At 70.6% G+C, this 44153-nt stretch carries 34 protein-coding genes and 1 pseudogene (1 of these 35 running past the window's edge); 9 read left to right on the top strand and 26 right to left on the bottom strand.

Features of this window, described 5'->3' with window-relative positions:
* From AB0E14_RS17765 to AB0E14_RS17750, 4 genes and pseudogenes are all read right to left on the bottom strand, one after another.
* Window positions 1–558: pseudogene (locus AB0E14_RS17765) on the bottom strand (hypothetical protein); the annotation flags it as partial.
* Between the two features lie 104 nt (window positions 559–662).
* Window positions 663–1007 carry a DUF6113 family protein gene (locus AB0E14_RS17760; protein ID WP_362418191.1) on the bottom strand — a complete coding sequence of 115 codons (345 nt, stop codon included), beginning with the start codon at window positions 1005–1007 and terminating at the stop codon, window positions 663–665.
* Window positions 1004–1942, bottom strand: a complete 939-nt coding sequence (mshB, locus tag AB0E14_RS17755) for an N-acetyl-1-D-myo-inositol-2-amino-2-deoxy-alpha-D-glucopyranoside deacetylase (protein ID WP_362418188.1) — start codon at window positions 1940–1942, stop codon at window positions 1004–1006. Before mshB ends, AB0E14_RS17760 begins: the two co-directional genes overlap by 4 nt.
* A 41-nt stretch (window positions 1943–1983) precedes the next feature.
* Entirely contained in the window at window positions 1984–2178 is a 195-nt protein-coding gene (locus AB0E14_RS17750) for a hypothetical protein (protein ID WP_137993529.1), read from the bottom strand.
* 174 nt (window positions 2179–2352) lie between these two features.
* Between AB0E14_RS17750 and AB0E14_RS17745 the strand changes: the two genes are divergently transcribed.
* Complete coding sequence (locus tag AB0E14_RS17745) at window positions 2353–4539, top strand: prolyl oligopeptidase family serine peptidase (protein ID WP_362418185.1); 2187 nt, start codon at window positions 2353–2355, stop codon at window positions 4537–4539.
* Window positions 4540–4543: 4 nt separating this feature from the next.
* Here the strand turns inward: AB0E14_RS17745 and AB0E14_RS17740 are convergent, their stop codons facing one another.
* The 13 genes from AB0E14_RS17740 to AB0E14_RS17680 form a co-directional block, all read right to left on the bottom strand.
* The gene (locus AB0E14_RS17740; protein WP_362418182.1) at window positions 4544–5467 is read right to left on the bottom strand and encodes a hypothetical protein; all 924 of its coding nucleotides are present in this window, start codon (window positions 5465–5467) and stop codon (window positions 4544–4546) included.
* Between the two features lie 212 nt (window positions 5468–5679).
* A complete protein-coding gene (locus AB0E14_RS17735; protein ID WP_362418179.1) occupies window positions 5680–6789 on the bottom strand; it encodes a dipeptide ABC transporter ATP-binding protein in 1110 nt (369 codons plus the stop codon).
* Window positions 6782–7756 (bottom strand): ABC transporter ATP-binding protein, encoded by a 975-nt coding sequence (locus tag AB0E14_RS17730; RefSeq protein ID WP_362418176.1) that lies wholly within the window; start codon window positions 7754–7756, stop codon window positions 6782–6784. Before AB0E14_RS17730 ends, AB0E14_RS17735 begins: the two co-directional genes overlap by 8 nt.
* A 6-nt stretch (window positions 7757–7762) precedes the next feature.
* Window positions 7763–8758, bottom strand: a complete 996-nt coding sequence (locus AB0E14_RS17725) for an ABC transporter permease (protein ID WP_362418173.1) — start codon at window positions 8756–8758, stop codon at window positions 7763–7765.
* Window positions 8751–9674: an ABC transporter permease gene (locus tag AB0E14_RS17720; RefSeq protein ID WP_362418170.1), complete on the bottom strand. Its 924-nt coding sequence runs from the start codon at window positions 9672–9674 to the stop codon at window positions 8751–8753. Before AB0E14_RS17720 ends, AB0E14_RS17725 begins: the two co-directional genes overlap by 8 nt.
* Window positions 9675–9759: 85 nt before the next feature.
* Complete coding sequence (locus tag AB0E14_RS17715; protein WP_362418167.1) at window positions 9760–11385, bottom strand: ABC transporter substrate-binding protein; 1626 nt, start codon at window positions 11383–11385, stop codon at window positions 9760–9762.
* A 173-nt stretch (window positions 11386–11558) separates the two neighbouring features.
* A complete protein-coding gene (locus AB0E14_RS17710; RefSeq protein ID WP_362418164.1) occupies window positions 11559–12707 on the bottom strand; it encodes a dipeptide ABC transporter ATP-binding protein in 1149 nt (382 codons plus the stop codon).
* Window positions 12700–13758 carry an ABC transporter ATP-binding protein gene (locus AB0E14_RS17705; RefSeq protein WP_362418161.1) on the bottom strand — a complete coding sequence of 353 codons (1059 nt, stop codon included), beginning with the start codon at window positions 13756–13758 and terminating at the stop codon, window positions 12700–12702. Before AB0E14_RS17705 ends, AB0E14_RS17710 begins: the two co-directional genes overlap by 8 nt.
* A gap of 14 nt (window positions 13759–13772) precedes the next feature.
* On the bottom strand, window positions 13773–14717 hold the full coding sequence (locus AB0E14_RS17700; protein ID WP_362418158.1) for an ABC transporter permease: 945 nt from the start codon (window positions 14715–14717) through the stop codon (window positions 13773–13775).
* The gene (locus AB0E14_RS17695) at window positions 14710–15639 is read right to left on the bottom strand and encodes an ABC transporter permease (RefSeq protein WP_362418155.1); all 930 of its coding nucleotides are present in this window, start codon (window positions 15637–15639) and stop codon (window positions 14710–14712) included. Before AB0E14_RS17695 ends, AB0E14_RS17700 begins: the two co-directional genes overlap by 8 nt.
* Window positions 15640–15766: 127 nt before the next feature.
* Window positions 15767–17389, bottom strand: coding sequence for an ABC transporter substrate-binding protein (locus AB0E14_RS17690; protein WP_362418152.1), 1623 nt, complete (start codon window positions 17387–17389; stop codon window positions 15767–15769).
* A gap of 543 nt (window positions 17390–17932) precedes the next feature.
* Entirely contained in the window at window positions 17933–19834 is a 1902-nt protein-coding gene (gene typA, locus AB0E14_RS17685; RefSeq protein WP_362418149.1) for a translational GTPase TypA, read from the bottom strand.
* Between the two features lie 414 nt (window positions 19835–20248).
* Window positions 20249–22729, bottom strand: a complete 2481-nt coding sequence (locus AB0E14_RS17680) for an ABC transporter substrate-binding protein (RefSeq protein ID WP_362418146.1) — start codon at window positions 22727–22729, stop codon at window positions 20249–20251.
* 264 nt (window positions 22730–22993) lie between these two features.
* On the opposite strand from AB0E14_RS17680, the gene AB0E14_RS17675 reads away from it, so the two are divergent.
* The 4 genes from AB0E14_RS17675 (at window position 22994) to AB0E14_RS17660 (ending at window position 26815) form a co-directional block, all read left to right on the top strand.
* Complete coding sequence (locus AB0E14_RS17675) at window positions 22994–23221, top strand: hypothetical protein (protein ID WP_362418143.1); 228 nt, start codon at window positions 22994–22996, stop codon at window positions 23219–23221.
* Between the two features lie 90 nt (window positions 23222–23311).
* Window positions 23312–24148 carry a hypothetical protein gene (locus AB0E14_RS17670; protein ID WP_362418140.1) on the top strand — a complete coding sequence of 279 codons (837 nt, stop codon included), beginning with the start codon at window positions 23312–23314 and terminating at the stop codon, window positions 24146–24148.
* 1 nt (window position 24149) lies between these two features.
* Window positions 24150–26048 (top strand): fumarate reductase/succinate dehydrogenase flavoprotein subunit, encoded by a 1899-nt coding sequence (locus AB0E14_RS17665; protein ID WP_362418137.1) that lies wholly within the window; start codon window positions 24150–24152, stop codon window positions 26046–26048.
* Window positions 26045–26815 (top strand): succinate dehydrogenase/fumarate reductase iron-sulfur subunit, encoded by a 771-nt coding sequence (locus tag AB0E14_RS17660; RefSeq protein ID WP_362418134.1) that lies wholly within the window; start codon window positions 26045–26047, stop codon window positions 26813–26815. The genes AB0E14_RS17665 and AB0E14_RS17660 overlap by 4 nt, the downstream gene beginning before the upstream one ends.
* Before the next feature lie 153 nt (window positions 26816–26968).
* On the opposite strand, the gene AB0E14_RS17655 is transcribed toward AB0E14_RS17660, so the two are convergent.
* Window positions 26969–27988 (bottom strand): hypothetical protein, encoded by a 1020-nt coding sequence (locus AB0E14_RS17655; RefSeq protein WP_362418131.1) that lies wholly within the window; start codon window positions 27986–27988, stop codon window positions 26969–26971.
* Between the two features lie 141 nt (window positions 27989–28129).
* Here AB0E14_RS17655 and AB0E14_RS17650 point away from each other — a divergent pair, with 141 nt between their 5' ends.
* On the top strand, window positions 28130–30241 hold the full coding sequence (locus tag AB0E14_RS17650; RefSeq protein ID WP_362418128.1) for a TPM domain-containing protein: 2112 nt from the start codon (window positions 28130–28132) through the stop codon (window positions 30239–30241).
* A 59-nt stretch (window positions 30242–30300) separates the two neighbouring features.
* Window positions 30301–31008, top strand: coding sequence for a PspA/IM30 family protein (locus tag AB0E14_RS17645; RefSeq protein WP_362418125.1), 708 nt, complete (start codon window positions 30301–30303; stop codon window positions 31006–31008).
* An 83-nt stretch (window positions 31009–31091) separates the two neighbouring features.
* Here the strand turns inward: AB0E14_RS17645 and AB0E14_RS17640 are convergent, their stop codons facing one another.
* From AB0E14_RS17640 to AB0E14_RS17615, 6 genes are all read right to left on the bottom strand, one after another.
* Window positions 31092–33671 (bottom strand): SpoIIE family protein phosphatase, encoded by a 2580-nt coding sequence (locus AB0E14_RS17640; protein WP_362418122.1) that lies wholly within the window; start codon window positions 33669–33671, stop codon window positions 31092–31094.
* Between the two features lie 147 nt (window positions 33672–33818).
* Window positions 33819–34262, bottom strand: a complete 444-nt coding sequence (locus AB0E14_RS17635) for an ATP-binding protein (RefSeq protein ID WP_362418119.1) — start codon at window positions 34260–34262, stop codon at window positions 33819–33821.
* A gap of 143 nt (window positions 34263–34405) precedes the next feature.
* Entirely contained in the window at window positions 34406–34849 is a 444-nt protein-coding gene (locus AB0E14_RS17630) for a (deoxy)nucleoside triphosphate pyrophosphohydrolase (protein WP_362418116.1), read from the bottom strand.
* A 76-nt stretch (window positions 34850–34925) separates the two neighbouring features.
* The gene (locus tag AB0E14_RS17625; RefSeq protein ID WP_362418113.1) at window positions 34926–35105 is read right to left on the bottom strand and encodes an SPOR domain-containing protein; all 180 of its coding nucleotides are present in this window, start codon (window positions 35103–35105) and stop codon (window positions 34926–34928) included.
* A 156-nt stretch (window positions 35106–35261) separates the two neighbouring features.
* Window positions 35262–37028, bottom strand: a complete 1767-nt coding sequence (locus AB0E14_RS17620; protein WP_362418110.1) for a hypothetical protein — start codon at window positions 37026–37028, stop codon at window positions 35262–35264.
* A 171-nt stretch (window positions 37029–37199) separates the two neighbouring features.
* Complete coding sequence (locus AB0E14_RS17615; RefSeq protein ID WP_362418107.1) at window positions 37200–37952, bottom strand: GntR family transcriptional regulator; 753 nt, start codon at window positions 37950–37952, stop codon at window positions 37200–37202.
* A 225-nt stretch (window positions 37953–38177) separates the two neighbouring features.
* Here AB0E14_RS17615 and AB0E14_RS17610 point away from each other — a divergent pair, with 225 nt between their 5' ends.
* Entirely contained in the window at window positions 38178–39563 is a 1386-nt protein-coding gene (locus tag AB0E14_RS17610; protein ID WP_362418104.1) for a glycoside hydrolase family 18 protein, read from the top strand.
* A gap of 158 nt (window positions 39564–39721) precedes the next feature.
* Here AB0E14_RS17610 and AB0E14_RS17605 read toward each other — a convergent pair whose 3' ends face one another.
* Window positions 39722–41104 (bottom strand): DUF4190 domain-containing protein, encoded by a 1383-nt coding sequence (locus AB0E14_RS17605; RefSeq protein WP_362418101.1) that lies wholly within the window; start codon window positions 41102–41104, stop codon window positions 39722–39724.
* A 92-nt stretch (window positions 41105–41196) separates the two neighbouring features.
* Between AB0E14_RS17605 and AB0E14_RS17600 the strand changes: the two genes are divergently transcribed.
* On the top strand, window positions 41197–42708 hold the full coding sequence (locus tag AB0E14_RS17600; RefSeq protein WP_362418098.1) for a translation initiation factor 2: 1512 nt from the start codon (window positions 41197–41199) through the stop codon (window positions 42706–42708).
* 96 nt (window positions 42709–42804) lie between these two features.
* On the opposite strand, the gene AB0E14_RS17595 is transcribed toward AB0E14_RS17600, so the two are convergent.
* Window positions 42805–44153, bottom strand: partial view of a S8 family serine peptidase gene (locus tag AB0E14_RS17595; RefSeq protein ID WP_362418095.1) — the 3' portion only. It continues 223 nt past the right edge of the window; only the last 1349 of its 1572 coding nucleotides appear in the window; its start codon lies off the right edge, out of view; its stop codon occupies window positions 42805–42807.

The following is a 44153-nucleotide window of genomic DNA, read 5'->3' as shown; positions in this document are numbered from 1 at the left end:
CGAGACGCCGGCCGCCCCGGCCCCCTCGGGCGCGGCCGGCTTGCGCGGCGCGAACCAGTCGCTGGTCGGCTTCTCCTCGGCCTTCGGCGGCTCCGCGGCAGCGGGCGCCGCCGGGGCGCCGGGCGCCTCGGGCGCGGGGGCCGGTGCCGGGGCCTCGGCGGCAGGGGCGGGCCCGGCCTCCGAGCCGCTGTCGCCGACGGGCTTGCGGACGACGACGGGCGGGATCGGCCGCGAACCCGGGATGTTGATCCGGATGCGCGTGGTCAGCGTGGTCTCGGTCTTGGGCTCTTCCGGCAGCGGAGGAGCGCTCGGCGCGGCCGGTGCACCGGCCGCCTCGTCGGACCCGTCCTGCGTGGGGTGGAGCGACGGATACTGGCGGGATCCGTACGGCGGTGTACCCGAGGGGTACGCGGCTCCACCGCGCCCCTGGGCGCCGGAGGACGAACTATCGGTGTCTCGACCAGTTTCACGACTCAAAGCAGGATCTCCCGGTTGGCTCCACCGCCCGCTCTTGCTGGTGCTCGTGTACCCGGGCGGCTCGGCGGCGCGCACCACCATACTGGGCGGGGCGGACAGGCACCCGACGACCGGGGACCCAGGACGGGGCAATCCGGCAGAAGTCCGGGCACCCCTTCACCGAAGCTTCTCTCAAGTCACCCTGTTCACGGGGCCGGTCGGCCGAGCCGCGACATCGTGGCACACATCACAGCGATCGCCATGCCACCGAGCAGGTAGATCATTTCGGCGACTCCGCCGCCGAAGACCCCGTCGCCTTCCGGGCGTCCGAGGCTGAGCAGGACGACGGCGACGAGCCAGGCCGCGCCGGGCGCCACGACGCCGAGCTGGGTGTCGGTGGCCCGCAGCCCGCCGTAGAAGACGGCCGTGGTGGCGAGCAGGGCGAGGATCAACCCGCCGGGGAACCAGGCGTTTTGGACGAAGGAGCCCGCGATGCCGACGAGGGCGCCGAGGATCACCAGGACGACGTACCAGACGATCTTCACCGTCACGCACCCCCGTCCCGCTGGGCGTCGGCCTCACGGTCCGTCTCGATGCCCGCGAAGAGGTCGGTCTCGCGCACGCCCTCCGGCGCGCCCGGCGTACCCCTGACCAACTGGTAGTGCTCCGTGGTGAGGATCGGCTGCCCCAGGTCGTTGGAGAGCGCGAAGAACGGACCCTCGACCGCGATTTGGGTGGCGTGGGCACGCATCGCGGCGGTCTTGCGGGTCGCCCAGGTCGGCTCTCCGGTGCTCTCGCCGTCGATCTCTGCGCTGATCAGCGCCTCGTCCACGACCCCCGGCACGTCGTCGACGTCCGCGACGCCGGGGAAGCCGGCGCCCTCGGCGCGCAGCCGGGCGAAGGCGGCCTCGACGAGCGGGCGCGGGACGCGGTTCCAGTAGATCTTCGCGATCGTGTGGGCCGGGCCGAGGTCGGGGCGGTACGCGGGGTCCTCGGCCAGCTCGGCGGCGCGCATGGCGACGCGGTGGGCCTGGATGTGGTCGGGGTGGCCGTAGCCGCCGTCGGGGTCGTAGGTGACCATGACCTGGGGCCGGGTCTCGCGGACGATCTCGACCAGGTACGCGGCGGCGGTGTCGACGTCCGTGTTCCAGAACGCGTTCGGGCGCCGGTTCTGCTCGACGCCCATCATCCCGGAGTCGCGGAAGCGGCCGGGGCCGCCGAGGAAGCGGTGGTCGGTGACGCCCAGCTGCTTCATCGCGTCGGCCAGCTCGCCGACGCGATGGGGCCCGAGCCGGTCCTCCCGGTCGGGCGCGAGATGGGCGAGCGCGGGCGGAATGACCTCGCCCTCCTCGCCGAGTGTGCAGGTCACGAGCGTGACCTGGGCGCCCTCGGCCGCGTACCTGGCCATGGTGGCGCCGTTGTTGATCGACTCGTCGTCGGGGTGCGCGTGCACCAGGAGCAGACGACGGGCTGGGAGAACCGTCATGGCCCCACCCTACGAGGCGAGGCCTGTGACGAGCACGAGGCTCAGAACTTGAGGCCGCCGATCATGCCCGCCACGTTCGTGGTGAGCGTGCTGATGGACGGGGCGATGGACGAGCTCGCCAGGTAGAACCCCAGGAGCGCGCAGACCGCCGCATGTCCAGCCTTCAGCCCGGATTTCCGGATCAGCAGGAAGACGACGATCGCCAGCAGCACCACCGCCGAAATCGAGAGTGCCACGGCGGTTCACCTCCACACTTCATCGGTCGGATATTCGGACGGTCAGGTCGGCGAGCATGTGCCAGATGTCAGGAGTCCCCTACCCACCTAGCGCTACGGATCATAACTATGTGTGGCACCGCATTGATGGTGTACGGGGGCACAGAGGGGGCGCACAGCGCTAGTTTCGGACGCATGACCTCCACACAACTGCCGTCGCGTCCCGTGTCGTTCCCCCGCCAGTACGCCCGGACCCAGCGCTTCACGCTGGGCGTTCCGCGCACGTTCACGGTCTCCCCCGACGGTGCGCGCGTGGTCTTCGTACGGTCCTCGTCCGGCACCGAACGCAGCCACGCGCTCTGGGTCCTGGACCTGACGGACGAGCCCCGGGAGCGGCTCGCGGCCGACCCGGAGGCGCTGCTCTCGGGCGCGGCCGAGGAGTTGTCGGCTCAGGAGCGGGCGCGGCGCGAGCGGAGCCGTGAGGGGTCCGGCGGGATCGTCGGGTACGCGGTGGACGCGGCAGTGGAGTTGGCCGCTTTCGCACTCTCGGGGCGGCTGTTCGCGGCGGAGCTGCGGGCGGGGACCGCGCGGGAACTCCCGGTGCCGGGCCCGGTGATCGACCCCAGGCCGTCGCCGGACGGGCGGTACGTGGCCTATGTGGTGGGCGGGGCGCTGCGGGTGACGGGGGCGGACGGGGAGGGCGACCGGGCGCTCGCGGAGCCGGAGGACGCGCACACGACGTACGGGCTCGCGGAGTTCGTCGCGGCCGAGGAGATGGGCCGCTCGCGCGGGTTCTGGTGGTCGCCCGACTCGGACCGACTGCTCGTGGCGCGGGCCCACGACCGGGCTGTGCGGCGCTGGTGGATCGCCGATCCCGCGCATCCGGAGCGGGAGCCTCAGGTGGTGCCGTACCCGGCGGCGGGGACGCCGAACGCGGACGTGCGGCTGTACGTGGTGGATCTGGCCGGGGAGCGGACCGAGGTCGAGTGGGACCGGGAGCGGTACCCGTATCTGGCGCGGGTGCACTGGTCGGCGGACGGGGCGCCGCTGCTGCTCGTGCAGGCCCGGGACCAGCGGACCCAGCTGCATCTGGCGGTGGACCCGGCGACCGGGGCGACGCGGACGGTGCGGGTGGACGAGGACCCGGTCTGGCTGGAGCTGCTGCCGGGGGCGCCGGCGTGGGCGCCGCAGGAGCTCGGTCCGGAAGGCGCGGCCGACGAGCGGCTGGTGCGGATCGCCGACGAGGGCGGGGCCCGGGTGCTCGCGGTCGGGGACCGGGCGCTGACAGGCGCGGCGCTCCACGTCCGCGCGGTCCTGGACATCGGCACGGACGACGTTCTGGTGTCGGCCTCGGCAGGCGAGGAGCGGGCGGAGCGGGAGACCGGGGAGATCCATGTCTACCGGGTCGGCGAGCGGGGAGAGGAGCGGATCTCGCAGGGCGTGGGGGTCCACTCCGCGGTGCGCGGCGGCGGGGTGACGGTGCTCGTCTCGGCGCGGCCGGACGCGCCGGGAAGCGTGGCGCGGGTGCTGCGGGACGGCGCGGAGGTGGCGGTGATCGGCTCGTACGCGGAGAAGCCGGCGCTGACGGCGGACGTGCGGCTCGTCGAGGGGGGCGCACGGCGGATTCCGTGCGCCGTACTGCTCCCCTCCGGGTACACGGAAGGGGACGGGCCGCTTCCCGTGCTGATGGATCCGTACGGCGGTCCGCACGGCCAGCGGGTGGTCGCCGCGCACAACCCGCATCTGACCTCGCAGTGGTTCGCCGACCAGGGGTTCGCGGTGATCGTGGCGGACGGGCGGGGCGCGCCGGGCCGGTCACCGGCCTGGGAGAAGGCGATCAAGAACGACCTGATGCCGACGCTCGACGACCAGATCGAGGCGCTGCACGCGCTGGCGAAGGACTTCCCGCTCGATCTGGGGCGGGTGGCGATCCGGGGCTGGTCGTACGGCGGCTATCTCGCGGCGCTCGGGGTGCTGCGCAGGCCCGACGTCTTCCACGCGGCGGTGGTGGGAGCGCCCGTGACGGACTTCCGGCTCTACGACACCCAGTACACGGAGCGGTACCTCGGGACTCCGCAGGACGACCCGGAGGTGTACGTGGCGAACTCGCTGGTCACCGACGACGGCCTGGTGGCTCCCGAGGAGCCCGCCCGGCCGATGATGATCATCCACGGTCTGGCCGACGACAATGTGGTGGTCGCCCATACGCTGCGGCTCTCCTCGGCGCTGCTCGCGGCGGGGCGCCCGCATGAGGTGCTGCCGCTGACGGGCGTGACCCACATGACCCCGCAGGAGCAGGTGGCGGAGAACCTGTTGCTGCTTCAGGTGGAGTTCCTCAAGCGCTCGCTGGGCCTGGAGCACCAGGGCCCGCACAGGCCCTGAGGGCTCACCAGCCCGGCGGGCGGGGGTGCGGCGGGGCCGGTGGCAGCGCGGCCACCGGACCGCGTGCGTCGGGGTGGGGCGCCCCGCGCACGGCGGACAGGACGAGTACGGCGGCCCCGGCGAGCAGCCCGTACGCGGAGGTGGCGAGGGCCAGTCGGCCGGTCTCGTCGAGCCCGGCGAGGTGTCCGGCCCAGCCACCGGTCCGTAACGCCGTGGCGACCCCGGCGAGCCCCCCGCCCGCCAGGAGCAGCCCCGCGAACAGGCCGAGCGGCCGGGCGTGCGGGGCGCGGACGAAGGCGCTGCCCGCGGCGACCAGGAAGAGGGCGGCCAGCATGACGTTGAGCCAGGCCGGCGGGACGGCGAGGGCGGGCAGGAGGAGCGAGCGGCCGCCGGTGAACCGGTCGACGGTCGCCTCGACCGGCAGGTCCCGCGCCCAGTGCACCTCCCAGGCCACCCAGGCGACGGCGGCCACCGCGCACAGCACCCCGGCGGCGACGGCCGGGGCTCTGCGGGGGCGGGCCGGGCGTTCGGAGGCGTCGCGGCGTCCCAGAGCGGCGGTGACGACGAGTCCGGTGGCGAGGGCGAGCGTGAGCAGGGTGGTGACGAGCGCGTCGACGCCGGTGGCCCAGAGTCCTGGCAGCCGCAGCGCGAGCGTGACGGCCCCGGCGGCGGCGAGCGCGGGCGCCGCGAGGGAGGAGCGGAGCGCGGCGACCGCGGTGGCGGCGTAGGCGACGAGCAGGAGGGGATCGAGCAGCGACGTGGCGGACCTGCTCCGGAGCAGGAAGGCGTGGTCGCCCGCCCAGTACCAGCCGAGGTCGGCGGGCGAGCCGAAGGCCGCGAGGTCCCGCAGCAGCCAGACGACGATGACGAGCGCGAGCGCCCCGCACAGCGCGGCGCCGGTGAGACGTGCCGGTCGTGTCACTGTCACGGAGCCGATACTCACGGCTACCACGCGTCGAAACAAGCGGTTCCGCATATTCGACCGGCAAGTGGAACGGCGGTGTCGGCCGGCCGGGGCGACATGGCGCGCTCCGGCCGGCCTACGGCACCCGCACGGCCGTACGCTGTCGAGCTTGGCGCGTTCGTATATCGGATCCGGGTCGGTCGAGTTGCCTGTGTGTTAAGGCATGTGACGGCGCCTCACAGGGTTTTGCCCTGGTCCTGGTCCCCCGGCTCGCCGGGTTCCGCCCCCGGCTCGCCCGGCTTCTTCTCCCCCAGCTCCTCCTCCGTCGGCACCACGTGCTTCTCCTCCGCGAAGTGGCAGGCGGAGTCGTGCTTCGCGGGGGTGTCGGCGAGCCGGAAGACCGCCGGGACCGCCAGCTCCGGGACTTCGAGCGCGCAGCGCTCCTGCGCCTTCCAGCAGCGGGTGCGGAAACGGCAGCCGGAGGGGACGTTCGCGGGCGAGGGCACGTCCCCGCTGAGGATGATCCGCTCCCGGTGTTCCCGGGCGTCCGGGTCCGGCACCGGGACCGCCGACAGCAGCGCCTGGGTGTACGGATGCGTGGGGTGGTCGTAGATCTGGCTGTCGGTGCCGATCTCGACGATCCGGCCGAGGTACATGACGCCGACGCGGTCGGAGATGTGCCGCACGATCGACAGGTCGTGGGCGATGAAGACGTAGCTCAGGCTGAACTCGTTCTGGAGCTTCTCAAGGAGGTTCACGACCTGGGCCTGCACGGAGACGTCGAGCGCCGAGACGGGCTCGTCGGCGACGATGATCTCCGGCTGGAGCGCGAGGCCGCGCGCGATGCCGATGCGCTGGCGCTGGCCTCCGGAGAACTGGTGCGGATAGCGGTTGATGTACTCCGGGTTGAGGCCGACGACGTCGAGCAGGTCCTGGACCTTGCGCCGCCGGTCGCCCTTGGGGGCCACCTCGGGATGGATCTCGTAGGGCTCCCCGATGATGTCGCCGACCGTCATGCGCGGGTTGAGCGAGGTGTACGGGTCCTGGAAGACCATCTGGATGTTGCGGCGGACCGCGCGCAGCGCCTTCGGCGACAGCGTGGTGATGTCGTCGCCCTTGTAGCGGATCGCCCCGGAGGTCGGGCGCTCCAGGTTGACCAGCATCTTCGCGACGGTCGACTTGCCGCAGCCGGACTCGCCGACGATGCCGAGGGTCTCCCCCGCCCGCAGGTCGAAGTCGACGCCGTCGACGGCCTTGACCGCGCCGACCTGCTTCTTGACGACGATGCCCCGGGTGAGGGGGTAGTGCTTGTGCAGGTCGCGGACTTCGAGGATCGGCTCAGCCACGGAGGGCCTCCTGCCAGAAGTGGCACGCGCTGTGGCGTTCCTCGGACACGTCGTACAGCGGTGGTTCGTCGGTCCGGCAGACGTCCCTGGCCAGCGGGCAGCGCGGGTTGAAGGCGCAGCCGGGCGGGATGGCAAGGAGGTTCGGCGGCAGGCCCTTGATCGCGTACAGCTCCTGGCCCTTCTGGTCCAGGCGCGGGATCGAGTCGAGCAGTCCGCGGGTGTAGGGGTGGGCGGGTGCCTTGTAGATCTCGTGGACGGGGGCGGTCTCGACGATCCGGCCCGCGTACATGACGGCGATCTTGTCGGCGACGTCGGCGACCACGCCGAGGTCGTGGGTGATCAGGATCAGGCCCATGTTGAGTTCGCGCTGGAGCTCGGCGAGGAGGTCCATGACCTGGGCCTGGACGGTCACGTCGAGGGCGGTGGTCGGCTCGTCCGCGATGATCAGGTCCGGTTCGAGGGAGAGCGCCATCGCGATCATGATGCGCTGGCGCATGCCGCCGGAGAACTGGTGCGGGTACTGCCCGACCCGCTCCTTGGCGGCCGGGATGCGGACCCGGTCCATCAGCTCGATCGCCTTGGCCCGGGAGTCCTTGCGGGACATCCCCTGGTGGACCTGGAACATCTCGCCGAGCTGGTCGCCGACGCTGATCACGGGGTTGAGGGAGGACAGCGCGTCCTGGAAGATCATCGCCATCTTCGCGCCCCGGATCTTGCGCCGCTCGTCCTCCTTGAGCTTCAGCAGGTCCTGGCCCTGGAAGAGGATCTCGCCGTCGGTGATCTTCCCGGGCGGGATGTCGAGGATGCCCATGATGGCCTGGGCGGTGACGGACTTGCCGGAGCCGGACTCGCCGAGGACGGCCAGGGTCTCGCCCGCGTCGACCGAGTAGCTGACCCCGTTGACGGCCTTGGCCACCCCGTCCCTCGTGTGGAACTCCACGTGCAGATCGCGCACTTCGAGCAGCATGGGCGCCTACCTCAGCTTCGGGTCGAGGGCGTCGCGCACCGCGTCGCCGAGCATGATGAACGCGAGCACGGTGATGGCGAGCGCGCCGGCGGGCCAGAGCAGCATGTGCGGGGCGTTGCGGATGTACTGCGAGGCCGAGGAGATGTCGATGCCCCAGGAGACGGTGGGCGGCTTCAGGCCGACGCCGAGGTAGGACAGGGTCGCTTCCAGGGAGATGTACGTGCCGAGGGCGATGGTCGCGACGACGATGACCGGGGCGATGGCGTTGGGCGCGATGTGGCGCAGCAGCATCCGGGAGTTGGAGGCGCCGAGCGCCCGCGCCGCCTGCACGTAGTCGTTCTGCTTGGCGGTGATGACGGAGCCGCGGGCGATGCGGGAGATCTGCGGCCAGCCGAGCAGCACCATGAAGCCGATGACGGGCCAGATGGTGTTGCTGGTGACGACGGACAGCAGGACGAGGCCGCCGAGGACGACGGGGATGGCGAAGAAGACGTCGGTGATCCGGGAGAGGACCGCGTCCCAGCCGCCGCCGTAGAAGCCCGCGAGGCCGCCGAGCAGCGAGCCGAGGAGCGCGACGCCGAGGGTGGCGAGGACGCCGACGGAGACGGAGGTCCGGGCGCCGTAGACCGTACGGGTGTACACGTCGCAGCCCTGGCCGTTGAAGCCGAAGGGGTGGCCGGGCTGGGAGCCCTCCTGGGCCTTGGACAGGTCGCACTGGAGGGGGTCTCCGCTGGCGATCAGGGACGGCCAGATGGAGATGATCACGAGGAAGAGGATGATCAGGCCGGAGACGATGAAGACCGGGTTGCGGCGCAGGTCGTGCCAGGCGTCGGACCAGAGCGAGCGCGGCTTGCCGGCCGGTCCGGTGCCGAGAGGGCCGCCCGGGGTCTTCTCCAGTGACTCGCCCTCCTCCATGGCGAGGTCCGTGCCGGCGCCCGCCCCGGTGTGGTCGATGGCGCGCCCGTCGTCGAACGGCTCATGCGGCGTGAGGGGCTCAGGCATAGCGGATCCTCGGGTCAAGGACGGCGTACAGGAGGTCGACCAGGAGGTTGGCCACCAGGAAGACGATGACGAGGACGGTCACGAAGCCGACGACGGTCTGGGTGTTCTGCCGGACGATGCCCTGGTAGAGCTGGTAGCCGACGCCGTGGATGTTGAAGATCCGCTCGGTCACGATCGCGCCGCCCATCAGCGCGCCGATGTCGGCGCCGATGAAGGTGATCACCGGGATGAGGCTGTTGCGCAGCAGGTGGCGGGTGATGACCCGGTGGCGCGGCAGGCCCTTGGCGACGGCCGTACGGACGTAGTCGGCGCGCTTGTTCTCCGCGATCGAGGTCCGGGTGAGCCGGGTGACGTAGGCGAGGGAGACGGAGGCGAGGACGAGACCGGGGACGATCAGCTCGTCGAAGGTGGCGTCCGAGGAGACCGCGGGCTTGATCCAGCCCCATTTCACGCCGAGGAGCAGCTGGAGCAGCAGACCGGTGACGAAGGTCGGGATCGAGATGACGACCAGGGTCAGCAGCAGCACGGTGGTGTCGACGGGGCGGCCGCGCTTGAGGCCGGTGAGGACGCCGAGGCTGATGCCGATGACGATCTCGAAGAGGATCGCCACGATGGTGAGCCGGATGGTGACCGGGAAGGCGCTGGCCATCAGCTCGGTCACCGGCTGGCCGTTGAAGGCCGTACCGAAGTCGCCGGTGAACAGGTTGCCCATGTAGGTCAGGTATTGCTGCCAGACGGGCTTGTCGAGGCCGAACTCCTTCTCCAGCTGGGCGGCGGTCGCGGGATCGCAGGCGCGGTCGCCGCAGAGGCCCGCGATGGGGTCGCCCATCACGTTCACCATCAGGAAGATCAGCAGGGTGGCGCCGATGAAGACCGGGATCATCTGCAGCAGACGCCGGATCACATAACGACCCATGAGGGGCTCCGGGGGTGTGGGGTAGGCGCACGGCCCGGCGCGCGGGAGAGCAACGCCGGGCCGGGCCGTACGCCGACGCGCTGCGTCAGTTGACCTTGATCTGGTCGTAGACCGGGACGCTGAAGGGGTTGAGGGTCACGTTGGAGACCCGGTCGGAGTAGCCGGCGCTGCCGTTCTGGTACCAGAGCGGGATCGCGCCCATGTCGTCGCGCAGGACCTCCTCGGCCTGCTGGAAGGTCTCCACCGCCTTGGCGATGTCGGACTCGGCGTTGGCCTGGTCGACGAGCTTGTCGAACTCGGGGTCGGTGTACTTGCCGTCGTTGGAGGAGGCGTCGGTGTAGTACAGCGGCTGGAGGAAGTTCTGGATGAGCGGGTAGTCCATCTGCCAGCCGGCCCGGAACGGTCCGGGCATCTTCTGCGTGGAGACCTGGCTGCGGAAGTCGGCGAAGGTGCCGATCGGGTTGCCGACGCAGGCCGTGTTGTTGCCCAGCGCGTTGTTGATGGAGTTGCAGACGGCGTCCACCCACTCCTTGTGGGAGCCGGTGTCGGCGTTGTACGAGATCTTCATCGTGCCGCCGGGGATGCCGCCGCCCTCCTGGACCAGCTGCTTGGCCGCCGCCGGGTCGTACTTGCAGAAGTCGCCGCAGATGTCCTTGAAGCCGCCGTCCGCGCCGAGGACCGGGGAGGTCCAGTCGACGGCGGGGGTGCGGGTCTTCTGGAAGATGGTGTCGGTGATCTGCTGGCGGTTGATCGCCCGGGAGATGCCCTGCCGGAGCTTCTCCTGGCCCGGCTTGTTCCAGGCCGGGTCGTAGAAGGGGAAGCCGAGGGTCTGGATGATGCCGGCCGGGACGTTGATGTACCGGTCGCCGAGGTCCGCCTGGACGTTCTTCAGCTGCGAGGCGGGCACGTCGTCGACGAGGTCGAGGTTGCCGGCCGTCAGGTCGGTGTAGGCGGTGTTGTTGTCGGTGTAGACCTTGAGGGTCACGCCGCCGTTCTGCGCCTTGTCGTCGCCCGGGTACTCGTCCCAGCGCACCAGCTCCATCTGGGAGCCCTTGGCGTACGAGGAGACGGTGTACGGGCCGTTGCCGATCGGCTTGTTCAGCCAGGCCGCGTGGTCGTCGAAGAAGGCCTGGGGAAGCGGGGCGAACGCCGCGTAGCCGAGGGTGTCGGGCCAGGTGGAGAACTTCTGGGTGAGCTTGACCGTGAAGGTCTGCGGGTCGACGACCTTGAGGCCGGACATCGTCTCGGCGGTCGGCTCACCCTTCTCGGGGTGGACCTGGTCGTAGCCCTCGATCTGGCCGAAGAAGGAGGCGTTCTTCTGGTTGTTCTTCAGACTGGCGCCGTAGTTCCAGGCGTCCACGAAGGAGTTCGCGGTGACCGCCTCGCCGTTGGAGAAGGTCCAGCCCTGCTTGACGGTGATGGTGAAGTTCGTGGAGTCCGTGGTCTCGATCTTCTCGGCGAGCATGTCGTTGGCCGCGCCGGTCTTCGGGTCGTACTGCTTGAGCCCCCGGAAGATCATGGAGAGGACCTTGCCGCCCTGGACCTCGTTGGTGTTCGCGGGCTCCAGCGGGTTCTGCGGGTCGCCCCACGAAGAGCTCACGATGCCGTCCGCGCCACCGCCTCCGCCGTCGTCTCCGCCGCCGCAGGCCGTGGCCGTGAGGGCGACGGCTACGGCCAGTGCGGCCCACTTGGCGTGCGTGGCTCCGCGCATGAGGTGCCTCCCGAGGATCCTGGGTCTGTACCGAGAGCCCCAATATCACCCGACTGCGGACGGTATGCACCTTTACGACACCCGTAAGAACACGGACGACACCCCGTGAGGGCACAGACGCGAGGGCGCCCCGGCCATGACGGCCGGGGCGCCCTCGGTGCACTGCGGGAGAACTACGCCGCGTGGATGACGTCCTTCTCCTCGGCGAAGTGGCAGGCCGACTCGTGCGCGGCCGGGGTGTCCTCACCCTGGAAGCGCTCCGGGATCGCGAGCAGCGGGACCTCGGTGGAGCACTTGTCCTGGACCTTCCAGCACCGGGTGCGGAAGCGGCAGCCCGACGGCGGGTTGGCCGGCGAGGGGACGTCTCCGGTGAGGATGATCCGCTCGCGGCCCTCGCGCGCGTCCGGGTCCGGGACCGGGACCGCCGACAGCAGCGCCTGGGTGTAGGGGTGCGTCGGGTGGTCGTAGATCTGCGTGTCCGTACCGATCTCGGCCATCTTGCCGAGGTACATGACGCCGACCCGGTCCGAGATGTGCCGGACGATCGACAGGTCGTGCGCGATGAAGACGTAGGAGAGGTTGAACTCGTCCTGCAGCTTCTCCATCAGGTTGATGACCTGCGCCTGGACGGAGACGTCCAGGGCCGAGACCGGCTCGTCGCAGATGATGATCTCCGGGTTGAGCGCGAGGCCGCGGGCGATGCCGATGCGCTGGCGCTGACCGCCGGAGAACTGGTGCGGGTAGCGGTTGATGTACTCGGGGTTCAGACCGACGACGTCGAGCAGCTCCTGCACCCGGCGCCGGCGGTCGCCCTTCGGGGCCACCTCGGGGTGGATGTCGAAGGGCTCACCGATGATGTCGCCGACCGTCATACGCGGGTTCAGCGAGGTGTACGGGTCCTGGAACACCATCTGGATGTTCCGGCGGACGGCCTTCAGCGCGCGGCCGGACAGCTTGGTGATGTCCTGGCCCTTGTAGAAGACCTCGCCCGCGGTCGCCCGCTCCAGCGTCATCAGCAGCTTGGCGACCGTGGACTTGCCACAGCCGGACTCGCCGACGATGCCGAGGGTCTCGCCCTGGTAGAGGTCGAAGGAGACCCCGTCCACGGCCTTGACCGCGCCGACCTGCTTCTTGAACAGGATGCCCTGGGTCAGCGGGAAGTGCTTGACCAGGTTGCGCACCTGGAGGATCGGCTCACCGCGCTCGACGGGCGCCTCGATGGCGGCCACGGCCTCCGCCTCGGTGGTGGCGTCGACCGTCTCGACCTCGGTGACGTTCGGAGTCGCGTCCGCGGCCTCGTCCTTCTTGCTGAGCTCAGCCATGGATCGTCTCCTTCCAGAAGTGGCAGGCGCTGCCGCGGCCGGGCAGCTCCGTGCCGTCCTGCTCGGTGACCGGCGCGAGCGCCGGGATCTCCGTGCGGCAGATGTCGTCGGCCTTGGGGCAGCGCGGGTTGAAGGCGCAGCCGGTGGGCACGCGAAGCAGGTTGGGCGGCAGGCCCTTGATCGCGTACAGCTCCTGGCCCTTCTGGTCCAGGCGCGGGATCGAGTCGAGCAGACCCCGGGTGTACGGGTGCGCCGGGCGCTTGTACAGCTCGTGCACGGGCGCGGTCTCGACGATCCGGCCCGCGTACATGACCGCGATCTTGTCCGCCACGTCGGCGACCACGCCGAGGTCGTGGGTGATCAGGATCAGACCCATGTTGTACTCGCGCTGGAGCTCCGCGAGGAGGTCCATGACCTGGGCCTGGACGGTCACGTCGAGCGCCGTGGTGGGCTCGTCCGCGATGATCAGGTCCGGCTCCAGGGCGAGCGCCATGGCGATCATGATGCGCTGGCGCATACCGCCGGAGAACTGGTGGGGGTAGTCGTTCACCCGGGCCGCGGCGGCCGGGATCTTGACCTTGTCCATCAGCTCGATGGCCTTGGTCTTGGCGTCCTTCTTGGAGAGGCCCTGGTGCACCCGGAACATCTCGCCGAGCTGGTAGCCGACGGAGAGGACCGGGTTGAGGGAGGACAGCGCGTCCTGGAAGATCATCGCGATCTTCTGGCCGCGGATCTTCCGGCGCTCCTCGTCGGACATCTTCAGCATGTCCTGGCCGCGGAAGAAGATCTCACCCTTGGGGATCTTGCCGGGCGGCATGTCGAGGATGCCCATGACGGCCTGCGCGGTGACGGACTTGCCGGACCCGGACTCGCCGAGCACGGCGAGCGTCTCGCCCGCGTTCACGCTGTAGTTGACTCCGTTGACCGCCTTGGCCACACCGTCGCGGGTGTGGAACTCCACGTGCAGGTCGCGGACTTCGAGCAGCGGGCCGGTGTGCTCGTCGCCGCCGCGCGGGGCGGGGACGCTCGCGGTCTTGTCGATGATGCTCACGTTGTACGCCCTCCTCAGCGCAGCTTGGGGTCGAGGGCGCTGCGCACCGCATCGCCGAGCATGATGAAGGCCAGCACGGTGATCGACACCATGACCGACGGGATGATCAGGACGTACGCGGCGTTACGCAGCTGCTCCTGGCCCGACGAGATGTCGACGCCCCACGAGACGGTGGGCTCGGCGAGACCGATACCGAGGAAGGACAGCGTGGCCTCGGCCGAGATGTAGCCGCCGAGCGCGATGGTGGCGACGACGATGACCGGGGCGATGGCGTTCGGCAGGATGTGCCGCATCAGGATCCGCGAGGTGGAGGCGCCGAGCGCCTTGGCCGCCATCACGTAGTCCGCGTTCTTGATGGTGATGACCGAGCCGCGGGCGACACGGGCGATCTGGGTCCAGCCGAGGAAGGCCAGGGCCAGGATGACGACCCAGAGCTTGCGCTCCTCGAACGAGGTCAGGACGACCATCGCGCCGAGGATGAAGGGGACGCCGAAGAAGATGTCGGTGACGCGGGACAGGATCGTGTCCAGCCAGCCGCCGAAGTAGCCGGCGAGCATGCCGACGATCGTGCCCAGCACGGTGACCAGCACGGTGACGACGACGGCGACGGCGATCGAGGCGCGGGCACCGTAGATGACACGCGCGTAGATCGAGCGGCCCTGGATGTCGTAACCGAACCAGTCCTCCTTGAAGAAGGAGCCCCAGTTCGGCGGCTGGAGGTAGTGCTTGGCGAGGTCCGCGTGACGCGGGTCCGCGCTGGTGAACAGGCCCGGGAAGACGGCCATGGTCAGCAGGACCGCGATGAGGACCGCGGAGATCACGAAGATCGGGTTGCGGCGCAGGTCGTGCCAGGCGTCCGACCAGAGACTGCGCGGCTTCTCCTGCTTCTCGACGGGCTGCGCGGCGGACACGTCCGCCGAAGTCTGTCCGGCGACAGCTTCCTTGAGTGCCTCAGGCATAACGGATCCTCGGGTCCAGGACCGCGTAGAGCAGGTCGACGAGCAGGCTGGCGACGAGATAGACGACCACGATCAGGGTCACGATGCCCACGACGGTGGCGCCCTCACGGTGCTTCAGCGCGGAGAAGACGTTGTAGCCGACGCCCTGGACGTTGAAGATGCCCTCGGTGACGACCGCGCCGCCCATCAGGGCGCCGATGTCGGTGCCGAGGAAGGTGACGACGGGGATCATCGAGTTGCGCATCAGGTGGACACCGATGATGCGGCGGCGCGGCAGGCCCTTGGCCACCGCGGTGCGCATGTAGTCGGAGCGCAGGTTCTCGGCGATCGAGGTACGCGTGAGGCGGGCGACGTACGCCAGCGACAGCGAACCGAGCACGATGGCCGGCAGGACGAGTTCGTTCCAGTCCGCCACGGCGCTGACGTTCGGGTCGACCCAGCCGAGCTGGTGCGCGAAGAAGTACTGCGCCAGGAAGCCGAGGACGAACGAGGGGACGGAGATCAGGAGCAGGGTCAGGACCAGCAGACCGCGGTCCCGGAGCGTGTCGGCCTTCAGCCCGGCGAAGACGCCCAGGGAGATACCGACGAGCGCGGTGAACGTGAAGGCGAACAGGGTGAGTCGGATCGTGATGGGGAACGCGTCCGCGATGATGTCCGCGACCGGTTGCCCACTGGCGATCTGCGTGCCGAAGTCGCCCTGGAGCAGGTTGACGAGGTAGGTCCCGTACTGCACGAGGAGCGGCTGGTCGAGCCCGAGATCCTTCTTCATCTGAGCGATCTGCGCCGGGTCGACGGTCTGTTCTCCGGCGAGCGCGCGCACGGGGTCGCCGGGCAGCGCGTACATCATGGAGAAGACCAGCAAGGTTGACCCGATGAAGACCGGGATCATCTGGAGCAGTCGCCGCGCGACATAACGCCCCATGTTTGCCTCCGATATGAATACCTGCAGCCCACGGGGCCGGCTCCCTTGGATGTGGGAACCGGCCCCGTGGACCTACCGCCGTTGCGGTGGCGGGTGATGGCCGAGTGGGGTGGGCCCTTGGGGCTGGTTACTTCTTGACGGTCACGTCGTAGACGTTGAAGTCACCGTGGAAGTCCACGGTCACGTTCTCGACGGCCTCGGAGTAACCACCGTTGATCTTGTACTCCCACAGCGGGATGGCCGGCATCTTCGTGAGGACGAGCTTCTCGGCCTCCTGGTAGAGCTTGATCGACTCTTCCAGGGACTTGGCGTTGTCACCCTTCTTGAACGCGGCGTCGACCTCGGGGTCCGAGAAGCGACCGTTGTTCGCCTCGGCCGTCGAGCCGTACAGCTCACGCATGAAGTTGACGTTCACCGGGTAGTCGGCGACCCAACCACCGCGGTACATGGCCTTGACCTGGTTGTTGTCGCGCGCCTCGAGGTCGGTCTGGAAGTCCGGCTTGGCGTCCGGGATGCAGTCCACACCGGTGGAGTTGCGGATCGACTCGCAGACGGCCGTGATCCACTCCTTGTGGCCACCGTCGGCGTTGTACTGGATCCAGATCTTGTTGTCCGGAACGCCGCCGCCCTCGGTGACGAGCTGCTTGGCCTTGGCCGGGTTGAACTTGAAGACGTCGCTGCCGAGGTCCTGCTTACCGGCGACACCCTGCGGGATGAAGCTGGTGGCGGGCTGGCGGGTGCCGTTGAGCACGGTCTTCGTGATCGTGTCCCGGTCGATCGCCATCGACAGACCCTGGATGACCTTCGGGTTGATGCCCTTGAAGGTCTTCGAGTAGAAGGTCGGGACGAGGCTCTGGATGGCCGCGTACGGCTGCTCGACCGCGCGGTCACCGAGGTCCTGCTTGTACTTCGGCAGGTCCTTCGGGCCGACCTGGCGGATCATGTCCAGGTTGCCGGAGAGGAGGTCCTGGTACGCGGCCTCGACGGTCGCGTAGTTCTTGAAGAGGACACCCTTGTTCTTGGCCTTGTTCGGGCCCTGGTAGTCAGGGTTGGCCTTGACCTGGATGAGCTTCTTGTGGTCCCACTTCTCGAAGACGTAGGGACCGTTGCCGACCGGCGCCTGGCCGAAGGCCTTGGTGTCCTTGTAGAACACCTCGGGCAGCGGGGCCCAGGTGGTGTAGCCGAGCTTGTACTCGAAGTACGGGACCGGCTTCGACAGCTCGATCGTGAAGGTCGTGTCGTCGACGACCTTCAGGCCCGACATCTCCTTCTTGGTCGGGGCACCCTTCTCCGGGTGGACGTCGGCGTAGCCGGCGATGTCCTCGAACCAGAAGGCGTTCTGCTGCTTGTTCTCGATGTTGGCGTACCAGTTCCACGCCTTGACGTAGGACGCCGACGTGACGGGGGTGCCGTCGTGGAACTTCCAGCCCGGCTTGAGCTTGACCGTCCAGGTCTTCGAGTCGGTGGTCTTGATCGACTCGGCGTTCGTGTAGACGATCTTGCCCTGGGCGTCGAAGTCCAGGAGCTGGGTGAAGATCGACTGGATCACGTAGCTACCGAGCGACTCATTGGTGTCGGCCGGGATCAGCGGCTTCTGGGGCTCACCGACGTCGATCGAGACATAGCCCGCGGGCTTGCCCTTCTCCTTCGAGGCGCTGTCGTCCTTGCCACTGCCGCCACCACAGGCGGTCGCTGCCAGGGCCACGATGGTCGCGCCCACTACCCACTTGGCGCTCTTGGCACCGCGCATGGGGTTCCTCCTCATGAGTCCACTTGTCACTACAAGAAGGGCACTCCGAGTGCGCCGACACCCCTGACGGCATTGCACTCCATGTGCCCCGAGTGTGCTCGTGAGTCGGCACTCCCCACAGTGCGTGACCCATTGACCCGAGCTCAATGCAGCCAACTATTAAGTACGGCCGGGCCGTAAACCACACTTAAGTGGTCTCGTTTTGACAACATCGCCAGGGGTCATGAGACCGAAATCCGGACAAAGCGATCACAGACAGACACCCGCGAAACGGACCGTTAACACACGTTCCGGAGAGCGACGGCCGATATCCGGACACCCCGCCCATGAAATGGATTTGACGAAAGGCCCGGACCCCCACAGTGTCTGCGGGGGTCCGGGCCTCTGTCTGATGCGATGTCAGCCGGCGTCGGCGACCGAGATCACACGGTTGTGGATCACGTCAGCCGTACTCGGCGTACCCCGACGGTACGCGGCGTACGCCGACCGTACGTGATGTACGCCGACCTCACATGGCGTACGCCGGCCGCAACCTGGCGCGCGTCAGCTGTTCTTGGCGCGCGAGGCGGAGCGGCTGCGCTCCCTCTGGTCCAGGACGACCTTGCGGATGCGGACGGCCTCCGGGGTCACCTCGACGCACTCGTCGTCGCGGCAGAACTCCAGCGACTGCTCCAGGGAGAGCTTGCGCGGCGGCACGATCGCCTCGAAGGAGTCGGCCGAGGAGGAGCGCATGTTGGTGAGCTTCTTCTCCTTGGTGATGTTCACGTCCATGTCGTCGGAGCGCGAGTTCTCGCCGACGATCATGCCCTCGTACACCTCGGTGCCGGGGTCGGTGAACAGGACACCGCGCTCCTGGAGGTTGGTCATCGCGAAGGCGGTGACCGAACCCGCGCGGTCGGCGACCAGGGAGCCGTTGTTACGGGTGGTGAGCGTGCCGAACCACGGCTCGTGGCCCTCGTGGATCGAGTGGCCGATGCCGGTGCCGCGGGTCTGGGTCAGGAACTCCGTACGGAAGCCGATGAGGCCGCGGGACGGGACGACGAACTCCATGCGCACCCAGCCGGAGCCGTGGTTCGACATGTTGTCCATGCGGCCCTTGCGGACACCCATGAGCTGGGTGACGGCGCCCATGTGCTCCTCGGGCACGTCGATCGTCATGCGCTCGACCGGCTCGTGGACCTTGCCGTCGACGTCCTTGGTGACGACCTGCGGCTTGCCGATGGTGAGCTCGAAGCCCTCACGGCGCATCTGCTCGACCAGGATGGCGAGCGCCAGCTCACCACGGCCCTGGACCTCCCAGGCGTCCGGGCGCTCGGTGTCGAGGACGCGGAGCGAGACGTTACCGATCAGCTCGCGGTCCAGGCGGTCCTTCACCTGGCGCGCGGTGACCTTGCGGTCCTTGACCGCGGCCTTGGCGTCCGCGCCCTTGCCGCTGCCGCCACGGCCGACCAGCGGGGAGGTGTTGGTGCCGATGACCATGGAGATGGCCGGCTCGTCCACCGTGATGAGCGGCAGCGCGATCGGGTTCTCCGGGTCGGCCAGGGTCTCGCCGATCATGATGTCGGGGATACCGGCGACGGCGCAGATGTCACCGGGGCCGGCCACCTCGGCGGGCTTGCGGGTGAGCGCCTCGGTCATCATCAGCTCGGTGATGCGGACGTTCGAGATGGTGCCGTCACGCTTGATCCACGCGACCGTCTGGCCCTTGCGCAGCTCGCCCTGCTCGACGCGGAGCAGCGCGATACGGCCGAGGAAGTTGTCGGCGTCGAGGTTGGTGACGTGGGCCTGCAGCGGCGCGGCCTCGTCGTACGACGGGGCCGGGACGTGCTCCAGGATGGTGGAGAAGAACGGCTCCAGGTTCTCGCTGTCGGCGGGGACGGTGCCGTCCTCCGGCTTGGTCAGCGAGGCGATGCCGTCACGGCCGCAGGCGTAGACGATCGGGAACTCGATCTGGTCCTCGTCCGCGTCCAGGTCGAGGAAGAGGTCGTACGTCTCGTTGACGACCTCGTCGATCCGGGAGTCCGGGCGGTCCGTCTTGTTGATGCAGAGGATGACGGGCATCCGGGCCTGGAGGGCCTTGCGGAGCACGAAGCGGGTCTGCGGCAGCGGGCCCTCGGAGGCGTCGACGAGGAGGACGACCGCGTCGACCATCGACAGACCACGCTCGACCTCGCCACCGAAGTCGGCGTGGCCGGGGGTGTCGATGATGTTGATCGTGATCGGGGCGCCGCCGTCCTTGGGGTGATACTTCACCGCCGTGTTCTTGGCGAGGATCGTGATGCCCTTCTCACGCTCCAGGTCGTTCGAGTCCATCATGCGGTCGTCGAGCTGCTGGTGGGCGGCGAAGGCACCGGCCTGCTTGAGCATGGCGTCGACGATGGTCGTCTTGCCGTGGTCGACGTGGGCGACGATGGCGACGTTACGGATGTCGTGGCGCGTGGGCATGGGTGCTTGCGCTTCTCTCGGATCGTGGGATGCGGCGTCTGTTCCTCTTACGCCCGCCGGGCGGACGCGCCACGGCTATGTCCTATGGTACGGGGCCGCCGTGCAAGGGGCTTCCCCGCCCGGATTCGAGAGGGTCTACTGGGAGGTTCGATGCCTCCGTGGAGCGGTGTGACGCGTGGGGAGTGCGAGCGTCGCGCAGATCGAGAGTGGGGGCTGCGCGTGCGGAGCCGGCCGGGTCAAGGGGCCGGACGCGATCCTGCCCGCCGGGGAGACCGGCGGGCAAGGAACTTGAGCGGCTTCTGAGGTTGCGACCTGCGGTTTCGCCGGTCTTGGCGACTTCTTCGCGGCTCCTTCGCCGCTCCTTCGCCGCTTCTTCGCCACTTCTTGATGTCGCGCCTCTTCGCTGCTTCGTCGCTACTTCTCGACGTTGCGCTCGGCACCCTTCGCGGACTCCGGCTTCTTGAAGCCGATGTCCTGGTAGCGGGGGGTGGCGAAGCCCCAGGCGCCCGCGTTCACGAGGCCGGGCTTGGCCGCCACCAGCTGGGGGCGCTGGTAGAGGGGGATCGAGCCGGCGGCCGCCCAGATCCGGGCGTCGGCCTGGCGGACGAGCTCGCGGGCCTCCTCCTCGTCGAGGGTGGCCACCGCCTGGTCGAACAATTGGTCGATACGGTCCGTCCCGACGCGGGCGTAGTTCTGCTCGACCAGGAGTGAGCCGTCCGAGGCGGGCTCCGGCTTGGCGAAGATCGGCCGGGCGTCGGTCGCCGGGAAGGCGGAGGCGGGCCAGGAGTAGAGGGCGAGGTCGTAGTCGCCTGCCGCGACGTGGTCCTTGAAGAAGCTCTCGTCGGCGACCTTGGTGATCTCCGTACGGATACCGATCGCGTCGAGCATCCGGACGATCTTGTCCCCGACCGCGCGGAGCGACTCGGAGCCGGGGCCCGAGGGCAGGACGAAGCGCAGGTTGAGCGGCTTGCCGTCCTTGCCGAGGGCCCCGGTGGCGGCGGCCGGCGCGGCGGGGGCGGCGGTGCCGCGCGGGGCGTAGGCCCCGGCGACGCCCTTGTCGGAGCCCACGGCCGGGTTCTGGCCCCTGGCCTCGGCGCCCGCGCCGGCGTCGAGCAGGGCGGCCTGGCGCAGCAGGGCCATGTTCTCGAGGGCCGCGCCCGCGGCGGGGGCGAGGATGTGGGTGCCGTTCTCGGGGCCACCGGCGCCGATCACGGGCTCGGGGGCCTTGCCGTCGTCGCGGGCGGCGGTGCCGCCCGGCTTGTCGTCGCCGACGATGTAGAGGCCGTCGCTGGAGGCGACGTCGGCGTCGGGCTTCGCCGCCTTGTCGGACGTCTTCTTCTCGGCGTCGGTCTTCGTCTTCTCTTCGGCGCCCGTCTTCTTGTCGGCGCCCGTCTTCTTGTCGGCGTCGGTCTTCTTGTCCGCCTCCGTCTGCTTCTCGGAGCCGGCGCCCTTCTCCACGGCCTCGCTGCCGGCCTTGGTCCCGGCGGGCTTCTTCGCGGCGCCTCCCGGCACCCACCCGGCGTCCGCGAGCAGCGCGCGCGCCTCGTTGGTGTCCTGGTCGCCGAGCGCGTCACTGCTGTCCGCGTACGCCGCCTGCCCCGCCAGGGCCAGGTGGCTGCCCGGGGGGTCGGCCGGCAGCCCCAGCGGCTTGAGTACGGATTCGGCCAGTTCCCGACGGTCGAGCGCGCGCGCCACCGCCCGCCGCACCCGCTCGTCGGCGAGCGGGCCGTTCTCACCGTTCAGGGAGAGCTGGGTGTACGCGGGCTCCAGCGACTTGCGGACGACCAGCTTGCCGAGCGCCTTCTGCTCCGCCGCGTACTGGTCGATGGCCTTCTGGTTCTTCTCGCGCGCGGCCCGGACGGTCTCCGCCTTCTTCTCGTCGGAGCCGTTGGCCAGCGCCCAGGACTTCAGGGCCGCCGACGGGGTGATCGCCGCGCTCGGCCCGTGCGAGAGGACCTGTGAGCCGCCCTGGCCGGCGCGGGCGTCCTTCACGGCGAGCGCGATGCGGTCGGCGGCCGACCGGTCGATCTCGGCCAGGTCGAGGGTGCCGGCGGCGAGCGCGGCGACGCGGTCCTGGCGTGCGACGGCCTTCAGGACGAGCTGGTCGAGCTTGGCGCTCTGGCCCCACCAGCGGGGGTTGCGGGTGAGGGTGACCGTGCCGGCCGTGGCGTCCGAGGCCTTGAGCAGGAACGGTCCTGCAGTTGCCTTGAGGGTGGTCCGCGCACCGTCGTTGAAGGAGCTCGGGGAGCCCATCACCTCCTTCGGGTAGAGGGGGGTGAAGAGGGACTGCCAGTCGGCGTACGGCTTGCCGAAGGTGACCCGTACCTCCAGGTCGTTCTTGCCGCGCTCGATCTTCTCGATCCGCTCGTAGCCGGAGTTGCGGGCGGTCCAGTACGCGGTGTCGCGACCGTTCAGGGCTCGCCACTGGGCGACGAAGTCGGGGGCGCCGATCTCGCGGCCGTCGCTCCACACCGCCTGCTGGTTGAGCTTGTAGAGGACGACCTGCTTGGGCTCCGTCTCGACGACCTGCGCGGACTCCAGGTAGTCCGGGTTGCGCTGCGGCCGGCCGCGCTCGTCGAGGGTGTAGAGCGCGGGCAGGACCGCTCCGGCGATGCGGGAGGTGGCGCCGTCGGCGTCGGCCTGGAAGGCGTTGAGGGTGGCGGGCATCGCGTCCACGGCCCAGTTCAGCGTGGCGCCGTCCTGCACCTGGTCGCGCGCGGCGGGCGCGTGGTCGGGCACGGCCGGCGCGGCCTCGTCCAATTCGTCGGCGGAGCTGCATCCGGCCAGGACGGAGATGGCGAGCACGGCGCTGGTGAGCGTGGCGACGGAGCGGAGCGTGCGGGAGCGGGGGCTCCTGGAGCATGTCCTCCCGCGAGGGGCGCCGACCTGGGACATGACTTGTACCCCTTCGTCCAGTTTTATGGCATTTGGCGATGATCACACCTATTGCTCATACACTGAAAAGGACGGACCGGATCCGGCCACGGCGACACGGCGGCAGGACGGGGCAAACCCACCCGTGCGGCCCAACCGCCGGGCGGCACCGCTCTCCGGACGAGTGGAATCCCGTACACATGGCTTCACAAGCGGGGTGTGACGCGCGACACTCTCCCCCCATCGCGTGTTCGCCACCCGCACTCGCGGAAGTGAGGGCAACCCATGTCCCTTCAGGACGATTTGGCGGCCGTCAAGGGCTGTCTGGAAGACCTGGTCCGCACGGTCGGACAACTGGAACGCAGCATCGCGGCGGAGAAGGGCGTCACCTCGGGACCACCCCAGAGCCGCCCCGAGAACCTGGTGACGATCCCCGACACCCCCTACGACAGCGGGCTGTGGACGGACTCGGACGACGAGGGCCTGGGAGCCCGCGACCGGCACGCGCCCTAGGAACGACCGACCGCCCTCAGTGCCTCCAGGGCCCTGAGGAGACCGACCGTCGGAACGCGTCCCAGGAGATCCGGACCCAGGAGACCGATCTTGGCCACAGGAACCGAACCGCCGTCCACCGGAAGGGGGGTGCGCGCCACCGGCGTGCACTCCCCTTCCCGTGCGGCCATCGCGCCGCGCCACCTCCGGACCGACCGCTGGTGGCTGGCGCCCGCCGCCACCGCCGCCGGGCTGCTCGCCTTCGTCGTCTACTCCACCTGGCGCGCCTTCGCCAACAGCGACTACTACGCGGCCCCCTACGTCTCGCCGTTCTACTCGCCCTGCCTCGCCGAGAACTGCGTCCCGATGAAGGGCGGCCCCAACTGGGAGATCGTCGGCAGCTGGTGGGGCCTCTCCCCCGCTCTGCTGATCCTGGTCTTCCCGCTCGGCTTCCGGCTGACCTGCTACTACTACCGCAAGGCGTACTACCGGGGCTTCTGGGCCTCTCCGCCGGCCTGCGCGGTCGCCGAGCCGCACGCGACGTACACCGGCGAGACCCGCTTCCCGCTGATCCTGCAGAACATCCACCGGTACTTCTTCTACGCCGCTCTCCCGGTCGCCGCGATCCTCACGTACGACGCCGTGCTGACCTTCCGGGACTCCACCTACGCGTGGGGCCACGCGGGTCTCGGAACCGTGATCTTCCTGGTCAACACCGTGCTGATCTGGGCGTACACACTCTCCTGCCACTCCTGCCGGCACATCGTCGGCGGGCGGCTCAAGCACTTCTCGAAGCACCCGGTGCGCTATCGCGCGTGGAGCTTCGTCGGGCGGCTCAACACCCGTCACATGGTGCTCGCCTGGGCCTCCCTGGTCTCGGTCGCGGTCTGCGACCTGTACGTGTACCTGCTCGCCACCGGCACCTTCGACGACCCGAGGATCTTCTGACATGACGCGAGTCGACCGGCAGCAGTGGGACGTGGTCGTGGTCGGCGCGGGCGGCGCCGGACTGCGCGCCGCGATCGAGGCGCGCGAGCGGGGCGCGCGGACGGCCGTCATCTGCAAGTCCCTGTTCGGCAAGGCCCATACGGTGATGGCCGAGGGCGGCATCGCCGCCTCCATGGCCAACGCCAACCCGCACGACAGCTGGCAGGTCCACTTCCGCGACACCATGCGCGGCGGGAAGTTCCTCAACCAGTGGCGGATGGCGGAGCTCCACGCGCGCGAGGCGCCCGACCGGGTCTGGGAGCTGGAGACCTGGGGCGCCCTCTTCGACCGCACACCGGACGGCCGGATCTCCCAGCGCAACTTCGGCGGCCACGAGTACCCGCGCCTCGCGCACGTGGGCGACCGGACCGGTCTGGAGCTGATCCGCACGCTCCAGCAGAAGACGGTCGCCCTGCAGCAGGAGGACTTCCGGGAGACCGGGGAGTACGAGTCCCGGCTGAAGGTCTTCCAGGAGTGCACGGTCACCCAGGTGCTGCGGGACGAGTCCGGGCGGGTGGCGGGCGTGTTCTGCTACGAGCGGGAGACCGGCCGCTTCTTCGTCCTGGAGGCGCCGGCCGTGGTGCTCGCCACCGGCGGGATCGGCAAGTCCTTCAAGGTGACGTCCAACTCCTGGGAGTACACGGGCGACGGGCACGCGCTCGCGCTGCTCGCGGGCGCGCCGCTGGTGAACATGGAGTTCGTGCAGTTCCATCCGACCGGGATGGTCTGGCCGCCCTCGGTGAAGGGGATCCTCGTCACCGAGTCGGTGCGCGGGGACGGCGGGGTGCTGCGCAACTCCGAGGGCGAGCGGTTCATGTTCGACTACATCCCGGACGTCTTCAAGGAGAAGTACGCGCAGTCGGAGGCGGAGGGCGACCGCTGGTACGAGGACCCGGACAACAACCGGCGTCCGCCCGAGCTGCTGCCGCGCGACGAGGTGGCGCGGGCCATCAACGCCGAGGTGAAGGCGGGGCGCGGCTCCCCGCACGGCGGGGTGTTCCTCGATGTGTCGACCCGGATGCCGGCCGAGGTGATCAAACGGCGGCTGCCCTCGATGTACCACCAGTTCAAGGAGCTTGCGGATGTCGACATCACGGCGGAGGCGATGGAGGTCGGGCCGACCTGCCACTACGTGATGGGCGGCGTCGCGGTCGACTCGGACACGGCGGCGACCGCGGGCGTGCCGGGGCTCTTCGCGGCGGGCGAGGTCGCGGGCGGGATGCACGGGTCCAACCGGCTCGGCGGCAACTCCCTCTCCGACCTGCTGGTCTTCGGGCGGCGGGCGGGCTGGCACGCGGCGGAGTACGCGGCGTCCGCCCCGCACACGGCGGTCGCGGAGGCGGGGATCGAGGCGGCCGCCGCCGAGGCCCTGGCGCCGTTCGGCGCGGCGGAGGAACCCTCCGCCGAGAACCCGTACACCCTGCACCAGGAGCTCCAGCAGACGATGAACGACCTCGTCGGGATCATCCGGCGGGAGGGCGAGATGGCCGAGGCCCTGGAGCGGATCGCCGAGCTGCGCGTCCGGGCACGGCGGGCCGGGGTCGAGGGACACCGGCAGTTCAACCCCGGCTGGCACCTGGCGCTCGATCTGCGGAACATGCTGCTCGTCAGCGAGTGCGTGGCCCGCGCGGCGCTGGAGCGCACCGAGAGCAGGGGCGGGCACACCCGCGAGGACCACCCTTCGATGGACCGGGCGTGGCGACCGGTGAACCTGCTCTGCCACCCGGCTCCCGCGGGCGACGACGAGCACGGCATCGCGCTCGAACGGACACGTACGGAACCCATCCGTCCGGACCTCCTCGCGCTGTTCGAGAAGGAGGAGCTGGTCAAGTACCTCGCCGAGGAGGAGCTGTACGAGTGAGTACCTATGACGCGCACTTCAGGGTGTGGCGGGGCGACACCGACGGCGGGGAGCTGACGGACTTCACGGTCGAGGTGCACGACGGCGAGGTGGTCCTCGACATCGTCCACCGGCTGCAGGCGACCCAGGCCCCGGACCTCGCCGTGCGGTGGAACTGCAAGGCGGGCAAGTGCGGTTCGTGCTCCGCCGAGATCAACGGGCGGCCCCGGCTGATGTGCATGACCCGGATGTCGGTCTTCGACCGGGCCGAGACACTGACGATCACCCCGCTGCGGGCCTTCCCCGTGGTGCGGGATCTGGTGACGGACGTGTCCTTCAACTACACGAAGGCGCGGGAGATCCCGGCCTTCGTGCCGCCGGAGGGGGTGGCTCCGGGCGAGTACCGGATGCGGCAGATGGATGTGGAGCGCTCGCAGGAGTTCCGCAAGTGCATCGAGTGCTTCCTGTGCCAGGACACCTGCCATGTGGTGCGCGACCACGAGGAGAACAAGCCGGCGTTCGCCGGGCCGCGCTTCCTGATGCGCGTCGCCGAGCTGGACATGCACCCGCTGGACGCGGCGGCCGAGACCGGACTCGACCGGAAGCGGACGGCACAGGAGGAGCACGGGCTCGGCTACTGCAACATCACCAAGTGCTGCACGGAGGTGTGCCCCGAGGGCATCAAGATCACCGACAACGCGCTGATCCCCCTGAAGGAGCGGGTCGTGGACCGCTCGTACGACCCTCTGGTGTGGCTCGGCAACAAGATCCGGCGACGCGGCGCGTAGTCGGCGCGGGGCTCGCGGCGCGCAGTCGGCGCGGGGCTCGCGGCGCGCAGTCGGCGCGGGGCTCGCGGCGCGCAGTCGGCGCGGCCACGCGGCGCGGCCGGGGCCGACGTAAGGCCCCGGCGCGGGCTCGGTCTGCCATCCCGGGCGCGGCGGTCAGTGCCAGTCGCGGCGGTACGACGCCCAGTCCTTCTCCTTCGCGGCGAAGTCGACGTAGAGCGCGACCCCGAACCGCTCGCGGTCGTGGTCCGTGCGGCCCAGGCCGAGCCTGGTGCCGCGGATCGCGGCCGCGACGGTCTCCGCCGAGTCGTGGTGGCCCAGGTCGTCCTCGTGGAAGAACGGCAGGCCCATCAGCAGGTCGGTCGTCTCGGGGGTGACCTCCAGGGCGAGGCTGGTCTGCTGGGCCACGTACCCGCCGTACATGCCCTCCAGCGGCATCCAGGTGTCGTAGGACATGACGGCTATCTGGTCGACCCTGCGGGCGACCTGGCCGAAGAACTCCTGCGACCACCACTTCTCGCTGCCGCTCACCGCGCCGTTAACCGAGTGCAGGGCGGGCAGCGGGTCGATCTGGTGGGCGGCCACGGAGAGCGGGGCCTTGCGGGCCCTGGTCAGCTCGCCGAGGTCATCGAGGAGGGACAGGTAGTGCGCGTCGTCCGAGAGCAGCGGCTCCAGGTCGAAGTGGACCCCGTCGAAACCGGCGTCGAGGATCTGCCGGGCCGAGCCCACGACGGCCGCCCGCGAGGCCGCGTCCTCCAGGCGCAGCCCCTCGGGACCCTCGGTGGCCAGGATGTCGCCGAGCCAGGCGTGCACCCGTATGCCGGGCATCGTCCTGTGGACGGCGTCGATCAGCCACGCGGCGCGGGGATAGCGCGCGGCGGGCAGGGTGCCGTCGTGCTCCAGCGGGCCCGCGTGGACGTACAGGTCCCGTATCCCCGTCCCCTTGATCCGGGCGGCGAGCGCGGCGAGGTCGGCGTCCTTCTTGCGGCCGTCGACCCACGCGTGGCCGAGCCAGATCGCGTCCTTGCCCCGGGTCTTCGTCCCTTCGCGGAGGTCGCCCGTGTAGTTGAGGCGCAGCGCGAGCGCGCTGCCCGCCGTCGGCAGGAGCAGGAGCAGGGCCAGGCCGAGCGCGACCCAGCGCCCCCGCCGCCACCAGCGTCGTACGCAACCGTCCACCCGAGCCCCCAAGATCGTGTTCGTTACGTGAGCACCACCGTAGCGGCGGCTACCGACAGTGACGCGAGGCTGTGGAGAATGGTTTCCGCCCACTCCCGCCGCCCGGTCGCGAAGGGGCAGATCGGGACATAACCTCCCCCTGTGACGCGAACAGCCACCCGAGCCCTTCTCGCGATACTGGTGGCGGCGTGGTGGCTGGTCGTGCCGGCCGTGCACGGTGCCCGGGCCGACGACCCCGTCGTCCTCTCCCGCGACGGTCAGATCACCGACACGGTGGGCGCCCTCGGCGACCGCCGCGGCGCGGTCGCCGAGGCACTCGACCAGCTCTACGACGACCGCCGATTGCAGCTCTTCGTCGTGTACGTACGGGACTTCTCCGGCCGCTCGGGCCAGAGCTGGGCCGACGCCACCGCCGAGCGCAACGGGCTCGGCGTCGACGACGTCCTGCTCGCGGTGGCCACGCACGACCGGCAGTACGGCTACTCCGCCGACCCCGACTCCCGGTTCACCCAGGCCCAGCTCGACGACGTCGCCAGGACCGCCATCGAGCCCGCGCTGCGGCAGAACGACTGGGCGGGCGCCGCGATCGGCGCGGCGAACGGCTACGCCGCCGTGCTCGCCGGACAGCCCGTCCCCACTCCCACGATCACCCCCGGCCCCGCCGATCCCGGCGGCGCCGCGGACGAGGGCACCTCGGGGACCGACCTCGTCCTCCCCGTCGTCCTCGTCGGCGGGGCGGGCGCCGTCGCGGCCTACGCCTGGACCCGGCGGCGGCGCGGGGCCCGCTCCGGCGGTGGCGGCGGTGCGAAGCCGCAGGCGGGGCCGGGCTGGGGCACCCCGAAGGAGCCGGCGCAGCTCCCGCTGGAGGAGCTGGACAAGCAGGCACGGCAGGCCCTTGTCGACACGGACGACGCCGTCCGCACGAGCCAGGAGGAACTCGGCTTCGCGACCGCCCAGTTCGGCGAGGAGGCCGCCCGGCCGTTCACCGACGCCGTGGCGTTCGCGAAGGAGGAGCTGACGGCCGCGTTCCGACTGCGGCAGAAGCTCGACGACGCCTTCCCCGAGGACGACGCGACCCGCCGCTCGATGCTGGACGAGATCGTCCGGCGCTGCGGCGAGGCGAACACCCGGCTCGACGCGGAGTCGGAGGACTTCGACCGGCTCCGGGCCCTGGAGCGCAACGCCCCCGACGCCCTCGCGCACGCGGAGGCCGCCTTCCGCGACCAGACCGGGCGGGTCAGCACGGCGGAGGCTGCGCTCACCGCGATGCGGGAGCGGTACGCCGAGTCGGCCGCCTCCCCCGTCGCGGGCGACGTGGAACAGGCCAAGGACCGGCTGGTGTTCGCCACCACGCATCTGAACCAGGCCCGGCAGGCCGTCGACTCCGGCGACAACGGCGCGGCGGCGGTCCACATCCGGGCGGCCGAGGGCGCCGTCGACCAGGCGGCCCGGCTGAGCGAGGCCGTGGACCGGCGGGCGCTGGAGCTGGCCGAGGCCGTCGGCAAGCTGCCGACCGCGCTCTCCGAGACGGAGGCGGACCTCGCCGACGCCCGCGGCCTGCTCCAGGGCACCGCCGAGGGCGTCTCCACCGCCGACCTCCAGGGCCGCATCGCCCGGGCGGAGTCGGTCGTCGCCGACGTACGGCGGGCGGTCGACGCCGGCCGCTACGACCCGCTCGACGCGCTGCGGCGCGTCGAGGAGGCGGACGCCGTGCTCGACGAGGCGCTGGCCGGCGCACGGGAGCGCGAATCGGGCACGCGGCGCGCCCGCGCGCTCCTCGACCAGGCGATGCTGACCGCCCGCTCCGCGATCGGAGCGGCCGCCGACTATGTCACGACCCACCGCGGCGCCGTGGGCAGCGAGGCCAGGACCCGGCTGGCCGAGGCGCAGCGGCGGCTGGAGAAGGCCAAGGCCCTCGAGGCCGCCGAGGACCCGCAGTCCGCGCTCGCCGAGGCCCAGCAGGCCGACGCGCTGGCCCGGCGCGCGCAGGAGCTCGCCGAGCAGGACGTCCGTACGTATGGGAACCCGAACGGCCTGGGCGGTGTAACAGGGGTGGGAGGTGGCGGCGGCGGGCTCGGCGGAGCGGTGCTCGGCGGCATCATCCTCGGCGGACTGTTCGGCGGAGGAAGGGGAGGCGGGGGTCATGGCGGGGGTTTCGGCGGAGGTTTCGGCGGGGGCGGGTTCGGTGGCGGACCCGGCAGTTTCGGAGGCGGGGGAACCCGGGGCCGACTGGGCGGCGGCGGCCGCTTCTGACCCTTTCAGCCCCCTGTTCGATCCCCTGTTCAGTCCCCTGGCGTTCAAGGAGAAGGACCATGAGCAAGCAGACCATCCTGGGCCGTGTCACCCAGCTGGCGAAGGCCAACATCAACGCCCTGCTGGACCAGGCCGAGGACCCGCAGAAGATGCTGGACCAGCTGATCCGCGACTACAGCAACAACATCTCGGAGGCCGAGCAGGCCGTCGCGACGACGATCGGCAATCTTCGGATGCTGGAGCAGGACCACCAGGAGGACGTGCGGGCGGCGCAGGGGTGGGGCGAGAAGGCGCTGGCGGCGAGCCGCAAGGCGGACGAGCTGCGGGCCGCCGGGCAGACGGCCGAGGCGGACCGGTTCGACCAGCTGGCGAAGGTCGCCCTGGGGCGCCAGCTGCAGTCCGAGAAGGAGGCCACCACGGCCGAGCCCGTGATCGCGGCGCAGACCGAGGTGGTGGAGAAGCTCAAGAGCGGGCTCGACCAGATGAAGGCCAAGCTGGGCGAGCTGCAGTCGAAGCGCGACGAGCTGGTGGCCCGCGCCAAGTCCGCGCAGGCGCAGAACACGATGATGGACGCCGTGAAGAACATCGACGTGCTGGACCCGACGAGCGAGTTGAACCGCTTCGAGGACAAGGTCCGGCGCGAGGAGGCGAAGGCGATGGGCAAGCAGGAGCTGGCCGCCTCCTCCCTGGACGCGCAGTTCGAGCAGTTGGACGCGCTCGGCGACGGCGCGGAGATCGAGGCGAGGCTCGCCGCGCTGAAGAAGTAGCCGGCGGTCGGGGGCCGAGGCCCGGGCGGGGGCCGGGGGCGCGGAGCCTGTGGAACCGCGCCCGCGGGTGGGTGCGGCACCGGTCAGAACATGCTCAGGAGCTGCTCCACCGTGGGCTCCGCGGTTCCCTCGCCGTCCGGCAGGGGCAGTTCGAACCAGACGGTCTTGCCCCGCGGGGTGCGGCGCGAGCCCCAGGCGGCGCTGAGCAGTCCGACGAGCTGCAGTCCGCGCCCGCCCTCGTCGGTGTCCCGGGCGCGGCGCCGTCTGGGCTGGACGAGCCCGGCGTCCCAGACCTCGCACACCAGGGTCCGGTCGCGCAGCAGCCGGAGTCTGATCTCGCCCTCGCCGTAGCGCAGGGCGTTGGTGACCAGTTCGCTGACGAGCAGTTCGACGGTGTCCACGAGGGCTTCGAGGTCCCAGGCGGTGAGCTGGGCGCGAGCCAGTTCGCGGGCCCGGCCGACCGAGCGGGGTTCCCTCGGCAGCCGCCAGTCCCCGACCGCCTCGGACGGGAGTCCTTGGATACGGGCCATCAGAAGGGCGATGTCGTCCTCGCCGTGCCCGGTGTGCAGGGTGGTCAGGACCCGGTCGCAGACGTCTTCGAGGGGCAGGGCCGTGTCCGTGAACGCGCTGCGGAAGGCGGTCAGCCCCTCGTCGAGGGGATGGTCGCGGGACTCGACGAGTCCGTCGGTGTAGAGCGCGAGCAGGGAGCCCTCGGGCAGTTCGACCTCGACCTCCTCGAAGGGCTCGCCGCCGACGCCGAGCGGCATCCCCGGGGGCACGTCGAGCAGCAGCGCCTTCTCGCCGGGCTCGACGAGGACCGGCGGAAGGTGGCCGGCGTTGGCGAAGGTGCAGCGCCGGGTGACCGGGTCGTAGACGGCGTAGACGCAGGTCGCGAGGTAGACCTCGGAGAGTTCCGGTCCTCGGGGCTTGTGGGCGCGGGCGCTCTGCTGGGCGCCGGCCGGGGCGCCCAGGCCGCGCGCGATCTCGTCGAGGTGCGAGAGGACCTCGGCGGGTTCGAGGTCGAGCTGGGCCAGTGTGCGGACGGCGGTGCGCAGCTCGCCCATGGCGACGGCGGCGCGCAGACCCCGGCCCATGACGTCGCCGATGACCAGAGCGGTGCGGTGGCCGGGGAGTTCGATGACGTCGAACCAGTCGCCGCCGACTTCGGTGGCGGTGGTGCCGGGGAGGTACCGGCAGGCGATGTCGAGTCCGGCGGCCTCGGGGTCTCCGGGCGGGAGCAGGCTGCGCTGCAGGATCAGGGCCCGCTCGTGTTCGCGGCGGTAGAGCCGGGCGTTGTCGATGCAGACGGCCGCGCGGGCGGCCAGTTCGACGGCGAGTGCCCGGTCCCGCTCCCCGAAGGGCTCGCTGCCCTTGGTCCGGGAGAACTGCACGAGGCCGACGACGGTGTCGTGGGCGACCATCGGCACGACGAGGGTGGACTGGACGAGTCCGCCTTCGCGGCCGGGTACGGCCTTGACGCGGCCGGTGCGGAGGGCCCCGGCGCAGGGCGAGTTGAACGGGTAGCGGTGCACGGAGCCGACCTCGACGGGCCCCGGGCCGCAACAGCCGCCGCTCGCGTCGGAGCCGTCGGCGGCCTCGGGGCTCCGCAGCGGGGTGTCGGAGACGGCGCTGGCGAAGGCCACCCGGCGCAGTTCGGCGCTGCCCGCTCCGTAGCCGACGTCGTGGGAGCTCCCCCACCGTCCGGGCGGGGCCTCGTCGCCCGTGAGCAGACCCTGGTAGAGGTCGACGGAGGCGAGGTCGCAGAAGCCGGGGACGGCCACGTCGAGCAGTTCGCGGGCGGTGGCCTCCAGGTCGAGGGAGGTGCCGATGCGGGCACCGGCCTCGTTGAGCAGCGCGAGGTTGCGGCGGGCGCTGGCCGCCTCGCGGGCCGCGTTGTGGCGGCGGGTCACGTCGATGCCGAGACCGGCGACACCGACGGCCCGGCCCGAGCCGCTGTGCACGCGGTAGAGGTTGATCGACCAGTGGCGCCGCTCGGTGGAGCCGGGCGGGGCGCCGACGATCTGCAGTTCGGTGACGGACTCACCGGTCTCCAGGACCCGCTCGAGCGCGGCGGTCATCCGCTCGGCCTCGGGCCGCGACAGGTAGTCGTGGACGGTGCGGCCCCGATGGTCGTCGGCCGAGCCGCCGAAGACCGTGGCGAAGCGCTGATTGGCCCGCTGCACGGTGAGGTCCGTACCGAAGAGGAGAAAGCCGAAGGGGGATTGGCCGAAAATCGCCTGCGACGCGGCGAGGTCGGTCTCGATGTGCCGCAGCGCCCGCACGTCCACGACGATGCAGAGCGCGGCCCGTTCACCGGTGGGGGTCTGGCTCGGCATCACGTACATCTCGGCGACGCCGTCGCGCCGGTTCTGCCCGGGTATCCGGAACGGGACGAGGCCCGTCCACTCCCTGCCGTCGAGGATCTCCGCGACCCGGCGGCGACCGCGCTCCCGCAGGTCGGCGGGCATGAACGCCTCGACCGGATCCTTGCCGACGGCCTCGTCGGCGGGCACACCGAAGAGGTCCACCGCCCGCCTGCTCCACTGGTCGACGAGCCCGTCGGGCCCTATCGAGAAGGAGGCGACCCGGATGTAGTCATAGATCGAGCCGGGCGGGCTGCTCTGCCACACGACGCCGCTCGCCGTCTCAGATATCTCGCTCACGCGACCGTCCCCTCCAGCTCACCGCACCGGACCGGCCATGCCCGCAGTATTCAGCACTACGGCCCCCGACGGCACGACGTTCACGATCACAGGGTGGTCTCGTTCATTTCCGGCCGAGACCATGGTGATCGTTGTCCCTCCCCTCTCTTAACCCGGCAGGGCCAGCTCGAACCACACTGTCTTGCCCGATCTGCCCTTGCGCGTGCCCCAGCGCTGTGCGGAACAGGCCACCAGCTGGAGCCCGCGGCCACCCTCGTCGTCGGGTCCCGCGGGCCGCTCGGTGGGCGGATCCGGAAGCGGATCGGAGACCTCCACGAGCAGCGCGGGGCGATGCGGGGAGTCGCGGGCGGTGTCGTGGGCCGGGCCGTCCGGGTCCGGCTGGAGGTGGACGAGCCGGACGCCGATCGGGCCGGAGGCGTACCGCAGGGAGTTGGTCACCAGCTCGCTGACCAGCAGGACCGTGACATCACCGACGGCCGCGTCGATGCGCCAGCTCCGGAGCGTGTCGCGCACCGCGTGCCGGGCGGTGCGCACGGCATTGGCCTCCGCCGGGAAATGCCACTCGACGCAGTCGCCTTCGGTGTCGATCACGCCCGATCACTTCCCCAGCCCATCACCAGAAGGGAGGCCCACGTCCTTTTTCGGGGGGTTAATCAGCACATACCCGATATTCGGGGCGGGATATCGCGGCACTCCGCCCAGTGGGCGCACGGTGGCACGAACGGCGTAGAGCCTCAGCCGCGCACTCCGTCGGCGGCGCCGGACGGCCAGCGCAGTCGGGCCTCGGCGACGGCGGGGCGGTCCTGGTCGAGCCAGTCGACGGAGTCCAGCTCGTGGCGGGCCAGCCAGCGCAGCTCGTCGTGGTCCTCCAGCGGGCGGGGTTCGCCGGAGAGCAGCCGGGCCGTCCACACCTGGAGGACGTATCCGGGCTTCAGCGGCCACTCGCCGGGGATGCGCTCACCCGGCTCGGTCTCCACGCCGAGCTCCTCGCGCAACTCGCGGACCAGGGCTTCCTCGGGACTCTCCCCCGGCTCCAGCTTGCCGCCCGGCAGCTCCCACCGGCCGGCAAGTTCGGCGGGGGCGCTGCGGCGCGCGGCCAGCAGGCGCCCCCGGTCGTACAGGGCTCCGGCGACCACGACCACGTGGTCGGCCACGTGGTCGGACGTGCTCTCTGTCATGGGCCGGAGCGTAACCCGCGCGGGTCGGGGCGCGGGGCGGTGCGGGTCGGTCCTGGTCAGTCCCGGGCGCTGTGGGTCAGACAGCGGGCTGACCGATGCGTTCCACCCAGTAGAGCTGCTTGTGCCCCCGATCGTCGAGGCTGTCGGCGACTTGCTGCGCCTCGTCCCTCGTCGCGTACCGCCCGACCCGATAGCGGTTGCCGTTGTCGTCCTGCCGTATGACCAGCCAGGGCAGAACAGGGCCGCTGTCGGTCATCGGACTTCTCCCTCCGCCGGTCCGGTCGTCTCTTTGGATCTCCCTGAAATGGCAATCCGCATATGCCCGACCTTACGCCTGACCTTTACACAGCGGATACGGGTTTTCACAAAGAGGTACGGATCCGGCCGGGAACCGACGGAGGGAGGCCGAAGGTCAGACCTTGGCGGCCGCCTGCGGCACCGTCGGCACCGTCGGCACCGGCATCAGGACCGGGCCTGCGGCCGCGGGGTCCTTGCGGCAGACGTCGCCGCACTCGGCGTCCAGTGAGCAGCACAGGGAACAGATCGGCCCGGACTGCACGGGGCAGTCGGCGATGTCGGGCAGCTCGTACGCCGTCTCGCAGACCGCGCAGTCATGGGTCGCCGTCACATCCGCCACCTCGACACCGGGTCCGTTCACCGGGTTCGGGCGGGCCAGGTAGTAGCGGCCCTTGGTGGCCCAGGCGATCAGTGGGCAGAGGACCAGCGCGAGACCGGCGGCGATGAAGGTCGAGAAGGCCTCCGCGTACGTCCCGAAGAATCCGAAGAAGGCGAGGATCGAGACGGTCGAGGCGATCACCATGGCGCCGAAGCCGGCCGGGTTCACGGAGTAGAGGTAGGCCCGCTTGAACTCGATGTACGGCGGACTCCAGCCGGCCCGCTTGTTGATGACGAGGTCGGCGGCGACGGCGGCGATCCAGGCGATGCCGACGTTGGAGTAGAAGCCGAGCAGCTTGCCCAGGAACGCGAACATGTTCATCTCCATCAGCGTCAGCGCGATGGCGAGGTTGAGGAAGATGTACCAGACGCGGCCGGGGTGCCGGTGGGTGACGCGGGAGAAGAAGTTCGACCAGGACAGCGAGCCGCTGTACGCGTTGGTCACGTTGATCTTGATCTGCGAGACGATCACGAACACCGCGGCCGCGGGCAGGGCGAAGGTGCCGAGCCAGGGCTTGAGCGCCTCGATCTGCGGGGCGATCGGCTCCAGGGCGTGCGTCTTGCCGACGGCCTCCAGGGCGACGAAGGCGAGGAAGGCGCCGCCGAGCTGCTTGGCCGCGCCGATGATCACCCAGCCGGGTCCGGCGGCGAGCACGGCGAGGTTCCAGCGCCGCTTGTTGGCCTCGGTCTTCGCGGGCATGAAGCGCAGATAGTCGGCCTGCTCGCCGATCTGGGCGATGAGCGAGAGCGCGACGCCCGTGCCGAGGCCGAAGCCGATCCAGGTGAAGCCCGAGCCGGCCCCTTCCGTACCCCCGAAGGAGCCGAAGGCGCCCCAGGCGTCCGGGGCCTCGAAGGCGAGCACGACGAAGGGCAGCACCATGCCGACGATCCAGATCGGCTGGGTCCAGGCCTGCACCTTGGCGAGGGCGCCCATGCCGCGGAAGACGATCGGGATCACGATGAGGGTCGTGACCAGATAGCCGATCTCGACCGGCAGCCCGACGGCCTGGTGCATGGCCTGGGCCATGATCGAGCCTTCGAGCGCGAAGAAGATGAAGGTGAAGGAGGCGTAGATGAGGGAGGTGAGGGTGGAGCCGAAGTAGCCGAAGCCCGCGCCCCGGGTCACCAGGTCCATGTCCAGGCCGTAGGTCGCGCAGGCCCTGGCGATGGGGATGCCGGTGAGGAAGATGATCACCGCGGCGGTGAGGATCGAGGCGAGCCCGCTCGTGAAGCCGTAGGTGAAGACGATCGAGGCGCCGATGGCGAAGTCGGCGAGATAGGCGATGCCGCCGAGCGCCGTGCCGGCCACCATCGAGGGGGACCAGCGGCGGAACGAGTGCGGCGCGTAGCGCAGCGAGTAGTCCTCGCGGCTCTCGTCGGCGGCCAGCTTGGCGTAACTGCGTCGCGGCGGCGGCGCGGCGGCCGGAGACCCGGCCGGGGGTTCCGCCGAGGGCGTGGGCGAGGGTTCGGCTGAGGACTCCGCCGGGGTGACCGTATCCGTCATGAGGGTTCCTGTCGTCCGACCGGTGTGCGGGTACGGACGAGGAAGGTAGGAGCGGGGCGTGTCGGCACGCGTTCGTACGCGGTTGCCACGGGGTTACGGGAGTTGACGGTTCGTAAACTCCCGGAGACACCCGTCGGACGCCCCTGTCCGACAGGCGGTCGTCCGGTCCGGTCAGCGGACCGGTAGGTGGTAGGCGATGCGGTAGCGGTCGGCGGGGACCACGACGTCGGCCGTCTCCACCGCACGCCCCGAGGCGTAGTACGTCCGCTCCACGACCATCACCACGTGCCCCGGGACACCGCCGAGCGCGAGGAGCTCCTCCGCGAGCCCCGGGCGGGCGCCGACCTCCTCCACCACGTTGTCCACGACCACGTCGATCGCCGCCATCCGCTCAACGACCCCGCAGCCGCCGAGCGGCCCCTCCTCGGGCAGCATCACCGGCGTCCGACCCGTGACCGCGAGCGGCTCCCAGGAGGTGGAGAGCATCATCGGCTCGCCCCCGTCCCGGTACACGTACCGGGTGCGCATCACGCGCTCGCCGGGCTCGATGCCGAGCCGGGCGGCCACCGCGGCGCTCGCGTGGTCCTGCTCGCTGCTGGACTCCCAGGTGCCGCGCGCCCCGTCGGCCGCCTGCTCCTGCCGGAAGGGGTTGGCACCCGACGGCGGACGGTATCCGGAGCGGGCGATCCGGCGCGGCACCGGCCGCTCCCGGACGTACGTACCCGAACCCGAGCGGCCCTCGACGAGCCCCTCGGCCATCAGCACCTTGCGGGCCTCCAGGGCCACGGTGTCCGAGACCCCGTACTCCTCGCGAATGCGTGCCTGCGAGGGGAGACGGGTATGCGGCGGAAGCGAGCCGTTGGCGATCTTCTTGCGGAGATCGCTCGCCACGCGCAAATAGGCGGGCTGCTCACCGAACGTCACAGGACACTCCCCTCAGGTTGACGGACAGCTACAGACTGACAACCCTCGGTGGCCACCCGCAAGCATGGGCCAGAGTTTCACCCGAAGTGATGATTTACCTTTACGCCTGCGCTTACCGCAGGTATAGCCTCCCGAGACCTTGACGTTAATGGTCCAGACCAATAGCTTCCTGTGCGCACCGCTGAGCACCGCTCCCTTCCGGCACACGCACAGGAAACGAGCCTCATGCGTCGAACAACCCTTGCCCGGCTGACGATCGCCGCCCTCTCCCTCGGCCTCGTGGCCGGCCTCGCCCCCGCCGCCGGCGCCGACCCCGCCCCCGTCGCCGCACGCGGCGACGCCGACCGCACGTCGCAGAGCACGGCGCACAACGCGCCGTACAAGCGGGTCGGCTACTTCACCCAATGGGGCGTCTACGGGCGGAACTTCCAGGTCAAGGACCTGGAGACCAGTGGCGCGGCGGCCAAGCTGACCCACATCAACTACGCCTTCGGCAACGTGAGTCCGGACGGCAAGTGCTTCACCGGCAACATTCCCGGCGAGGCCGACGCGTGGGCCGACTACGCGCGGCCGCTCGACGCGGCGAGTTCGGTGGACGGCGTCGCCGACACCGCCGACCAGCCGCTGGCCGGCAACTTCAACCAGCTGCGCGAGCTGAAGGCGAAGCACCCGGGCCTCAAGGTGCTGATCTCGCTGGGCGGTTGGAGCTGGTCCACGCACTTCTCCGACGCGGCCCGCACCCCGGCCTCCCGCAAGGCCCTGGTCGCCTCCTGCATCGACCTGCACATCAAGGGCAACCTGCCCGCCGACGGCGCCCGTGGCGGCGCGGGAGCCGCCGCGGGTCTCTTCGACGGCATCGACCTGGACTGGGAGTGGCCGGGCTCCGCGGGCGACGTCGACACCGTCTTCCGTCCGGAGGACAAGCAGAACTTCACCGCGCTCGTGAGGGAGTTCCGCACGCAGCTCGACGCGTACGCGAAGGAGCGGCAGCGGGAGACCGGCGGCAAGCGCAAGCACTACGAACTGACCGCCTTCGTCCCCACCGCCCCCGCCAAGATCGACGCCGGCTTCGAAGTCCCCAAGATCATGAAGGACTTCGACTTCGTCAACCTCCAGGGTTACGACTTCCACGGCTCCTGGGAGTCGACCACCGCCCAGCAGTCCGCGCTCTTCGCCGCGTCCGGTGACTTCAGCGTCGACCAGACCGTGAACGACTGGCTGCGGCGCGGCGCGCCCGCCCGCAAGCTCGTGGTGGGCATGCCGTTCTACGGGCAGGGCTGGACGGGCGTCTCGGGCGGCGGCAACGGTCTCGGCCGCCCCGCCACCGGCCCCGCCACGGGCACCTGGGCGAACGGCAGCGAGGACTACGAGGCGCTGAAGAAGCTCGCGGACTCGGGGACGTACAAGGTCCACCGGGACTGGCGGAACGGCCACGCCTGGCTCTTCGACGGCACGAACCTGTGGACGTACGACGACCCGTGGGTGCTGGGCACCAAGTCGGCGTACGTGCGGGCGAAGGGGCTCGGCGGGGCGATGTTCTGGTCGCTGGACGGGGACACCCCCGACGGCGAGCTGATCACGGCCGTCGACCGCGTCCTCGGCCGCCGCTAGCGGAACCCGACGGGGCCGGGACTCCTGGAGGGAGTCCCGGCCCCGTCACGTGACGTGTTCCGGCCGGCAGGCACCGAAGGAGCCCGTGAGCCCCGGAGGTCCCTAGGGCACCCTCGCGCCCCCACGCCCCGCGCCCCCTCCGGCCCCTTCGCGCCTTCTCAGGCCGAGGAGTCGGACGACGGCTCGGACGACGGCGAAGGCGTCGACGCCAGCTTCAGGGTCGCGCGCGCCTGGGCCTCGGAGTCCCAGAAGGTCCCGTCGTACGCCCGGTCGTAGTGCTCCCAGAAGACGTCCTCGTCGGCGGAGTTCGCCAGCTGGTTCCACTGCTTCGCGGACGCGTCCAGCTCCTTGACGAGCTTGTCGACGTCGGTCGTGGCGGCGGCCGGCCAGGAGTGGTCCTTCAACCCGCGGCTCGCGGCGGCGACGGCGTCGTGCACCTTCCCCGCCCAGGCCTTGTTGGCCCCCAGGTCCTCGTCGGCGTCGTCCTCCGGCTCCTGGCTCAGGGCGTCGTCGATCCGGTTCATCGTGGTGAGGAAGTGGAGCTGGTCGGCGTCGAGCGTGGTCTTGTCGGCGCGCAGCGACCCCTTCATCGGTTCGCCGCCGTCGACGACGAACGCACAGGTCACCGTGCGGTCGCCGGCCCGCCAGCTCTCGCGGCTCGGCATGTAGTAGAAGTCGTAGACCTCCTCGGGGAAGGCCCAGCTGTCGAGCGCGTACGCCTCGCCGATGTCGCCGCAGCGCTTGGTGGCGATGTCGTCGATGGAGGTCTCGCCCGGCCACTTGGTGAAGCCGGTCAGCTTGAAGCCGCCGGTGACCTCGCCCTCGTGCGGCTTCGCGCAGTCGACCACCTCGACGTCCGAGGTCTCCGCCTCCAGTTTGCCGTCGACGTTGTAGCACTGGCCCGTGCGCAGCGAGAACGTGGACTCCGCCCGCGCCGCCTCGTCCAGACCCTTCTGGAAGCCCCGCCGCAGGTCGCCGAAGGCGCCGGAGACGAGGCCGAGGACTATGAGGAGGCAGCTGAGCGAGGAGAGGACGATGCCGGCGACGGCGAGCCCAGTGCCCGTCTGGTTCCGCTTCTTGATCTGCGGGAGGGCGATGAGCCCGAAGATCAGGCCGAGGGGCGGGAGGCAGCAGACGATGCCGGAGACGAGAGACGCGATGGCCAGCCCGTTGGTGGTGCGCTGCGGCGGCATCCCGTACGGACCGGGGGCGCCGGCACCGGGCCCGTAGGGCCCGTACGGGCCGTAGGGACCGGAGGTGTACGGACCCCCGGGAGCCACGGGAACGGGCGACGGCGCGGCGGCCGGACCGGAGGACTCGGGGGCGGGCCAGCTCTGCCGGGGCGGCTGGGAGCCCTGGGCGGGCTGGGAGTCCTGGGTGGTCTGCGAGTCCTGGGGAGGCTGGGGACCCTGGAGAGGCTGAGGATCCTGGGCGGGCAGGGAGCCCTGCGGAGGCTGGGAACCCTGCGGAGGCTGAGGGCCCTCCGGAGGCTGGGAACCCTGCGGAGGCTGGGAATCCTGGGGAGGCTGGGAGGGCTCCACGAGTACGGTGCTCCTGTGGCGGCGGGGTGGTACGAACGTGCGATCGGCGGCGCGCGCATCGTACGTGGTCGAGGGGTGGAGGCGGTACACAGATGACTGCGGCAACGGACGGGGCGCCGGACGGGACAGCGGACGGGGCGACGGACGAGCGGCCCGGGAGCGCGGCCCTGGAGGGCCTCGCCCTCAATCCGGCCACCCCCGTCGACATCCTCCTGCGGCTGCTCGAACCGCCCTACGAGGCAGCCTGGTCGGCCCTCTGCCGATGGCGGCGGGAGCTGCCACCGGAGGTCGTGGACGCGATCGTCGCGCACCCGGCGCCACGCGCGCGTGGCGGCCTCGCACGCAATCCCCACGTGCCGGGGGAGACGCGGGGCCGGGTCGTCGACGACGAGCACTGGCTCGTCCGGGCGCTCCTGGCGGACGGCCCGGGGCAGGACGTCTGGCCGCGGTACCTGCCGGACCACGTGACCGACCGGATGCTCACGACCTACGACGGGCAGGAACTCCAGTCGCTGCTCTTCTCCCGCCAGGTGCCGTACCGCACGCTCCTCGCGCACGCGGCCCACCCGGTCGCCGAGCTCCGCGCGTACGGCACCGGGATGTGGTCGGCCCTGTCCGAGGAGCGCCGGGCGGCCCTGCTCGCCGACCCCGACCCCGACGTGCGCGCCGCCGCCGAACGCGTGCGGACCCGGCGGGCCGAGGACGACGACGCGGCGGAGATGGAGCGGCGGCTGCGCGCCATGCCCTCGCACCCGTCGCACGCCCGCAACCACATCCTCGTCAACTGCCGGCTCTCCCGGGCGGTAGTCGACGAGCTGCTGCAGGAGCGCGAGGACGACGACCTGTGGTGCCTCGCGCACAACTACAGCACCCCGCAGGACGTCGTCGCGCACGTCGCCCGCGTCGGCGACGCGAAGGCCCGGGAGAAGGTGGCGCGACGGGCGGACCTCCCGCGCGAGCTGGTGGACCTCCTCGCGCGCGACCCGGACCCCGACGTCCGTACCGCCGTCTCCGTACGCCCCGAGCTGACCGAGGCCGAACGGGCCGCCGTCGACTACGTCGTCGAGCCGCACGAGGTCGTCGACGTGGGCCCGGACACGTACCGGGCGCCGCTCGCGCACGCCCGGTCGGCGCACCCCCTGCTGCGCCGCCGCGTCGCCCACAACCCGGAGCTGCCGCCCGAGCTCGTCGCGCTCCTCGCCGCCGACGACGACCCGGGCGTACGGATCGTCCTCGCGCAGCACCACCCGGAGGCGCCGCCGGAGCTGCTCCTGCGCTGCTACCTGGAGTACACGGGCAGGAACCGCGACCGCCTCCTCGGCCTGCCCCGCTTCCCGGTCGCCGGGCTCGGCGCGCGCTTCGGGACCGCCGAGGACCCCGCCGTACGCCTCCTGGCCACGCTGGACCCCGATGCGGAGCCGGCCCTCGTCGACGCGCTCACGCGGGACACCGACGCACGCGTGCGTGCGGGAGCGGCACGGAACCCCGCGCTGCCGGTCGATCGGATTCTTCAACTCCTCGAAGACAAGGAACTGTCGAAGGAGGCGGCGGCGAATCCGGCGCTCCCCAGGGAGACGATGCACGCCCTGCTCGACGCCGTGTGACGCGACGAAGGGGCGGCCGCCGGTACCGGCGACCGCCCCCCAGGGCGTGTCTACTCACTCATGGGTGCTGACGTCACTCATGGGAGCTGACGCACCTCAGAACTGCAGCGCCCAGGAGTCGATCTTCCCGGTGTCGAGGTTGGCGTTGTCCGTGACCCGCAGCTTCCACGTGCCGTTCGCGACCTCCGAGGAGGCGTTGACCGTGTACGTGGTGTTGATGTTGTCCGAGCTGCCGCCGGTGCCGAAGCCCTTCAGCGTGTACGCGCTGCCGTCGGGGGCGATGAGCTGGACCTGAAGGTCACCGATGTAGGTGTGAACGATGTTCACAGGCACCTGCAGGGTGGCCGGGGCGTTGCCCGTGACGCCGCTGACGGTGACCGGGGACTCGACGGTCGAGTTGTCGGCGATGGCGTAGTCCGCGGTGTTCTCGAACTTCTTGCCGGGCGGCGGGGTGGTGCCGCCACCGATGAAGAGCAGCCGGTTCGGGGAGCCGGTGCCCGGGCTGCCGACGACGTTCGGGGTGGCGGCGGTCGTCAGCGCGGACGAGACCTGGGCCGGAGTGGCCGACGGGTTGTCCGCGAGGTAGACCGCTGCCGCACCCGCGACGTGCGGGGTCGCCATCGACGTACCGGAGATGGTGTTGGTGGCGGTGTCGTTCGTGTTCCAGGCCGAGGTGATGGAGGAGCCCGGGGCGAAGATGTCGAGCACGCTGCCGTAGTTGGAGAAGCTGGAGCGGGCGTCGGTGTTGGTCGTGGAGCCGACCGTGATGGCCTCGGAGACCCGCGCCGGCGAGTAGTTGGAGGCGTTGGAGTTGTCGTTGCCCGCGGCCACGGCGTAGGTGACGCCGGAGGCGATCGAGTTGCGCACGGCCGTGTCGAGGGCGGAGTCGATGCCGCCGCCGAGGCTCATGTTCGCGACGGCCGGCTTCACGGCGTTCTGGGTGACCCAGTCGATGCCCGCGACGACCTGCGCGGTGGTGCCGGAGCCCTGGTTGTTGAGGACGCGGACGCCGACGATCTTGGCCTTCTTGGCGACACCGTAGGCGTTGCCCGCGACGGTGCCGGCGACGTGCGTGCCGTGGCCGTGGCCGTCCTGGGCGACGTTGTCGTTGTCGATGGCGTCGTAGCCGTTGAAGGCCCGGCCGCCGAAGTCGCTGTGGGAGATCCGCACACCGGTGTCGATGATGTACGCCGTGACGCCCTGGCCCGCGCTGTCCGGGTAGGTGTAGCTCTGGTTCAGCGGGAGGGCCCGCTGGTCGATCCGGTCCAGGCCCCAGGACGGCGGGGAGGGCTGCGTGCCGTCGACCGTGAAGACGCGGTTCTGCACGACGGAGGCGACCGAGGGGTCGGCGGCGAGCTTCTTCGCCTGCGCCTCGGAGAGCTCGACGTTGTAGCCGTTCAGCGCCGCCGTGTACGTCTTCTTGATCTTCGCGCCGTGCTTGGCCG

Source organism: Streptomyces sp. NPDC047981 (assembly GCF_040653315.1).
Classification (GTDB): domain Bacteria; phylum Actinomycetota; class Actinomycetes; order Streptomycetales; family Streptomycetaceae; genus Streptomyces.
Note: the sequence above shows the minus strand (reverse complement) of the source record. Positions and strands in the feature narration are given on the sequence as shown.

What these genes read in the sequence shown, in the direction of transcription:
- mshB (WP_362418188.1), bottom strand. Translation starts at nt 1,942, where the DNA reads ATGACGGTTCTCCCAGCCCGTCGTCTGCTCCTGGTGCACGCGCACCCC.
- AB0E14_RS17745 (WP_362418185.1), top strand. Translation starts at nt 2,353, where the DNA reads ATGACCTCCACACAACTGCCGTCGCGTCCCGTGTCGTTCCCCCGCCAG.
- AB0E14_RS17730 (WP_362418176.1), bottom strand. Translation starts at nt 7,756, where the DNA reads ATGCTGCTCGAAGTGCGCGATCTGCACGTGGAGTTCCACACGAGGGAC.
- AB0E14_RS17725 (WP_362418173.1), bottom strand. Translation starts at nt 8,758, where the DNA reads ATGCCTGAGCCCCTCACGCCGCATGAGCCGTTCGACGACGGGCGCGCC.
- AB0E14_RS17720 (WP_362418170.1), bottom strand. Translation starts at nt 9,674, where the DNA reads ATGGGTCGTTATGTGATCCGGCGTCTGCTGCAGATGATCCCGGTCTTC.
- AB0E14_RS17715 (WP_362418167.1), bottom strand. Translation starts at nt 11,385, where the DNA reads ATGCGCGGAGCCACGCACGCCAAGTGGGCCGCACTGGCCGTAGCCGTC.
- AB0E14_RS17710 (WP_362418164.1), bottom strand. Translation starts at nt 12,707, where the DNA reads ATGGCTGAGCTCAGCAAGAAGGACGAGGCCGCGGACGCGACTCCGAAC.
- AB0E14_RS17700 (WP_362418158.1), bottom strand. Translation starts at nt 14,717, where the DNA reads ATGCCTGAGGCACTCAAGGAAGCTGTCGCCGGACAGACTTCGGCGGAC.
- AB0E14_RS17695 (WP_362418155.1), bottom strand. Translation starts at nt 15,639, where the DNA reads ATGGGGCGTTATGTCGCGCGGCGACTGCTCCAGATGATCCCGGTCTTC.
- AB0E14_RS17690 (WP_362418152.1), bottom strand. Translation starts at nt 17,389, where the DNA reads ATGCGCGGTGCCAAGAGCGCCAAGTGGGTAGTGGGCGCGACCATCGTG.
- typA (WP_362418149.1), bottom strand. Translation starts at nt 19,834, where the DNA reads ATGCCCACGCGCCACGACATCCGTAACGTCGCCATCGTCGCCCACGTC.
- AB0E14_RS17680 (WP_362418146.1), bottom strand. Translation starts at nt 22,729, where the DNA reads ATGTCCCAGGTCGGCGCCCCTCGCGGGAGGACATGCTCCAGGAGCCCC.
- AB0E14_RS17675 (WP_362418143.1), top strand. Translation starts at nt 22,994, where the DNA reads ATGTCCCTTCAGGACGATTTGGCGGCCGTCAAGGGCTGTCTGGAAGAC.
- AB0E14_RS17665 (WP_362418137.1), top strand. Translation starts at nt 24,150, where the DNA reads ATGACGCGAGTCGACCGGCAGCAGTGGGACGTGGTCGTGGTCGGCGCG.
- AB0E14_RS17645 (WP_362418125.1), top strand. Translation starts at nt 30,301, where the DNA reads ATGAGCAAGCAGACCATCCTGGGCCGTGTCACCCAGCTGGCGAAGGCC.
- AB0E14_RS17630 (WP_362418116.1), bottom strand. Translation starts at nt 34,849, where the DNA reads ATGACAGAGAGCACGTCCGACCACGTGGCCGACCACGTGGTCGTGGTC.
- AB0E14_RS17625 (WP_362418113.1), bottom strand. Translation starts at nt 35,105, where the DNA reads ATGACCGACAGCGGCCCTGTTCTGCCCTGGCTGGTCATACGGCAGGAC.
- AB0E14_RS17620 (WP_362418110.1), bottom strand. Translation starts at nt 37,028, where the DNA reads ATGACGGATACGGTCACCCCGGCGGAGTCCTCAGCCGAACCCTCGCCC.
- AB0E14_RS17610 (WP_362418104.1), top strand. Translation starts at nt 38,178, where the DNA reads ATGCGTCGAACAACCCTTGCCCGGCTGACGATCGCCGCCCTCTCCCTC.
- AB0E14_RS17600 (WP_362418098.1), top strand. Translation starts at nt 41,197, where the DNA reads ATGACTGCGGCAACGGACGGGGCGCCGGACGGGACAGCGGACGGGGCG.